The organism is Chitinophaga sp. GbtcB8, from assembly GCF_019091455.1.
Classification (GTDB): domain Bacteria; phylum Bacteroidota; class Bacteroidia; order Chitinophagales; family Chitinophagaceae; genus Chitinophaga.
On the sequence record NZ_JAGXJN010000041.1, the window covers coordinates 1 to 57,671 of the forward strand.

General features: G+C 48.4%; 38 protein-coding genes (1 of these 38 running past the window's edge). 16 read left to right on the forward strand and 22 right to left on the reverse strand.

Annotated features, from left to right (window positions below; translation table 11 throughout):
- Nucleotides 1-448: 448 nt before the first annotated feature.
- Entirely contained in the window at nucleotides 449-3,409 is a 2,961-nt protein-coding gene (locus tag KVT36_RS26565) for a glycosyl hydrolase family 28-related protein (protein ID WP_217606474.1), read from the reverse strand.
- A gap of 49 nt (nucleotides 3,410-3,458) precedes the next feature.
- Nucleotides 3,459-3,965 carry a cupin domain-containing protein gene (locus KVT36_RS26570; protein WP_217606475.1) on the reverse strand — a complete coding sequence of 169 codons (507 nt, stop codon included), beginning with the start codon at nucleotides 3,963-3,965 and terminating at the stop codon, nucleotides 3,459-3,461.
- A 312-nt stretch (nucleotides 3,966-4,277) separates the two neighbouring features.
- Here KVT36_RS26570 and KVT36_RS26575 point away from each other — a divergent pair, with 312 nt between their 5' ends.
- Nucleotides 4,278-5,576, forward strand: a complete 1,299-nt coding sequence (locus tag KVT36_RS26575) for an OmpA family protein (protein WP_217606476.1) — start codon at nucleotides 4,278-4,280, stop codon at nucleotides 5,574-5,576.
- A 100-nt stretch (nucleotides 5,577-5,676) separates the two neighbouring features.
- On the opposite strand, the gene KVT36_RS26580 is transcribed toward KVT36_RS26575, so the two are convergent.
- From KVT36_RS26580 to KVT36_RS26620, 9 genes are all read right to left on the reverse strand, one after another.
- Entirely contained in the window at nucleotides 5,677-6,111 is a 435-nt protein-coding gene (locus KVT36_RS26580) for a TonB family protein (protein ID WP_217606477.1), read from the reverse strand.
- A 193-nt stretch (nucleotides 6,112-6,304) separates the two neighbouring features.
- Nucleotides 6,305-6,946, reverse strand: coding sequence for a response regulator transcription factor (locus KVT36_RS26585; protein ID WP_217606478.1), 642 nt, complete (start codon nucleotides 6,944-6,946; stop codon nucleotides 6,305-6,307).
- Entirely contained in the window at nucleotides 6,937-7,731 is a 795-nt protein-coding gene (locus KVT36_RS26590; RefSeq protein ID WP_217606479.1) for a sensor histidine kinase, read from the reverse strand. The genes KVT36_RS26585 and KVT36_RS26590 overlap by 10 nt, the downstream gene beginning before the upstream one ends.
- On the reverse strand, nucleotides 7,704-8,354 hold the full coding sequence (locus KVT36_RS26595; RefSeq protein ID WP_217606480.1) for a hypothetical protein: 651 nt from the start codon (nucleotides 8,352-8,354) through the stop codon (nucleotides 7,704-7,706). The genes KVT36_RS26590 and KVT36_RS26595 overlap by 28 nt, the downstream gene beginning before the upstream one ends.
- 4 nt (nucleotides 8,355-8,358) lie before the next feature.
- A complete protein-coding gene (locus tag KVT36_RS26600; protein WP_217606481.1) occupies nucleotides 8,359-8,946 on the reverse strand; it encodes a hypothetical protein in 588 nt (195 codons plus the stop codon).
- A gap of 102 nt (nucleotides 8,947-9,048) precedes the next feature.
- Nucleotides 9,049-10,527, reverse strand: coding sequence for a hypothetical protein (locus KVT36_RS26605; RefSeq protein ID WP_217606482.1), 1,479 nt, complete (start codon nucleotides 10,525-10,527; stop codon nucleotides 9,049-9,051).
- Between the two features lie 43 nt (nucleotides 10,528-10,570).
- Complete coding sequence (locus KVT36_RS26610; RefSeq protein WP_217606483.1) at nucleotides 10,571-11,407, reverse strand: hypothetical protein; 837 nt, start codon at nucleotides 11,405-11,407, stop codon at nucleotides 10,571-10,573.
- Between the two features lie 329 nt (nucleotides 11,408-11,736).
- Nucleotides 11,737-11,982, reverse strand: a complete 246-nt coding sequence (locus KVT36_RS26615) for an Atu4866 domain-containing protein (protein WP_217606484.1) — start codon at nucleotides 11,980-11,982, stop codon at nucleotides 11,737-11,739.
- Between the two features lie 23 nt (nucleotides 11,983-12,005).
- Nucleotides 12,006-12,860 (reverse strand): SDR family NAD(P)-dependent oxidoreductase, encoded by an 855-nt coding sequence (locus tag KVT36_RS26620; protein ID WP_217606485.1) that lies wholly within the window; start codon nucleotides 12,858-12,860, stop codon nucleotides 12,006-12,008.
- 292 nt (nucleotides 12,861-13,152) lie between these two features.
- On the opposite strand from KVT36_RS26620, the gene KVT36_RS26625 reads away from it, so the two are divergent.
- The 6 genes from KVT36_RS26625 (at nucleotide 13,153) to KVT36_RS26650 (ending at nucleotide 20,981) form a co-directional block, all read left to right on the forward strand.
- Complete coding sequence (locus tag KVT36_RS26625; RefSeq protein ID WP_217606486.1) at nucleotides 13,153-14,460, forward strand: SWIM zinc finger family protein; 1,308 nt, start codon at nucleotides 13,153-13,155, stop codon at nucleotides 14,458-14,460.
- A gap of 3 nt (nucleotides 14,461-14,463) precedes the next feature.
- Complete coding sequence (locus tag KVT36_RS26630; protein WP_217606487.1) at nucleotides 14,464-15,951, forward strand: DUF5691 domain-containing protein; 1,488 nt, start codon at nucleotides 14,464-14,466, stop codon at nucleotides 15,949-15,951.
- 20 nt (nucleotides 15,952-15,971) lie between these two features.
- The gene (locus KVT36_RS26635; RefSeq protein ID WP_217606488.1) at nucleotides 15,972-17,051 is read left to right on the forward strand and encodes an AAA family ATPase; all 1,080 of its coding nucleotides are present in this window, start codon (nucleotides 15,972-15,974) and stop codon (nucleotides 17,049-17,051) included.
- A 15-nt stretch (nucleotides 17,052-17,066) separates the two neighbouring features.
- On the forward strand, nucleotides 17,067-19,379 hold the full coding sequence (locus KVT36_RS26640) for a DUF5682 family protein (protein ID WP_217606489.1): 2,313 nt from the start codon (nucleotides 17,067-17,069) through the stop codon (nucleotides 19,377-19,379).
- The gene (locus tag KVT36_RS26645) at nucleotides 19,376-20,515 is read left to right on the forward strand and encodes a VWA domain-containing protein (RefSeq protein WP_217606490.1); all 1,140 of its coding nucleotides are present in this window, start codon (nucleotides 19,376-19,378) and stop codon (nucleotides 20,513-20,515) included. Before KVT36_RS26640 ends, KVT36_RS26645 begins: the two co-directional genes overlap by 4 nt.
- A 157-nt stretch (nucleotides 20,516-20,672) precedes the next feature.
- Entirely contained in the window at nucleotides 20,673-20,981 is a 309-nt protein-coding gene (locus KVT36_RS26650) for a DUF3175 domain-containing protein (protein ID WP_217606491.1), read from the forward strand.
- On the opposite strand, the gene KVT36_RS26655 is transcribed toward KVT36_RS26650, so the two are convergent.
- Nucleotides 20,982-23,195 (reverse strand): PQQ-binding-like beta-propeller repeat protein, encoded by a 2,214-nt coding sequence (locus KVT36_RS26655; protein WP_254640218.1) that lies wholly within the window; start codon nucleotides 23,193-23,195, stop codon nucleotides 20,982-20,984.
- 117 nt (nucleotides 23,196-23,312) lie between these two features.
- Here KVT36_RS26655 and KVT36_RS26660 point away from each other — a divergent pair, with 117 nt between their 5' ends.
- The 3 genes from KVT36_RS26660 to KVT36_RS26670 all read left to right on the forward strand — a co-directional run bounded on the left by KVT36_RS26660 (nucleotide 23,313) and on the right by KVT36_RS26670 (nucleotide 25,965).
- A complete protein-coding gene (locus tag KVT36_RS26660; protein ID WP_217606492.1) occupies nucleotides 23,313-24,164 on the forward strand; it encodes an AraC family transcriptional regulator in 852 nt (283 codons plus the stop codon).
- A gap of 106 nt (nucleotides 24,165-24,270) precedes the next feature.
- On the forward strand, nucleotides 24,271-24,816 hold the full coding sequence (locus tag KVT36_RS26665) for a carboxymuconolactone decarboxylase family protein (protein WP_217606493.1): 546 nt from the start codon (nucleotides 24,271-24,273) through the stop codon (nucleotides 24,814-24,816).
- Between the two features lie 147 nt (nucleotides 24,817-24,963).
- Nucleotides 24,964-25,965, forward strand: a complete 1,002-nt coding sequence (locus KVT36_RS26670; RefSeq protein ID WP_254640219.1) for an alpha/beta hydrolase — start codon at nucleotides 24,964-24,966, stop codon at nucleotides 25,963-25,965.
- Between the two features lie 198 nt (nucleotides 25,966-26,163).
- Here the strand turns inward: KVT36_RS26670 and KVT36_RS26675 are convergent, their stop codons facing one another.
- Nucleotides 26,164-26,364: a hypothetical protein gene (locus KVT36_RS26675; protein ID WP_217606495.1), complete on the reverse strand. Its 201-nt coding sequence runs from the start codon at nucleotides 26,362-26,364 to the stop codon at nucleotides 26,164-26,166.
- A gap of 132 nt (nucleotides 26,365-26,496) precedes the next feature.
- Between KVT36_RS26675 and KVT36_RS26680 the strand changes: the two genes are divergently transcribed.
- On the forward strand, nucleotides 26,497-26,745 hold the full coding sequence (locus KVT36_RS26680) for an alpha-N-acetylglucosaminidase N-terminal domain-containing protein (RefSeq protein WP_217606496.1): 249 nt from the start codon (nucleotides 26,497-26,499) through the stop codon (nucleotides 26,743-26,745).
- Between the two features lie 45 nt (nucleotides 26,746-26,790).
- Here KVT36_RS26680 and KVT36_RS26685 read toward each other — a convergent pair whose 3' ends face one another.
- From KVT36_RS26685 to KVT36_RS26705, 5 genes are all read right to left on the reverse strand, one after another.
- On the reverse strand, nucleotides 26,791-27,558 hold the full coding sequence (locus tag KVT36_RS26685) for an MBL fold metallo-hydrolase (RefSeq protein WP_217606497.1): 768 nt from the start codon (nucleotides 27,556-27,558) through the stop codon (nucleotides 26,791-26,793).
- Between the two features lie 75 nt (nucleotides 27,559-27,633).
- The gene (locus KVT36_RS26690; protein WP_217606498.1) at nucleotides 27,634-28,230 is read right to left on the reverse strand and encodes a class I SAM-dependent methyltransferase; all 597 of its coding nucleotides are present in this window, start codon (nucleotides 28,228-28,230) and stop codon (nucleotides 27,634-27,636) included.
- A gap of 105 nt (nucleotides 28,231-28,335) precedes the next feature.
- Nucleotides 28,336-28,779: a DUF1579 family protein gene (locus KVT36_RS26695; RefSeq protein WP_217606499.1), complete on the reverse strand. Its 444-nt coding sequence runs from the start codon at nucleotides 28,777-28,779 to the stop codon at nucleotides 28,336-28,338.
- Nucleotides 28,780-28,811: 32 nt separating this feature from the next.
- Nucleotides 28,812-30,572, reverse strand: coding sequence for an ABC transporter ATP-binding protein (locus KVT36_RS26700; protein WP_217606500.1), 1,761 nt, complete (start codon nucleotides 30,570-30,572; stop codon nucleotides 28,812-28,814).
- Nucleotides 30,553-32,310, reverse strand: coding sequence for an ABC transporter ATP-binding protein (locus tag KVT36_RS26705; RefSeq protein WP_217606501.1), 1,758 nt, complete (start codon nucleotides 32,308-32,310; stop codon nucleotides 30,553-30,555). Before KVT36_RS26705 ends, KVT36_RS26700 begins: the two co-directional genes overlap by 20 nt.
- A 122-nt stretch (nucleotides 32,311-32,432) precedes the next feature.
- Here KVT36_RS26705 and KVT36_RS26710 point away from each other — a divergent pair, with 122 nt between their 5' ends.
- A complete protein-coding gene (locus tag KVT36_RS26710; protein WP_254640220.1) occupies nucleotides 32,433-33,701 on the forward strand; it encodes an amidohydrolase family protein in 1,269 nt (422 codons plus the stop codon).
- Here the strand turns inward: KVT36_RS26710 and KVT36_RS26715 are convergent.
- The 4 genes from KVT36_RS26715 to KVT36_RS26730 are packed head-to-tail and all read right to left on the reverse strand — an operon-like array spanning nucleotide 33,696 to nucleotide 39,958.
- Nucleotides 33,696-35,021 carry a GntP family permease gene (locus KVT36_RS26715; RefSeq protein WP_217606503.1) on the reverse strand — a complete coding sequence of 442 codons (1,326 nt, stop codon included), beginning with the start codon at nucleotides 35,019-35,021 and terminating at the stop codon, nucleotides 33,696-33,698. The genes KVT36_RS26710 and KVT36_RS26715 overlap by 6 nt on opposite strands.
- 39 nt (nucleotides 35,022-35,060) lie before the next feature.
- On the reverse strand, nucleotides 35,061-38,105 hold the full coding sequence (locus KVT36_RS26720; protein ID WP_217606504.1) for a lantibiotic dehydratase: 3,045 nt from the start codon (nucleotides 38,103-38,105) through the stop codon (nucleotides 35,061-35,063).
- A gap of 15 nt (nucleotides 38,106-38,120) precedes the next feature.
- Nucleotides 38,121-38,846: a LytTR family DNA-binding domain-containing protein gene (locus tag KVT36_RS26725; protein WP_217606505.1), complete on the reverse strand. Its 726-nt coding sequence runs from the start codon at nucleotides 38,844-38,846 to the stop codon at nucleotides 38,121-38,123.
- 8 nt (nucleotides 38,847-38,854) lie between these two features.
- Nucleotides 38,855-39,958, reverse strand: coding sequence for a sensor histidine kinase (locus tag KVT36_RS26730; protein WP_217606506.1), 1,104 nt, complete (start codon nucleotides 39,956-39,958; stop codon nucleotides 38,855-38,857).
- A 359-nt stretch (nucleotides 39,959-40,317) separates the two neighbouring features.
- On the opposite strand from KVT36_RS26730, the gene KVT36_RS26735 reads away from it, so the two are divergent.
- The 4 genes in view from KVT36_RS26735 to KVT36_RS26750 are tightly spaced (at most 47 nt apart) and all read left to right on the forward strand, a layout consistent with a single transcriptional unit that may run on beyond the window.
- Entirely contained in the window at nucleotides 40,318-41,493 is a 1,176-nt protein-coding gene (locus KVT36_RS26735; protein ID WP_217606507.1) for a lanthionine synthetase LanC family protein, read from the forward strand.
- Nucleotides 41,494-41,540: 47 nt separating this feature from the next.
- The gene (locus tag KVT36_RS26740) at nucleotides 41,541-53,918 is read left to right on the forward strand and encodes a non-ribosomal peptide synthetase/type I polyketide synthase (protein ID WP_217606508.1); all 12,378 of its coding nucleotides are present in this window, start codon (nucleotides 41,541-41,543) and stop codon (nucleotides 53,916-53,918) included.
- A gap of 20 nt (nucleotides 53,919-53,938) precedes the next feature.
- Entirely contained in the window at nucleotides 53,939-57,133 is a 3,195-nt protein-coding gene (locus KVT36_RS26745) for a condensation domain-containing protein (protein ID WP_217606509.1), read from the forward strand.
- Nucleotides 57,134-57,142: 9 nt separating this feature from the next.
- Nucleotides 57,143-57,671, forward strand: partial view of a non-ribosomal peptide synthetase gene (locus KVT36_RS26750; protein WP_217606510.1) — the 5' end (the start) only. 2,675 nt of this gene lie beyond the right edge of the window; only the first 529 of its 3,204 coding nucleotides appear in the window; the start codon lies at nucleotides 57,143-57,145; its stop codon lies beyond the right edge, outside the window.

A 57,671-nucleotide genomic window follows, 5' to 3' on the forward strand; every position in this document is an offset into this window, starting at 1 on the left:
AAAAGCTTTGAAGGTAAAGAAAAGCAAGCGGCCAAAGTTAACCCCGACGATCCACAAATACCAATGCCATGGTATTCCTACGCCGGAATGAAGGCCAGCGATCTTGCAGCAATCTATGCGTATTTAAGAACTGTTAAACCGATAAACAACCGGGTGATAGCGTTTCAGAAGTTTTGAATTTCTTAAGTTCCTTACTATAAAGCGACACTTAACAAACAGTCATTGAGATGGAGGTGGCGACATCCGGTTAATGTGGTTACCACCTTTTATGTTTAGCGGTGTAAGAACATTAGAGTTTACTGTTGGCGTAATTGTATGGCATGTAAAGCAGCGGAGTGACGGGCTTTCGTGGATTTTGTCGCCGGTGGAGCTGCCGTGTGAAAGTGAATTTGAATAGATCTTACATGCAAACCCGCTCTCTTTTGGAGCGGGCTTGCTGTTTTTATAACTATTTAATCATTGTCCTGTACAATCCCGTACGCCCGGTAAAATATAAAGTATTACCATTCGTAATAACCAGTGATGACGGGCGTTCCGGCACACGGATCCATTCCCGTTGTTTACCTGCTGCATCAAAAGAATAAATATCCCCATCTGCTACCCATACATTACCCTGCTGATCAGGAATAGAATTAAACTCACCTTTTTCTGCAAAGTATTTCAGGTCAGAAAGATACCCCTGTGCATCTACCTGCATTTTCACGGTACGTTTGTCATATTCATCCACAGCATATAAAGGCTTGCCGGGGAAAGCGTTTACCAGGGCGCAGGAGCGGGCAAGATCGTAACAGATGGGGATGATGGTTTTCCCATCCGGCGCTATCCAGCATTCCTCATTCCTGTTTAATGATACGGTATTGAAATCATGATAATCGCGCCAGCGGTTGGAGGGGTATAATGCTTTATATACATTCTTCACCGTGCCCATTTGTTTTTTATCCAGCAGCCGGATGGTGTTTTCCGGTTGTTCCGGATCCACTGCATATACCAGTGTGCCAAAGCCGGAGTTACCCCAACCACTAAACGAAGTACCGCTGGCATCCGGCGGATTCTGATAGCGTTCCGGCTGCCCGTTGATGATGTAACCTGGTTGCGGGTTGTAGCGGAACACCACCAGCAGGTTGTCTTTGGAATCACAGGCCAGTGAAAGCGGCTCCCAGGGAAAATCTGCCAGCAGCTGCAGGGATTGTGTGGCAGCCGACCATTTGTACACGCGTTTCATACGCTGCTCTGCAAAGTATACGTTGCCTTTTGAATCTGCGCAAAGGCCAATGGCAAATTCAAAACCTTTAGCTAACAGCTGCAGGGGCGCAGCAGCTTTTGCGGGTTTATTACCGCTGATAAGTAAACGCGCAAACTCTGTAGGGCGGATGGTTATATCAGTATTAATATCGTAGAGCGGGTTATCGGTAGTATACTTGATCTGGCTGTAGTTATGCACATTCAGCAGCTCCAGGTTAGTACAATCCCAGGTACGTACGGAATAAGGATAGGGCACTTTAACCCTGATCACGCGGAACATATACAGATTGGCAAAGGTCATATCCTTGCAGGATTCAATTTCCAGCGGCTGGCATCCGGAGCTTTCCACACTTTCTTCTTCCAGCTGTAAAGCATATACTTTCCAGTTGGATACATTTTTGAAACGTACCTCATTCCGTACATGGTGCTCTACTGACATGGCATATATCCTGCCGCGTGTAGCCGTATTGTTTACATAACACCCGGAGGTGGCAAAAGTGCTGGCTGACCAGATATTTTTGAAAATACCACCGCCGTTATTGGTTACCCACAAGCTCCAGTATTGCGTGTCCCACAGCGGATCTCCCACTGTGCGGCGGCCTGTTTGCGGCTGCTCTCTTTCTTCCCATTTCCAGCGCACCTGCGGGCCCGGGCGCATGGTGCCATGCCCGCCAATGAACTTCACATCATCCACCATTGACTTTTCCCCGGCCATCCATTTACAGGCTACGGCGCGGTAGTTGCTTTCTGCAGTGTACAAACCAATCCCGGTGATGATGTTGGTGCCGCCTTCCGGCGCTTCTACCATGGCTTTGGGCGCGCCAAAGCTGCCGAATGCCGGTGCATTTTCTGCCAGCGCAAAATTAGTGGCCATGGGGTGCAGGCCTATTAATACGGTATTAGGCTTTAGCCGGATGGTTTCAGAGATGCGGTAAGAGCCTTGCGGTACGTAAATTACACGGTGTTCGTCAATGGCTTTTTGAATGGCTTTGGTATCATCGGTAACACCATCGCCCGCTGCACCTAAGGTTTTCAGGTTCACCCAGTCTGCCATGGGTGGAAGTGCAGGTATATCATTGTTAAGCGTGGCCGGTAATGTTTTTAGTGGTTGTATTTCGCTGATGGTTTTATATACCGGTTCTTTATCCAGGTCATCTATCTGCAGCCCATATACGAAGCGTTGTACTTCGTACGTGGTGTAAGCAGCTTTAGTTACGCTGTCTGCTTTTGGGTAATGCACCAGCACCGGTACCTGCCTGCAATACAGGTTGCGGATGTTCAGCTGCATATTGGCATTGCCTTCATTGCTTATCCTGATAGCGGTATCGCGGATATTTTCAAATTTGCAGTTTTCCAGGAATAGTTTTTCCCAATAGTTGCTGTCTACCTGTATAGCGGCTGGTACATTTTTTACCTGCATGCGCACAATGGTAAATCCGGCCTGCTGTGTTTTAATAGCGGTTTTGCGCTGCCCTTCAAAGTAAGTATCCATCATCATGAACTGCCAGCCGGGAGATGCTTTAGTGGTGTAGATGCCATAATCACCGCCAAAGAATTTTACATCTTCCATAAAGTTACCCACATCAAACAAACCGGCTTTTCCTTTTCCTATATCAATATTGCAATGAGATACATAGCTGTGTTGTGCAAAGTGGGTACGCAGCGCTACTGCAGCGGGATTGCCGTCTTCGATCTTCAGATCAATATTGGAGAGGGCGCTGTAAAAAGTACCGGCGCCGGCATCACTTACATTACTGCCGGGTTCCACTATGCTGCTGGTGAACCAGAACATATAAGATGCTTTGCCTTTGTCCTGCTGGTTGGCTTCAGCAAAACCAGGCGAGTGCTGTTTTAAGATGATCAGCGGGCGGCTTTTTCCATAACCTATTAAGCGTATGGCAGCAGGAATGTAAATGGTTTTGGAAATAAAGTAAGTGCCTTCCGGGATGAAGAGGATGCCGAAGTTCCTGTTTTTCTTCAGCTGGTTAATAGCGGTTTGCAGCTGGTCAGATACATCTGCCGCCTTGCCGGGAGCAAAATATACCGCCTCCGGATCGTCCGGCTTCTGCGTGTACAAAGACTTGCCGGGTGTGAATTGACTGAAAACATTGCTGCAGCTGCCGGTTAACAGAACCAGCAGCAAAAAGGCCTTGACGTGGTAAGCCATATAGAGTGGAATTTTTTGCAACAACAAAATAGTACGGAAAGAGATAGATTCAAAGAGTATCCAGATAATCCGGCGGGAAAAGCTGCTGCCCATATTTTTCACTGATCTCTTTCATTTTGTTGATGCCTGCTTCATCCATTGGTACTGGCGGTAAAAATGTGCCGGCACTTACCGGTGTACCTGCTGCCTTGAAAAAATCATCTAACCCAGCCGGCACCACAATACATAACAGGTGCGCCATTTGCCCGCTCTTGTTCTTAAATGCATGCACAATACCGCCTTTGGGTATATTCACAAAAGCGCCTTTGCGGGCCACATAGGTTTGCGTTTCCGTTCGCACTTCAATTTCTCCATCCACTACATAAAAGTTTTCCTGGAAGCTGGCATGTGCATGCGGTCCGGGGCCGCTGCCCGGTGGCACCAGCATATCTATCACGGCAAATTCGCGCTGGGTTTGCTGTCCGCTGATTATAATACGATAGTTGCCGCCTGCCATGGCTAAGCTATCGCCGGCTGTAGGGTCTACGGTAATGGCGGGTTGTTTGGTTTGTTCCATATAACAATGTTTGAAAAAGTTCAGATCCAATTGGCACAACTACTGTGCCGTTACTAATGATCTGAAATTTAAAAATTTAATTGAACAAAGTTCCTCTGTGCGCGTACTAAAGTGTGCTGTTTTATACTTAACCGGTTGTTAAGAGCTGGTTATACGTTAATAAATCCGTACAATTCCCCTTTATGTCACCGCGGATCTTTACGTATAAACCCGGTTTTTTGCAACCCGGGCGGTCTGCATGCGGTAAAGACGATTATTTGTATATTTTTGTACCCATTCTGATTAACCTTAATCTCTCCTAAGAGTACAACAATGAAAAAGCTTTTTGTAATTGGGACCGCCTGTATGTTAACCTGTACGGTAGTAAAGGCACAGCTATTTGACCGCATTAAAAATAAAATGGAGCAGAAAGCAAATGATGCGATAGACAAAACTATAGACAATGCAGGTAAGAAGAAAGACAAAAAGAAATCCGGTGAAAGCTCCCCGGAAAGTACTGATAACGGGAGTACCGGCACTACTACCACTACGAACGGTGAAAGCAGTGCAGGTGTGGCCATAGGACCTAACGTGGATATTACCTCTTATTCCAAATTTGATTTTGTGCCCGGCGCCAAAATAATTATAGATGAAGATTTTTCACAGGAGGCCATTGGTGATTTTCCCGCGCAATGGAACACCCGCACCGGCGCAGAAGTGGTGACCGTGAACAACCGCCCGGGTAAATGGCTGAGCATTAAACAGGACGGCGTTTTTTACCCGGAATACCTGACCAGTAACTTCCCCGACAACTTTACGCTGCAGGTAGATCTAATGGCCAACAACGGCATTGCCAACATCGGGCAGCTTACTATCAGCCTGCTGCAAGCAAAAAATGCAGATGAGAAGTTTGATTATGGTAAAGAGACCAGTACCAGCAGTATTCCCAACTTTAAGGCGAGCTTTAACCCCAAGTCTTCCGGGGATGGCGATATGTATTATTCCAGCAATGTTATCGGCAATCATAACATCAGCGCTACACCCGAGTTTAATGTACCCAAAAAGAACGCTGTAAGAGTATCCATCTGGCGGCAGAAACAACGCATACGTGTGTACCTTGACAGCACTAAAACGCTGGACCTGCCCCGTGCGCTGGATGCCAATGCTGTGCTGAACTCCCTGGTATTTGCCACCTATGCGCCGGATTATGGCAAGGAAGGCGGAACCTTCTTTATCAGCAACATCCGCCTGGCAGTAGGCGCACCGGATACCCGCAACAAGCTGATAACAGAAGGCAAATTTGTGACACACGGTATTTTGTTTGATGTGAACAGTGATAAGATCCAGGCCGCGTCCTACGGCAGCCTGCAGGATATTGCCAATGTGCTGAAAGAAAATGCCGGGGTGCGTGTGAAAATTGTAGGCCATACAGATGCTAATGGTGATGACCAGCTGAACCAGGACCTTTCCAAACGCCGCGCTGCAGCGGTAAAAGAGTCGCTCAGCAAAAGTTTTGGTATTGATGCTTCCCGTATGGATACGGATGGTAAAGGCAAAACACAGCCTATTGATGATAACAATACAGCTGCCGGCCGGGCCAATAACAGGCGGGTAGAGTTTATAAAGCTGTAATCCCGCTGCTGTAAAAGCATATAATTATAAAACCCGCTATGGTTAGCACCGTAGCGGGTTTTAATTTTTAACTAAAGCTGGCGTAGAGTAGCCGCTGACGTTAGTTTACGTCAGACGGTAGTGAAAATTTTATCGGTAAAGTATGGCTCATTTTCGCTGTAATGGAATTTTGCTTGCCCGGTATCCACTTACCGCTTTCCTTTATCAGGCGCACGGCTTCCTCTCCCATAGCGGGGCTGGGCGATCTCATACAGGTAACATTAGACAGGGTGCTGTCTTTTGCCACCACAAAATATACATAGGCAATACCTTCCAAACGTGCCTGTTTATCTTTTTCCGGATAGCGTAAATTCTTGCTAATGAACCGCTGAAGGCTGTCTGTACCTTTCAGGTAGCTGGGCGGTTGTTCAATAAACACAAAAACGCGGTCGTCCCCATCACTTTCCTTTGTAAGCGGTATATCGGCCGTTTTAGTTTGTGCCATGCCCGGGATAACGGTTCCCAAAAGTGTTATCCAGAGTAAAAATCGAATCATATTAATATTATTTAATATAGCAAGATAGGGACTTTTCTGAAAAAGCCGGTTATGTGGATGTTAAGGTTAAAAAAGTATCTTTAAATGGTATAAATGTATCATTGGGATGCAGCAGAATTATTGGGAGCCTGTACAAGGGTCCAATTTCTTCTTTCCCTCTCTGGTAGGGATTTAGGGTTAACAGGCCCTCTCTTTATAACTTTACGAACTCCCTGCGCAATGCTTCCATACACAGGCCTACCCTGCTTTGCACATTCAGCTTCTGGAAAAGCGTTTCCCGGTAGCCATCTACCGTTCTTTCACTCACATTCATTTTATTGGCAATTTCCTTGTAGGTCATGTCACTGCAGGCATGCTGAATAAATTCCAGCTCCCTGACCGTTAGCTTCAGATCTTTTTCTTTATTCGCTTTCATCATCAGCCTCCCGTAATTAATGTTATTGTTATCTGAATTATAGTATCCATTTTGCTGCACTTCGTCCAGCGCTTTTTCCAGTTCAGTTGGATGGCTGTCTTTCAGGAGATAAGCGCAGCAGCCGGCGCGCAGCATATTAATGATAGAGGCATCGCTATCATTCATAGATAAAGCGATGAGTTTTATAACCGGGTAGTTTTCGCTTATCCAGTTGGCGGTATCCACCCCATTCATCACAGGCATGTTCACGTCTATCAGCATCAGGTCCGGCGGTGTTTTCAGCAGGCGCAGTTTGTCCTGCATATCTTTTCCATTCAATGCTTCCAGCACTACCTCGTACTTATCAAAGCTTTGCAGCAGTGAGGTTAGTGATTTCAGAAAAAGCTGGTGATCATCCACCAGTCCGATCGTTATAGGCATATAGTATTGTTTACAACAGGAATAATTATACTCACAGTGGTGCCGCTGCCTAACACAGATTCCCAGGTAATACTGCCACCCAGCATTGCCGTACGGTGTTTCATATTCCGGATGCCCATGCCGCTGCCATGCCGGTTTATATCAAAGCCCTGGCCATTATCACTGATGTTCACCACCAGGTTTTGCTCCCGCATATTAATAAGAATATTGATGTACTCCGGCGTTGCATGTTTTACAGCATTTTGTATAGCTTCCTGCACAATCCTGAATAATACGATCTGCTGGTCGGGTACCAGCCCTAAATTAGTATTGCAGATAAACTCCGCACGTATGAGGTCTACACCGCTGTTCATCCTTGCCATTTCGGCCTGTAGGTTATCATAAAAGTTAAACTGGCGCAGCCATTCAGGGTCAATGGCCTTTGACAGTGACCGCAGCTCATTAATAGCCTGCCCAATGGTAATGTTGGCATTAAGCAATGTTTCAGGAGGTTGCTCCAGGTTACGCTCCGTTAGGCCCAGCAGCAGCCGCGAGGTGCTTAGTAACTGCCCGATATTATCGTGTAGTTCCTTGCCAATAAGCTGAAAAGTATCCTCCTGCGTTTCAAGTTTCACCTGCAGCATTTCATGTTCATATCTTTCTTTTAAGAACTGTTTTTCCAGCAGGTCTTTTGTGATCATTTTCTGATACCTCGCTATAGAAATAATAAATACTATCACCAGAAAGAATACCAGGAGTATACCACCAACAACTGTCATCAATATTTTTTCATTCTCCGTGAGCATATAAAAGCGTATGATAGTGTGAGATATAAAAAGAAGTTCAGACCATTATTAATATAGTTCCTCAACTGCCCTGCAACTATTGCATTTTTGGTAAGGTAGTAAGCATATACGGCATTAAAATAAAAGGTACAGGAGAAAAATACCAGCAGGGCCGTATAGATCCAGAACATAGGATGCCGGGTAACCGGCAGGCCGCCTGCATGTGGCATGCTGAGGAAAAGCAGTGTGATCCACACGGTATTTAACAAACAGCTGATCTCATATATTACAGAAGGGAAATTGGTGATCCGCGGCAAACTCCCAAACAGCAGGCAACAGCCCAGGTAAACCAATATGGAAGCGTACATCCAGTTACCAGCCGGCCTGCGCCGCATGTTCCTGGTGTAAAATAATGTTAACAAAACATACTCCATGGGCAAATAAAAATAGTAAGGTGCATTGCTGTTAATCTGATAATACTGCAGTACTTCCACCGTTATCTCTGTTACCAGGCCACAACACAGCACCAGCCGCAGGAAAAGAAGGCCAGGGACATTACCCGCCCTGGCCCTCAGGGATAAAAGAAGACAGCTGATATAGATGATAAAGTAAAATCTATCGTATATCGTAAATGTATCAGGCATGCAGTTAATAACTGGCTAGTAACAAGTCTGATGGATTATCTGAAACCTGCAAAGATGTGTGAACTGTATTTAGTGTAAGACTGGCCTTATGTACTTCCGCGATCACATAGTTGATCTTAACCGCAGGATCCGGGGGGGTACAGGCATCAACATCCTCCAGGGCATCGTTTACAATAGCTTTGGAAGGTGCGATGAGCTCACCATCATCATTTTGCCTGGGCTTATTCTTACCATCTTCCGATACGCCTACCAGTATAATAGTACTTTTGCCCTTTGATTTACCCACAATATAACGTATGCCTTCGCAGTCGCGCTGTGCCAGTATCTGCATAATAATCTCCTTTCCAAACACACCGGACACGGTTTGAAAGGCAGGATCCAGCAGGGTTTTAATAATGGCGAACCGGTTATCATTCAATAGGTCGGCCCACTGGGGGATGTCTTTTAGCTCTTCAATAAACTTGTTTGCGGCATCAATATCCGCTGCATAATCGTTGATCATTTTACAAGCGGCATGTTTGGTAATGGGTTGGCCAAAGCCTCTTACTTCTGTGGTATCGTCCGCCAGGCGAATTTCAAGTTTGTTGTTCATAGTGGTATGACAACCTTTTAAAAGCATTCCATTCGGTAACATAGTTGGGGATTTAAATGTTTGAGAATAGTGAGCGGATTTTGGGGATGATAATACTGATGGTTACTGGTTATTTGCTGTTGTATTGTGCCCTGTTCCTCCAAGGTTATAAGATACGGAAAAGAAACCACCTATCCTTACAGATTTTGTAGTAAGGTCGGCATCCTCTATACTGCCAAACCGGGCGTAGTCGTTCCAGCTGCGGTATTTGTTCTTCAAAACATCTGCATAACCGGCCGATGCGCCTATGCTGAACAGCAGCCGTTTTGCCAGGTCGTTACTGGCAGGGAAACCAAGGCTGGTTCCGACGAAGAGGCGGGAATTAGCAAACGTTGAAAAATCGGGCGCTAAACCGGTAGTAAGCATCCACTGAACTGCACCTTTGGTGGTACGGTACCAGTGCACATGTATTACCGGGCTAAAGGCCAGTACCTTGTTGCTTTTATACAGGGTTACCTTTGCGGTATCAGGACCAAGTTTTACATTCTCCGGGTTCTTACGCAGATTATAATCTGCACCGTTGCCGCCAATATTAACTGCCAGGCCTATACTGAAATCAACCCTTGACCCCCCGTAGGTTTTTATTCTGAATGGTTCAATGATTAACACCGGTTTACCTCTATGATCTTTTAACGAATCGCTGATTTCTATAAAATCGCCTTTTGCAGTAGCCACTTTCGTCGTCGGAATGTTATAATCTGCATTCATTAAACGTGTGGCGTTCTGGGATAATGAACCGGCATTTCCTTGTAATATGGAGGCGTTGGCGCCGGAGTATACTTTACCCAGCGCGGTTACCTTTTTATTAATAGAGTCAACCAGTGCGGCAGTTCTCTTTTTTTCTACTGCTGCGGCATCCTTCGGTAATGCATCGCTTAATAATTCCAGTGAGGCAGCCTTACGCGAAATATCCTGCAAATGGTTATTAATACTTTGTACGCCTGATTTGGTAATGCTGGCAATATCTTCCGGTGTATTGATCCTGTAAACACTTACGGGTGCAAAAACAGCGGTCTTCATTTTTACAACCGAATTGTTGGCGGGGTCGTTCATGGCTACCTTCAAAAGGGTATCCATATTCATAACCGCATTAATACTGATGATCTGCTGCTCTATATCTTTAAAAGCGCTGTTAATATCATCCAGCAGCTCCTTCTTTTTATCGAAGTAGGTTTTACTTTTATCCACATCCTGTTTCTTAATACCATCCAGGGTTACCAGCGTTTGTGCTTTAGCTTTCATGGCCACCAGGGCAGCCTGGTTATCGGCCGTTTTATTGGTAACACCACCAATGGTATTAATGCCGGATTGTACGGTGCTCATACCATCTTCATAATTATGATTTATTTCGTCAAAATCGGCCGTTACCGTAAATGCAAAAGGGTTTACATTTTTAAATCCAAGACTAAGGGCAGTACCTTCTTTTATATAACGTTTTACTGCGGGATCAAATTTGCTGGTAGCCATATCGTAGTTAAGCGTTTCCTGCGCAGAACAATAAAAAACCGATAAGGTGCAAATAATACAGAAAATGTGTTTCATGGTAAATTGTTTTGGGATTGTGTAAGAATGTGTGTACCAATATTTATTTGCTGATAGCCTGGTTAATATCCTCACGGAGCTGTGCCGCCCACCCGGCGGATACCGCCCTGAAGGCAGGCGCCATCATGATTGCAGCCAGTGGCTGACCGATGATCTCGTTTTTGGCTATAAGCTTTTGCAGCGGCGCTTTGGTAATTTTATCTATTATCTGGCGCCACGACATGTTATTTGTTTTACGGAGTACACCCAGGGATTGAAAAGTCAGTTCATTTGAAGTAAAAATACCCTGCCACCATTCGCCGGTTTCAGGTATACGCCAGGATATATAACCATCCTTCAATACCTGACGGGGTTGTGTAATGGAGCCTGTAAAGCTGTAGCGGACAGCAGGACTAAAAACAGGATCGAAATAGTTGGGAGTGTAAAAATCTGATACCAGAATGCCATTGATACGGTAGCCAAACTGTTCGCCTTCGCAGGGATCGCAGGCTTCTACCAGGTAGTTCACCCGTCCCTGATCGGGTTTAATAGACTGCGATGCAATGAAACGGTCGCCGAAAGGATCTACCAGCATTTCCACCACCTCGTGGCTTACGGTAAGTGCCGTGGCATTGCTGGCTACTACCAGCGCATAAGGCTGCCCATTCCTGTCGAGGTGAATGCCGGCTGCATCCACCCCAATATCATCGCGGATAATAATGGCCCAGTAATCGGGCGGAATATCTTCGAGCCTGGAAAAGGCATCCATGGTAGCTGGTATATTCCATACCGGGCTAAAGTCGCGTGTGATCTGCTTTTGAATGGCAGCTGCTATTTGTGTAACTTCTGTAAACCCAACTTTCTGGGATTCACTAACGAGTGCAAGAAAGATTGTTAACATGATAAGGGGGTTTATGTATTGTCCTGAAATTGATTATTTGCTCAGAATACCGGTTATGTAAGCCAGTAACAGCCAGCCTGTTGCGGCGATGATCAACTTTTTCATTGTTGTGAATTTTAAAAAAGATTTGCTTTGAGGTTATTTGTTGCTGTAAAAGTAGCTGTGGGGAACAAGCGTAACAACGGGATAATCACCATTGATAAGGGGGGTATTTTTCCCGGGTTTGATTGTTATAAACGGAGGGGGGGAAGAAATATTAATGCCACACCTGGCCGGTGTGGCATTAATTTTAAACAGTGTTTCCAGCGAATGAAAAATGTTTACAGTACTTACATCTCAGCTTTATAGAACACATAACCGCCGTGGTACAATACCCCATCCCGGAAATCGCCATCAGCACTAAAGCCGGAATCATCCTTGTACTCTATATGATCACCGTTAATGGTATAGCTGCCGGTGTAGGCGCTTTGGCGGGTGCCTCTTGCTTCATCATACCGGCCATTGGGTAACAATTCCTGGCGGATGTGACCATCTTTTGTCATCCACATGCCGGTGTAAGGGGAAGTTGTTTGCATACAGTACAGTTTTAAATGTTGTGCTATGCATTAACTGCTTCATGAGCAGTAGCGGTAGCCAGTGTTTTCCAGTCTTCCAGGTCCTTTTCAATAGCGGCTATTTTTCCATATGCCATTTCGTAAGCGTCTGCTCCAAGGAACAGGTGTAAAGGCGGATTTTTTTCATTGGCAATGCGGATCACCAATGCTACAGCCTTTTCGGGGTCGCCGGCCTGGTTACCATTTATTTCCTGCTGGTGCAGCTCCTGTACGGCCCTCACTGATTTGTAGGCTGCAATTTCATTAGCAGGCACGCGCAGGGAATCGGCAGTCAGGAACTGTGTTCTGAAATAACCCGGTGATACGATGGTAACGTTTACACCAAACTCTTTCACTTCTGCGGCTAAAGATTCTGAAAATCCGTCTACTGCAAATTTGGTAGCGCAGTAAATGCCGAAGCCGGGGAAATTACCGGTAAAACCTGCCACAGAAGAAATGTTGATGATGTGGCCGGACTGCTGCTCGCGCATATACGGCATTACGCTGCGTATTACGTTCAGGGTGCCAAATACATTCACATCAAAGTTGTCGCGGCTTTCCAGGTCGCTAAGCTCTTCCAGGCTGCCTGACAGGCCGTAGCCGGCGTTGTTCACTGCTATATCAATACGTCCAAAATGGTGAATGGTAGCGGCAACGGCATTTTTTACGCTGCTTTCTGATTTAATATCAACAGCCAGCGGAAAAAATCCTTCTACATTTTCACCTACTGCGGAGATCAGGTCATTTATATTCCTGGAGGTAGCGGCTACCTGCTGGCCTTGTTCCAATAGCTGCTTCACAAAGGAAAGACCTAAACCTTTGGAGGCGCCGGTAATAAACCATGTTTTTGTGCTGTTCATATGTTTGTGTTTTTGATGCAACAAAATTAGCGCAGGGAACCATGCGGGGGCTTACGCGGTTCAAACGTATTGTTGCAAAATTCAAACAATGGGAAAATGAAATGAGGTTGGATAGTAGGGGGTGCCCCTTATAGGGGGGGAGTATGGCTATTATTAATCAAAGAAATTTTCACAGAGTATGTGAAAAAGATATTAATAAAAGTCATCTGTCATTTCTGGTTTTTTTATTTATCTTTCAACGCTATTTTGTTTGTTTTTAACCGTCTTTTTGGGACATACTTAATTATTTTTCTTGCAACTAACTGAAGAACAGATATTAGCCCTCGCCCCTGACGAATCTTCAAAAAAATCAGGAAAGGATCTTGCCAATCCTGCCAAATGGGTAACTAAAGGTGTGAATGAAGCTGCGCTGTGGGGGGAGTGCCAGGGCAGCGGCAGCAAACCCTATCAAACACAGGTGGGGCTTGTGAACATGGCATTTAAATGTTCCTGCCCCAGCCGCAAATTTCCCTGCAAACATGGTTTGGGTTTATTACTGCTGCATGCACGGCATACTACAACATTCACAGATCATGAAACGCCTGCCTGGGTAGCAGAATGGTTGGATAAAAGAACCAAACGTGATGAGAAAAAGGTAGAAAAAGAAAGCAAACCGGTTGATGAAGCGGCACAGGCTAAACGTAAAGAAGCCCGGGAGCAAGGCGTGGAAGATGGTATTACGGAGCTGCTGTTATGGGTTAAAGACATTGTGCGCAATGGCATTCTGAACATACCGGAAAAAGGGCCTGCTTTTTTTGAGGGGATGGCCAAACGTATGGTAGATGCCAAAGCGCCTGGCCTGGCTGGTATGGTGCGGGCATTGGGGGATACGGATTTTTATGTGGAAGGCTGGCAAAGTTATTTTATGGACCAGCTGCTGCGTATATATTTAGTGATAGCAGGTTTTAATAACCGTGCCTCATTACCCGGGCCACTTGCAGAAGACATTCGCAGCTGGATAGGTTTTACGCAGAACCAGGAAGCGCTGAAAACACAAACCGGTATTACTGATACCTGGCTGGTACTGGGCAAACAAACTATTGACGAAGATAACCTGCTGGTAGAACGGAACTGGTTATATGGTACAGGTACCAATCAATATGCACTGGTATTACAGTTCAGCGTGCGCGGGCAGGGTATTACCTTTTCTTTTAGCCCTGGTATGAGTGTAGAGGCAGAGCTGGTGTTCTATCCCTCTGCCCAGCCTATGCGCGCCATTATTAAACGGCAGTTATCTACCAGCACAATTCCGCCTTACCAGGTTTTTAATAACTGGCAGCAGGTAGCAGCAGCAGAAACAGTTGCTTACGCAGCCCTGCCTTTCAGTACGGAACGCCCTTTTATACTGGCGCAAATAACGCCGGTACAATATGCGGGGCGCTGGTGGCTGGCAGATGATCAGCAGCAGCTGGTACAGCTGAAAGACAATTATAAACACCTATACACCCTGCTGGCATTGAGCGGTGGCCAGCCTTTGAACATGGCCGTGCTGGGGAAAGAGAATGTTTATGAACCCCTGGGTGTATGGAACGGAGCGCACTACATTAATATATCAAACTGACCTATGCAGTTTTGGACCAATATTGTACAAACCGCCCTTTTGGGTACGGATAAAAAACAGGTAAGCGCAGATGAGCTTACAGAAGATCTGAATACAGCGTATACCATTATCCACAGCAATACCACTACGGATAAAGAAGATAAATTTCTGCAAACCGCGGCACTGGCCTTTAACTACCGCCAAAGCGGTGCACAGCCTTTGCAAACCACACAAGCTGTAATGGAAGCGGCGCCCGCTGAAACGCAGGCCTATTGCAGCCCCGCGGCCCAACAGGTATTGCTGGATATTTTAGCAGAAGACAGTGCCGGATTACTGAATAGGTGGCTGGAGCTTTGTGCTGCCAAACAACAGATCGTGCAGCCTGCTGTGTTGCCGGCCCTGTTAAATGAAGCGGCACAACATAATACTTTCAGGCCGCTGGCAGCAGCGTGTATGGGCAACCGTGGTAAATGGCTTAGCCGGTTTAACCCCAGCTGGCAGTTTGCAGCAGATAAACCAGATGAAGATTTATGGCAAACCGGTACGCCGGAACAGCGCAAACGTGTGCTGCTTCGCTTAGCACATACTGACCCTGCCACAGCCCGCAGCTGGTTACAGGAAACCTGGACACAGGAAAATGCAGCAGGCAGAACGGAGCTGTTAAAAGGCCTGCCACCGGAAATGTTTGCAGATGATCTGACCTGGCTGGAAGGCTTGCAGCAGGATAAAAGTATAAAGGTAAAAGAAGAAGTGCAACACCTGTTAAAGCAGCTGCCTGCTTCCAGTGTGGTACAGCAATACTGGGAGGTATTACAGCAGGCGGTTACGTTAAAAAAGGAAAAAGCATTGCTGGGATTATCGTCCAAAACCGTATTGTACATACAGCTGCCGGAAAATATAGATGAGCGCATTTTTAAAACCGGCATTGAAAAAACCAGCAGCCAGAAAGGTGTTTCAGATGAGGACATGATCCTGTCGCGGTTAATAAGTGCTGTACCGCCACATTTATGGGAAGCACATTTACAGGAAACACCCGCCAATATTAAAGCGCTATTCCAAAAAGAAAAAGTAGGTGCATTATTTGTAAATGCCCTGGGCCTGGCCACCGGGCGGTTTAAGAACAGCAGCTGGACGGCTTTATTCCTGGATGATGAGCAGGGGTTTTATCATGACATATTACGATTGTTGCCAAAAAAAGAGCTGGAGCCTTTCCTGCTGAAAAGGTTTGCTAAGTATGCAGACCTGGCCATGCGCTTCCTGGCAGAGGAGACCACGGAAGAGTGGGGCCTGGAAATTACCAGGACATTTATGCAGCACGCTTCCAGGGATGCCTACCGGTATAACCGTGCTTTTTATAAGGCGCATATTCATTTAATACCGGTGCACATAGCCGGGGAGCTCAATAAATATGTGCCGAAGGAAGAATACCTGCATGGTACATGGGCGGGTATCAGCGATTATATTCAAAAGCTGTTATCACTGAAAACACAGACTATCAAAGCATTTCAATAACATTAAATACCCACATCATTATGTCAGCCATTTTGCGTAGTCATGCAGAACAATTGTTTGCACAGGAACTGGAAGAACTGCAAAAGCAGGATAGCGGTAAGCGTCCTGCAAACTGGAAGCTAACCCCGCAGGCCGTAGTTACCTATTTAATTGGCGGCAAGCTGAAGAACGGGTTTGAAATAACGCCAAAATATATTGGCAGCCGGCGTTTAATGGAAATAGCCGTAGCCACCCTTACCACAGACCGTGCTTTGTTATTATATGGTTTGCCGGGTACTGCCAAAAGCTGGGTGAGCGAGCACTTATCAGCCGCTGTAAGTGGGGATAGCACCATGATCATACAGGGCACTGCCGGCACCAGTGAAGAATCCATCCGTTATGGCTGGAACTATGCACGCCTGCTGGCAGAGGGGCCCAGTGAGAACGCACTGGTAGAAACGCCGGTAATGCGTGCTATGAAAGAAGGCAAGATCGTTCGTATTGAAGAGCTGACACGTATTGGCGCCGATGTACAGGATACACTGATCACCATTCTTTCAGAAAAAACATTACCTGTACCGGAGCTGAATACAGAAGTGCAGGCCGTAAAGGGCTTTAATGTAATTGCTACTGCCAACAACCGGGATAAAGGCGTGAACGATCTGTCCAGCGCATTAAAGCGCCGCTTTAACACGGTGATATTGCCGGTGCCGGACAGCATGGATGAAGAAATTGATATTGTACGCCGCCGCGTGGAAAGCTACGAAAAAACAATGGAGCTGCCCGCTGAGAAACCGGCGCTGGAAGAAATACGCCGTATTGTAACCATCTTCCGTGAGCTGCGCAGCGGTGTTACGTTGGATGGTAAAACAAAGATCAAAGTGCCCTCCGGAACACTAAGCACCGCAGAAGCCATCTCCGTAGTGAACAATGGCCTGGCTATGGCCGGCTATTTTGGTGATGGACAGCTGAAAGCCGCAGACCTGGCGGCCGGTGTTATTGGCGCTGTAGTAAAAGATCCTGTGCAGGATAAAGTAGTGTGGCAGGAATACCTGGAAACAGTAGTGAAACCAAGAGATGCCTGGAAGGACATTTACCGCGCCTGCCGCGATCTGATCTAAAAACGATAACAACGAATGGCTACGCATATATTAGGTATAAGGCATCATGGCCCGGGATCAGCCACGAACGTAAAACAGTTCCTGGAAAAGCTGAAACCGGATATTATATTGGTAGAAGGCCCGCCGGATGCAGATGGCATCCTGGAATGGGTAGGGCATGAGGAACTGAAACCGCCGGTAGCTATACTGGCTTACCAGCCGGACCAGGTCCAGCAGGCTGTTTTTTATCCGTTCGCAGAATTTTCACCGGAATGGCAGGCCATTCAATACGCGCGAAAAAATAAGATCCATGTACGTTTTATGGACCTGCCGCTGGCGCACCGTTTTGCCCTGGATAATGAAAAGAAGGAACAAGAAGCTGCAAAAGAAAAAGTAGCTACACCCGATACCGGGGAAGCGCCTTCCCTGAACCATAATGCATGGCGGAATGCAGCAGAAGAAGTAACTGAAGCAGCAGCAATAACCGAGATCCGCCGGAATCCGCTCTCATGGCTGGCTGCGGCAGCCGGTTTTGAAGACGATGAAAAGTGGTGGGAACATATGTTTGAGCACCGCCAGCATAATGAGCAGGTGTTTGAAGCAGTGCAGGAAGCCATGCAGGCCCTGCGGGATGCCTTACCGCAAAAAGACGACCGGGACGAACAGCTGCGTGAGGCTTACATGCGCAAAATAATACGGCAGGCAGAAAAAGAAATGTTCCCGGAAATAGCCGTGATCTGCGGCGCCTGGCATGCACCGGCACTTACCGGCATGCCATCGCAGAAAGCAGATAACGAACTGCTGAAAGGACTGCCCAAAGTAAAAGTAGAATGCACCTGGACGCCCTGGAGCTATAACCGTTTAAGTTATTACAGCGGTTATGGCGCAGGCATAGGGTCGCCCGGGTGGTATGAGCATGTATGGAAACATCCCAATGACGATGGTACCCGCTGGATGGCCGGAGTAGCCAAACTATTCCGTAAAAAGGATATGGACACTTCCGTAGCGCATGTAATAGAAGCTGTGCGCCTGGCGGAATCCCTGGCCTCTTTGCGGGAGCTGCCCAAAGCAGGGCTGGAAGAGCTGAATGAAGCCACATTAAGCGTATTATGTAACGGGGAAAATATTTTATTACGGCTGATAGAAGATGAGCTGATCGTAAGTAACAAAATGGGAGCCGTACCCACGGAAACGCCTAAACCCCCTTTACAGGTAGATATTGAAAAACAGCAAAAGAAACTACGGTTACCCGCCTCCGCAGACTGGAAGGATTATATACTGGACCTGCGTAAAGAGAACGACCTGGAACGCAGCATATTCCTGCACCGCCTGCAGCTGCTGGAGTTAAAGTGGGCTTATAAAAGTGACATTAGCGGCAAGGGCACCTTTAAAGAACAATGGCGTTTGCAATGGGACCCCGCTTTTACCATAGATATTATTGAAAAAGGTACCTGGGGTAATACCGCCGCGGAAGCCGCCACCAGGTACGTGATCAAACAGGCAGCAGAAGCTGCGGAACTGAAAACCGTAAGCACCCTGCTGGAAAATGCTATGCCTGCAGAGCTGCCCGGGGCCGTGCAGGTATTAATAGAACGGCTTAATAACCTCTCCGCAGCCAGTGGTGATGTGATACAGCTAATGGAAGTTATTCCGGCCCTGGTGAACATTAGCCGTTACGGCAACGTACGCAAAACAGATGCAGCGCTGGTAACAGATATTGTAACCGGTATGATCACGCGTATTTGCGTAAGCCTGCCCAATGCCTGCACCGGCATAGCTGATGATGCGGCGCAGGCTTTACTGGAGCTGTTCTTTAAAATGAACGATGCAGTAAATGTTTTACAGCAGCCGGAGGTTACCACCCAATGGCAGCAATGCCTGCAGAACATAGCCACTAATCCGCATACCGCGCCGGTAATAGCCGGTTATACTACCCGCCTGCTGGCTGATTATAAGCTGCTGGAAGGTGAGCCGCTGATACAGGCGTTTTACTTTGCAATGTCCACCGCCACTGCGCCCGCTATAGCAGCCGCCTGGCTGGAAGGGTTCTTAAAAGGCAGCGGTACCCTGTTGCTGATAGATATTAATTTATGGAGCGTGGTAAATAGCTGGGTAGCACAGCTGGATGATGCTACTTTCACACAGGTATTACCGCTGCTGCGCAGAACTTTTGCCAACTTTACCGCCAGTGAAAGAAGAAAGCTGGGAGAAAAGGTGAAGAATGGCGGCAGCAGCACTGCCGGCACTCCTGTTACAGATGGAAATTTTGATGCTGACCGCGCCCGTAAAGGGTTGCCGGTGGTAATGTTATTATTGGGATACCCACAACCGGAAGGAGGTAACACATGAGTAATGAAGCAGTCTTACGCAAATGGCGGCTGATACTGGGCAGTGGCCCCAATGACGGCATTGGTGCACCGCTAAACCCTGCTGATCTGCAAATGGATAAAACGCTGGAAGCGCTGTATGATAGTGACCGCAGTGGCGGTCTGGGGGCATCATCCCCTAATGTAAGCCGCTGGCTGGGCGACATCCGTACCTTTTTTCCCAACACCGTGGTGCAGGTAATGCAGCAGGATGCACTGAAACGCCTGAACCTGACCCAGATGTTATTTGAAAGTGAAATGCTGGAAAACGTAGCGCCGGATGTGCACCTCGTAGCCACGTTGATGACACTGAGCCGCGTAATACCTGATAAAACAAAAGATACTGCCCGGCAGGTAGTGCGTAAAGTAGTGGATGAGCTGCTGCGCAAACTGGCGCAACCCATGCAGCAGGCCGTAACCGGTAGCCTGAACAGGAGCATACGTAATACACGGCCCCGGCATCATGAAATTAACTGGCACAGCACCATTCGCAAAAATCTGAAACATTACCAGCCAGCGTATAAAACTATTATACCCGAAACTAAAATTGGTTACGGCCGTAAAAGAACTTCCCTGAAAGATGTGGTGCTGTGTATTGACCAAAGCGGCTCAATGGGTACCTCCGTGGTGTATTCCGGCATCTTTGGTTCTGTAATGGCTTCCATACCTGCTATCAAAACACGCATGGTGGTATTTGATACCGTTGTGGCAGACCTTACTGAAGAACTCAGCGATCCTGTAGAGCTGCTGTTTGGTGTGCAGTTAGGCGGTGGTACGGACATTAATGCAGCACTTACCTATTGCCAGCAGGTGATCACCAAACCGCTGGATACTGTGCTGGTTTTAATAACCGACCTGTATGAAGGCGGCAACCAGGATGGGATGCGTAAACGCGCAGTGGAGCTGACTGCCGCGGGTGTACAGGTTGTTGTACTGCTGGCCTTGAATGATGAAGGAGCGCCTTCTTACGACCATGGTAACGCACAATTCTTTTCCAATATAGGCGTACCCGTATTTGCCTGTACACCGGATAAATTCCCGGACCTGATGGCAGCGGCGCTTAGCAAGCAGGATATTGGCGGATGGGCTGCTAAAGAAGAGCTGGTATTGAAAAAATAGAATAACGCCCCATCAGGCTGCTTACATAATATTAGATTGTCTATAAAGGGCAACACATTGTTTATAAAAGGCCGCAATGCATTGTGGCCTGCGGTGTTAGCGCAAACTGGCTCGATTTTTCTCCTTTTTTGGGTATGATCATCAAAAAAATTGTTATATGCCTGCTACACATAAAAAAGCAACGCCACATAAAACTACCCGGAAATGGTCTGCTGAAGTAACAGAGAACAGTGATGCGCTTGATCTGAAGAAGAACATTTTTGAATCACATGATCCGAAGGAGATTGCGCAATCCCTGAAATCATCCGCCAATAAAAGCCACCGGCGTAAATCCAGCCCGTACAGGTCTGCCATGTCTATGTTGACCTTTTATATTAACCGGGCGGGAAAGAATTTGCCGAAGCGGCAAAAGAATGTACTGGAAAAAGCAAAAGATGAGCTGAGAGCGGCTTTTGGACGGGAGTGATCACTCCGGCAGGGCAAAAGCTACATACGTATCCCCAGATTTACTCCCTATTTTACCACCGCCGCATGCAATTACCACATACTGCTTACCATTCGCCATATAAGTAGCCGGAGTTGCATAACCTGCAGCGGGCAAAGGCGCTTCCCACAATACTTTACCGGTAGCTTTATCAAATGCGCGGATCTTTTCATCTTTAGTAGCTGCAATAAATATTACCCCGCCTTTAGTAACCAAAGGCCCGCCATAATTTTCAGTACCGGTTATAGGAATACCTTTTTTTGTGAGCTCCGCATATTCACCTAAGGGAACTTTCCATAACAGCTTACCGCTGTTCAGGTCTACGGCGTTCAGGGTGCCCCAGGGCGGCTTAATGCCGGGGTAACCAGCTGCATCCAGGAAACGGTTATACCCCGTCATGGTATAGGGTACTTCATCCAGGATGTTTTTTTTCATACGCATGCTGTCTGTGCTACCCGGCTCTTTGGGCATCTCTTTTTTAGTGGCCGGTATGGCAGGCTGTTTTTCCTGCAGGTGTAGTAAAAAGGCCAGCAGCGCCTGTTTTTCGCCGGTTTCCATTTTAAAGGCGGGCATCATGTTCTTGCCATGCGTAATAATTTCCTGTACCTGTGCAGCGGAATATTTTTTACCAATATCTACCAGGGAAGGATAGGAGCTGCCATTGCCTTTCAGCTCCGGCCCATGGCAGGCCACGCAGTATTTGCCATACACGGCTTTGCCCAGGTTTTTGGGAGAAACATCTGCCGTTTTAGCCGGCATATCTATCATGGTTAATGACCAGGGCAGCTCGCTGCTGTTCACATACAAAATACCGGTTTCCGGGTCCACGGCTGCGCCGCCCCATTCGCCGCCACCGTCAAAACCCGGGAAGATCCATACCCCTGCTTTGCTGGGTGGTGTGAACATGGTATTGTATTTCACCTGGCGGAACTTTTCCATCAGTAATTCATATGATTCATGTGTAAGGCCAAATACATCGGCAGAGTCAAAATGCTGGCGGGCAAAAGGTTCCGGCAGGGTAGGGATGGGCTGTGTGGGCCACACCACTTCTCCCGGCAGGTCAGAGGCTGGTACCGGCGTTTCATTGATGGGAAATACGGGCTGCCCGTTGCTGCGGTCAAATAAAAAGATGTACCCGTGTTTGGTGACCTGCGCTACGGCATCGATCTTTTTACCATTATGGGTAATGGTTACCAGGTTGGGATTGGCTGCCAGGTCACGGTCCCAAAGGTCGTGATGCACAAACTGGTAATGCCAGCTGTATTTGCCTGTAGCCGCATCCAGCGCTATCAGTGAATTACCATACAGGTTAGCTCCTTTGCGGATGCCGCCATAAAAATCGCCCCCGATAGACCCGGTAGGCACATACAGCACGCCCGTTTTTTCATCTAACGACATACCGGCCCAGCTATTGGCGCCGCCGAACTTTTTCCAGGCATCCTTATCGTCCCAGGTATCATAACCTTTTTCGCCGGGTTGGGGAACAGTATGGAAGATCCAGGCCCGCTTGCCGGTAAGCACATCATAGGCGCGGATATGGCCGGGTGCTGCATCCGCAGATTCTGCTACCCGCATGCCAATGATCATTAAGTTTTTGTAGATGATACCTGGTGTGGTAGCTGCAATAAAGGGATTATAGCTGGCGGTGTCACGGTCCAGGTCTTTGGAAAGATCCACATACCCTTTTTCGCCAAAGCTGCTGATATGTTTACCGGTAGCAGCATCAATAGCATATACCTTTTCACCCACACTGTAAAGAATGCGTTTATCTTTCCCGTCCTCACTTTGCCAGTACATAACACCGCGGCTTACTTTAAAGAAAGCCATTGGATCGGCATTGGCAGTGTCTTCCAGGCTGGCGGGGTCAAATATCCATTTAGGAGTGCCGGTGGCTGCATCCAGCGCCAGCAGCTTCAGGCGCGGAGAAGTGCCATACAGCACGTCATCTATTATAATGGGATTACACTGGTTCTGGGAATGATTGTCCGGGTCTTTATCGTGGGAGCTGTAGGTCCAGGCTACCTGCAGTTTGGCTGCATTCCCGGTATTGATCTGGTCATTGGATGAATAACGGATCCCGTCTTTGGAACCGGCATAGCTGCGCCAGCCGCTGTAATCGTGGTGGGCAGAAGGTTGCCGGCAGGCCGCCAGCATCAGCACTGATAGGGCTGCCTGCGTGAACGTGCGTAAGATCATACGTGGATTAGCTTATCTTCCAAATATAAGCGTCCGGTCCTGTATTTTATAATTTACCGGGGGGATGAAATACCGCCGGTAAATCCGATTTTTGCAGCAGTAATACAGGACAGACAGATGAAGATGATATTCAAAGACCCCGCTGTTGGCGGAGAGCTGCTATTAGTGATCAATGAACCGCAATTTGACCGGTACTTTTTTTCGCGCGACAGCAAAACAAAATACTTGACCATTGCCTGGAACCGGGGCCCGGCGCAGCAGGTGGTGATAGATGAGATCAGCTATACCTTCCCGGCCAATGCCATTCTGCCGCTGGTCATTAACCAGTCGTTCCGGTTTGAAAGGCCGGAGGATATTACCGGCTGGCAGTTTAACCGCGACTTTTACTGTATTATTGACCACGACAAGGAAGTTAGCTGTATAGGTTTCATCTTTGGCGCATCGGAGCCCATGTTCATTCATATAGATGATGCAGAGCAGCATAAGATACAGGCCCTGCTGGAGGTATTTAAAGACGAGCTGGCGGATGAGGATGAGATCCAGGCCACCATGCTCCGTACCCTGCTGGTAAGGCTGATCATTAAAATAACCCGCCTGGCCAAAAAACAATATATAGACCCGGAGAAGATCAACAAGAACAAGCTGGATATTATCCGCCACTTTACCCTGATGGTGGAAGAGCATTATAAACAGCAGCACCAGGTGCAGTTCTATGCCAATGCGCTCAACAAATCGCCCAAAACACTTTCCAACTTGTTTGCCCTGTATAACCAGCGGTCACCCTTGCAGATCATCCAGGAAAGGATTATCCAGGAAGCCAAACGCCTGTTTTACTATACAGAAAGATCGGCCAAGGAAATAGCGCTGGAGCTGGGTTTTGAGGATGCCGGGCACTTTAGCCGGTTCTTTAAGAATCAGACAGAACTTAGTCCCTCTGACTTCAAAAGATCATTACAAAACAGGGCCTAGGGAAAAATCGGCAAATCTTCGGGAAGAGTGTCCATTTTAAAAGGACTAAAATCGTAGCAATTTTACATCGTCAACAACGACAATGAAAAATTAAAACGATAAAAAAATGAAAACGTTCAAAGTTCCCGCCAAAGAAAATGTATCTCCCGCTAACCAGCAGCTGTTTGATAAATTAGCCAAAGGTTTAGGTAAAGTGCCCAACTTATACGCCACCATGGCCTATTCTGAAAATGGACTGGCTGCTTACCTGGCGTTGAATGGCGCAAAAAGCTCTTTAAAAGCCAAAGAAAAAGAAGCCGTTAACCTGGTGGTAAGTGAAGTGAACAGCTGTGACTATTGTTTAAGCGCACATACTATGATCGGTAAGCTGAACGGTTTTACGGATGAGCAGATCCTGGAGATCCGCAGCGGTGAAGCGCCTTTTGACAGTAAGCTGGATGCCCTGGTGAAGCTGGCCAAGAACCTGACTGAAAAACGCGGCAAGGCCGATGCTGAAGTGGTTGACAACTTTTTTGCCGCTGGTTATACTGAAGAAAACCTGGTAGATACCATCCTGGTGGTAGGCGATAAAACCATCACTAACCTGCTCTATGGCGTAACAGAGATCCCCATTGACTTTCCGGCAGCCCCTGCTTTACATGCAAAAGCCTAAAATAATTTTATAACAATAACGGCTCTATATATAATTGACCGGGATATTCTGGTATCTTTATAAAGGCCCCGTGAATCTGTAAGCGTGTGGTATCAGATATCCCCTTCAATGAATCCCAAATCCATCATCTTTAAAAAGTCCAGCATCATGAGTAACACAATCATCGTAGAAAAGAACAGCGCCGTAGCCAACTATGCAACAGATCCTCATCTTGACAGCGGTACCAAAGCCGTATTAAAAGTATTAAACTCCGGTGGCGCCCCGGTAGAAAGCCTTTCCAAGGAAGATGCCCGTAATGTACTGGTAACGGTGCAAAACTCTGTACAAGTAGACCTGTCAGGCATTGAAGAGTCAGAAAAAACTATTAACGCAGATGGTTACACGGTGAAGCTGAATATTGTGCGCCCCGAAGGTGCAACTGAAACCCTGCCGGTATTTATTTTCATCCACGGCGGTGGCTGGATCCTGGGCGATTACCCCACTCATAAACGGATGGTGCGCGACCTGGTAGTGCTTTCCGGCGCAGCTGCGGTGTTTGTGAACTATACCCCTTCTCCCGAAGCCCAATACCCGCAAGCTATTAACGAAATTTATGCTGCTACCAAATGGGTGGCGGAACATGGCAGTGAAATTAATGTAGATGGTAAAAGACTGGCAGTAGTAGGTAATAGCGTAGGCGGTAACATGACCGGTGTAACGGCTTTGATGGCTAAAGAAAAAGGCGGCCCGGATATTAAATTGCAGATCCTGATGTGGCCTGTAACAGATACCAACTTTGAAACGGAATCTTATCAGAAATATGGTGAAGACCGCTTCCTGAGCGCTTCTTTAATGAAATGGATGTTTGACCAGTACACTACAGATGCGGATGAGCGTAAACAGCCGCACCTGGCCATTCTGCGCAATCCCGTAGAAAACCTGAAAGGTTTGCCCCCGGCATTGATACAGGTAGCGGAAAACGATATTCTGCGCGATGAAGGTGAAGCATACGGCCGCAAGCTGGACGAAGCCGGCGTAAAGGTGACTACAGTACGTTATAATGGTATGATCCACGACTTTGGCCTGCTGAATCCCCTGGCAGAGCTGCCTACTGTACGCTCCCTGTTTGAGCATGCGGCTGCGGAACTGAAGAAATATTTGCAGGCTTAGAGCAGAAAGGAGAAAGCATAAAGCCAATGCAGCGTATATCTCCGGAAGCTTAAATATATAAAGACTGTTGACTGCGCTGTGTGATGATCTGTGTACTAGGGTTAATGGTTACAAAAGAAGCAGGTGTTTAAACCCACGGTTTAAACACCTGTTTTTATTTAAGGTACCTGCCAGCTCATTTGGCCAGGCAGGTCATAGTTAAAAAAGATATTGTGCAATAATCTCCACCAGCTCATCCTGCGAGAACCGGTCTGCGGGATCCCTTTCCTCATCCACTTCAGCAGGATAAGCATCTACCGCCCATTCCCGCGGCAATCCGGCAGCGCCACACAATGACTGTGGTGCTGCCGGCATTTCGGGCCATTGCTGGTAAATATTCATTTGCATGTTGCTGGTCATATCTGTTATTATTTGCTTGCTGATACAAAGTAACTACCGGGTTGTGACAGCATTATGTCAGTAGGAAAAAGGAAAAAATAATTAAATGGCGTATCTTGATTAGATCGTTGATAATTAACCCATTCCATGTTTATGCGGAACCTGTATTACCGGTTATTCCTGGTAATAAATATTGTTATTGCAGGGGCTGTTTACACAGCGCCGGCATGTGCGGCACCTGCAGATAGTATTATCAGCATTTCCCGTGGGGTAATGGAGCGGCTCATCGGCAGCAGGGCGCAGCACATTCAGCTGCAGGTGATCCCTGCTCCGCAGCAGCATGATGTATACGAAATATCCGCCCATAAGGGGCAGCTGCTGGTACGGGGCAGCAGCCTGTGAACGGCAAATTGGAAGTGATAGAACCGGAATCCGTAAAAGCAGATATTATAAACTCCATGATGCACCATCATCCGGCACACTGATCTGTGCCTGCAGGTTGTTGGCTTCAATAGCGGCTTTAAAATCAGGTCTTCTCTGGTAGCAATGGTTCACCGTTTCCAGGTGTACTACCTGTATGGGCGCTTCTGTAAATTGCGCTACTGCCAGCACATCGTTGATGGTCATGGTAATGGGATCGCCCTGTACAAACTGTGCCCCGCCGCCGTTTACAATAATGTGGGTAGGCAGGTGGGTGGTAATGGCATCTTCAACATCACTGCACCAGATGGTATCCCCGGTAATATATAAACGCTGTTCGCCGTAAGTAAGCACAAATCCTGAAACGGTTCCCATTTTCTGCCCGATCTCGCCGGTGCCGTGCTGCCCATTGGTGCGGTGAATGGAAATATCGTTCCAGATGAAATTACTTTCAATGGGCTGTACACGGGTAAATCCCTGCGACTGCATTAATGCTTCATCAATAGGCTGGCAAAAGATGATCTTGTCTTTTGCGATCTTTTCCTGTGCAGCATGATCCCAGTGATCACGATGGGTATGCGTAACAATAACAGCGTCTATATCATTTAGTAAGGTGGCTAATTCAGTATCGGAAACAGGGAGGTCTACCAAGGGTATGCGGTCTTCGTTAGCGGCCATGGGTACAGGGTCCATAGCGGACTTTTTGCTGAGCATGGGATCTACGAGTATGCGTTGATCATTGATGGTGAGGAGGAGGGTAGCATGGCGAAGGAGGCGGATGGTTATGGTAGACATGGTGACGGTTTTTTGATGGGATAAATATAAGGTGATAAGGCCTTAAAATGGTGTTTTTTATTTGGTGGTATCCCCTCACACCTTTATCCATCCCTTCAGCAACATCCCCAATGAACTATACGCCAGCTGGTAACCTTGCGGCATTTCATCCAGCAGGCTATGAAACGTTACCACCCGTGTGCCCACCGGTTTGCTATCCAGCGCCTGGTACAAGGCACGGGCATTAAAGTTATACATCCCTTCAGAATAATCTACTTCATCATCTATCCGGTCATCAGATTCAACCAGGTGCTCATAAAAAGCATTGTAAAAATAAAAGTGATTATACGGAGTTACATCCAAACGGGTAAAATCTCCATGTATAAAAGTTACATTCTCCACACCGGTTAGTGCCTGCGCTGCTTGCGCATGCTCGATCAGCTCCTGGCGTTGTTCTATCCCGTAAAAATGCTGTTCCCGGCAAAAATGGCCACCCACCAGGCAAAACTTGCCCACGCCGCTGCCAATGTCCAGGATCTTATCACCTGGTTTGGCTGCCAGGAATTGCGCTGCTTTTTTGGCTACGCCCAGCGGGGTCCAGTGGCGTTTGGATAATTGCCGGATACGCTCCGGGTAAATACTATCAAGATCCGCATTAGATGAAAAATAATGTGCTTGCTCTGGGTCAATCATTTCACCGTTTTTACTTTTTCCATCACAAAGTTAACCCCAAAAAATAAATTAGCTAGTATATAACGGTATGGCCCCGTGTGGTAATAACATATAAGAACGGCCTGGTCACCTGCCTATTTTATGCAGCTTAATATTCATCAAAAACTGCCAGTTCCGGCCATCGGCAGTTTGTTCCCAAATGCCCGATAACACTTTCCCTTCCTCACTAAAACCGCCCGTAAAGCGCAGGCTTTTACCCAGGAACGTCCATTTGTCTTTATCAAAGCTGGCATGCATTAATTCCATTTCTCCTTTATTGCTAAAGCTCCACATGGGATAACGGTTGGTAGCTGCATCATAACCTATTACTTCAATGGATTCATTCTTTGCTTCACCCATTTGCACATTTACGGTATGTAATATGAAATAACCATCAGACTGCCATTCATACGTATCAGTGCCGTTAATGGGAACAGCCGGATTATTTGCAGTAGCTGGAATTAAGCCGGTTGTTTTCCAGGTACCGATGAATGGGTCTAAAAGCCGGTAAGGCGCCTGCTGAGCTGTCATATGCATGGTTTTATGTACGGTTTTTACCTCCATCAGCTGGCCCTCTTTTCATGCAGCAGCATATTCACTGCATGTTCCAGTGAGCCGGCACGGATCACTTCACCTGCATTCACAAAAAAGATCTCATCTGCATTTTCAATGGTGTTCAGCCGGTGTGCAATGATCACGCGGGTAGTAGTAGCCGGCAGCTGTTGTAAGATCTTTTCCAGCAGCTGTTCGGTAATGGTATCAATGTTAGCGGTGGCTTCATCTAATATTAAAAGCTCCGGTTTGCGCAGTACGGCGCGGATAAAAGCTATCAGCTGTTTTTGTCCCAGGCTTACTGCATCTCCGCTGGTCAGTATTTTAGTGTCAAGCCCCTGCTCAAAACGCGCCAGCAGGCTTTCCAGGTGCGCTTCTTTCATTACCTCGCTCAATTGCTCGTTTGTCATGCCCACATATTCCGCATTGCCAAACAAAATGTTATCGCGCAGTGTGCCGCTGAACAGGAAAGGCTCCTGCAGTATAAACCCGATCTTGCTGCTGCGGGTAGCTGCTTCATAAGTGCGGATATCCTTACCATTCAGGAATACCTGTCCTTCCGTGGGATCATACAGGCGTGCTATTAAGGAGGCCGTAGTGGTTTTACCACCGCCGGTAGGTCCTACCAGGGCATAGGTTTTACCCTGTTCCATGGTAAAGCTTACATTATGCAGTACAGGTGGGCTATCAGGATAGCGGAACTGCACGTTCCTGAACTCCATAACGGCCGTGTTGTTACTTTCCGCTGCAGTGGCCAGCAAAGGCAGGTCAGACTGCAGGGTAAGGATCTGTGAGATGCGGTCCCACCCGGCCAGCGCTACCTGGAAGTTGGCCCACAGCACGGAAAGCTGGCGTATAGGATTATAAAAGCTGGTCACATACGCAAAGAAGCTGATGAGCATTCCAATAGTGAACTGCCCCGTGGCTACCAGGTAAATACCGTAGGTAAGCACGGTTAGCTGTGCCAGCTGCGCGCATAAGCCAAACACCGGCATAAATACGTTGTTGGCCATGCCTGCACCAATAGCAGTACCGTAGTTTTGCTTATTCACTTCATCAAAACGTTTCCGGAAATAATCCCGCCGGTTAAAGGCTATGATCACTTTAAAATTGTTCAGACTTTCCTGGATCTCTGCGCTCATGCTGCCGGTGCTTTTCATGTTGGCTGCATTTTTCCGGCGCACCCAGGGCGAGATCAACCGGGTGAATACCAGCAGGGAAACAGCCGGTACCAGCGCGGCCCCTCCCAAACGCGGATGAATAGACACCAGGAAAATACCGGAACCCGTCATCAGGAATATATTGCTCACAAACTGCAGCAGGTACTGCGAAAAGAACTGGTTCACCTTATCCGTATCATTATTGATACGGGAAATAAGATCGCCGGTTTTGTTCTGGTTAAAGAAAGCTACAGGCAGTTCCTGCAGCTTGGCAAACACCGCATTCCGCAGGTTAAACAGCATACGCTGGCCTATACCGCCCATCAGGCGGGCCTGCAGGTAGTTGGCTACAAAGGCTGCGGTATATACCAGTAACAACAATCCGCAAAAGAGCAGCACATTGCTGTATTGATGATTTTGTATAAAATGATCGATCGTATAACCGATAATGATAGGGCCTGTAAGGTTTAACCCTGAGCTGACGATAATAGTAAAAAAAGCCAGCAACAGGGTTTTCTGCTCCGCTGCCAGGAACCGGAATAACTTTTTCAGCGCCGAAAAGGTGCTGGTTTTCTGTGCCGGATCAGCAGTGCTATTTAGATTGTAATTCATAGTGATTGGTGCTGCGTTGTGATTGATAGATCTGTACATATTCCGGACAGCTTTGCATCAGTGTTTCGTGGGTGCCGGAAGCCACAATCTCGCCTTCCATCAGTAATATGATCTGGTCATAATGCTCAATGGAGGCAATCTTTTGCGTTACGGATACCAGGGTAAGGTCCGGGTAATACAAGGACAGGTTTTGCAGGATCTGCTGTTCCGTGCTGCTGTCCACCCGCGCGGTAAAATCATCCAGCAATAAAATTTTCGGATCAATAGCCAGCGCACGTGCCAGCATAATACGTTGTTTTTGTCCGCCGGAAAGGCTGGTGCCGCGTTCAGATACCATGGTTTCCAGCTGCTGCGGCAGCGCATCGGTAAAGTCTTTCAGGGCAGCAGTGGTAATAGCGCGTTCCATAGCATCTGCCGTTACGCTGTCATTGAACGCAATGTTCTCCCGCAGGCTGATATTGAAAATAATGCTGTCCTGGAATACCATGCCTATTTGTTTGTGCAGGGAATCGCGGTTATAGGTGCTCAGCTCATGCCCATCATAAAAAATAGCACCGCTATCCGGTTTGCCAAGATTGGTGAGCAGGTATAACAGCTGTGTTTTACCCGCGGCTGTTGGGCCAATGATGGCTGTTTTTGTACCGGCTTTTACGGAAAAGGAAATATCCTTTAATACCGGTTTGCCTTCATACTGCAGGTGCAGGTTTTGTACGGTAATATCGCCACGGATAGCTTCCGTTACAGTACCGGTTTCCACGGCATCCCGCATGGATAACACCATTTGCACACGCTGGTAGGCAGCCGTAGATTGTGCGATCACGTTACTCATTATACCGATCAGCACAATGGGGAAAATGAGGATGGCAAGATAGCTGTTAAAGGCTGCCAGGTCGCCTAAGGTCATGCCGCCACTAATTACAAAATGCCCGCCCAGCGCCAGGATGGTTACAATAGCTATACCGGCAATAAAAGAGATCACTGGTATCAGCAGGGCATACAGCCGCATAATGTCCAGGCCAATGTTCTTGGCATCTGTATTGGCGGTATAGAATTTATCGTATTCCAGCAGCTGCGCATTCAGCACCCGGATAAGGGCAGAGCCCAATATACTTTCCGTGATCACTTTATTCAACCAGTCGGTGGTAGCCCTTACTTTCAGGAACAGCGCCCTCATTCTGCCAAACACCATTACAAAAGTTATCGTGATCATTGGGATGATCATAAGCACGGCCAGCGCCAGCTTCCAGTTGATCTCCATCAATAATATAGCGGCGCCTATGATAATAACCACAGAAGATGCAATAGAGGACACGGCCTGTGAAATGAACAGTTTTACCGTATCAATATCCGCTGTGAAGTTCGTGAGCAGCTTGGCCGGGTTGCTTTCCTGGATCTGTGCGTAACTCTGTCCTGATACTTTTAAAGCCAGCCGGGTACGCAGGTCGCGGGCCACCCGCTCAGAAGCATAGGTTTGAACAATGTTCTGCAGGTACGTAAAAATGAAAATGAGTATGCTGGCGCTGGCAAAGTAAATAATGATAGGTTTATATACCAGCTGCCCTTTGCCAAAAGAGTCAATCCCGTAGGCAATAATGCGGGGAATGACCAGGTTTAACCCATTACTGAAAAGCGCCAGCAATACCAGCAACAGCACCATTCCCCGGTAAGGTTTAATAAGGGCAGCTATTTTGGGAGGTTTGTTTCCGGCAGGTGTAGCAGTTCCGTTGGCTTTTTTCATAGTGATTTGGATGAGAGTACTTAGGCATGACGGATTAACCGGCAATTATATTTTAAAAGTAGAAAAATATTATGGGTTTCACCGCCCCTCAAAGTTGTTATCTTGTAATAACAATGCTTTTTATGCGCCTTATTTGTTTCATGTTATGCTTTTGTTGCGGCCAGCTGATGGCTCAGCAGCCTGTGGATACCGCCTGCATACTCTTGCAGCCCATGCAGGTATTTGACGGCCACACCCTGCAAAAAGGCTGGCAGGTGCTGGTAAAAGGAAATACCATTGCAGCCGCCGGCCCGGCCGGTTCTTTTACAGTACCGGCGCAGGTACGCAGCATTGCCCTGCCGCAGCAAACCTTGCTGCCGGGGTTAATAGAGGGGCATACGCATATGTTCCTGCATCCGTATAACGAGGTTAGCTGGAAAGAGCAGCTGCTTACAGAATCCCGGGCAGAAAGGGCTATACGGGCAGCAGAACATGCAAAGGCCACCCTCATGGCCGGTTTTACCACGGCCCGCGACCTGGGCACAGAAGGCGCCGGGTATGATGATGTGGGCCTTAAACAAAGTATAACCAAAGGGGTGATACCTGGCCCGCGCTTGCTGATTGCCACGCGGGCTATTGTGGCAACAGGCAGCTACGGAGTTAAGAACGAAATGGCCGACCTGGAGCTGCCCAAAGGCGCAGCAGAAACAGATGGTAAGGAAGGCATGATCAAAGAAGTACGCACACAAATAGGCCGGGGTGCAGATGTGGTTAAGGTGTATGCAGATTACCGCTGGGGCCAGGATGAGCAGCCGGCACCCACTTTTAGCATAGAAGAATTACAGGCAGCGGTAGAAACAGCTGCATCCAGCGGGCGTTATGTGGTAGCCCATGCCGGTACGGCAGAAGGTATGCGCAGGGCCATACTGGCAGGCGTACATACTATTGAGCATGGGGATCTGGGCACACCGGAGATCTTTCGCCTGATGAAAGAAAAAGGCGTGGCGCTGTGCCCCACCATTATGGCGGTAGAAGCAGGCGCTATGTACAAAGGCTGGCGCCCGGGTATTGATGTGGATCCGGAACGTGTGGTGCAGAAACATAAAAGTTTTAAAGCGGCCTTACAGGCGGGTGTTACCATTTGTGCCGGTGGCGATGTAGGCGTGTTTACACACGGTAAGAATTACCTGGAGCTTGAAAAGATGGTGGAATACGGCATGCCTGCGGAAGCCGTGCTGCAGGCTGCTACCAGCGGTAATGCGGAAATAATTGGCTGGGGCGCTAAATTAGGCAGTATCCGTAAAGGTATGCTGGCAGATCTGATTGCTGTAAGCGGCAACCCGCTAGCTGATATTAAAGCCCTGGAACAGGTAAAGTTCGTAATGAAAGATGGCGTGATCTATAAGTTATAACAAGAACAGGGAAAGCAAATACACCACCAGCAAGGTTACTAACCCCATCCACAAGGTGGCAATGGAATATACCTTTAACATGGTTCTCATTTCCAGGCCGGAGAATTTGGAGATCACCCAAAAGTAGGCGTCATTGGCATGGGAAAGCGTCATAGAACCGCCGCCCAGGGCCAGTATGCACAAAATGCGGCCCATATCGCTCTCTAATCCTAACGCTGGTAATAACGGCTGCACAATAGAAGCGGCGGTAATAATAGCTACGGTAGATGAGCCCTGCGCTGTTTTCAGTAAAGCAGCTAACAGGAACGGGAACACGATGCCAAAGCTGCCCAGGGGCACGGCTGCGCTTACATGCTCCCCGATCTTTGCGGCAGCCAGCACAGCTCCGAAAGCGCCGCCTGCACCAATGATCACTAAAATACCACCTGCTTTTTCTGCAGCTTCTCCCAGCAGCTTACCGGTAGTGGTTTTGTTCCAGCCCCTGCCGCCTGCAAAGGCCAGCAGCACACCTACGGACAAAGCCAGCACAGGATCGCCCAGGGTATGAAAGAAACGTAATGTACCATTAGTGGTTTTTTCAATATTGGTAAAGGCACCTATAGCAATCAGCAAAATGGGTACTACCACCGGCAAAAAGGCCAGCCATACCGGCGGTGCAGGACTGTTAGCAGCTTCGGATGTTTCCGTTTGCTGCACCACGGGGATTTTTTTACCTGCATAATGCGCCCACCAGCTGCCTGCAATGGCTGCCGGAATAGCCACGCCAATGCCCATCAGCATTAATTTTCCAAAATCAGCGCCTATGGCGCCTGCTGCCGCAGTAGCGCCGGGGTGGGGCGGTATCAGGCAATGCACTGCATATAAACCTGTAGCCAGGGATACGGACATAATAACCACGGAAATGCCTGTACGTTTTGCCAGGGATTGGTTTAACCCGCTTAATACAATATAACCGGAATCGCAGAAAATAGGCAGGCCAACAATAAACCCTGTAAGGCTCATAGCTACAGCAGCATACCGTTCTCCCACGATCTTTAATATAAACGCTGCCATTACCCGGGTGCTGCCGGTATGTTCCAGCAGCACGCCCAGCGTGGTACCCAGCACTATAATAAAACCCAGGGATTTCATGATGTTGCCAAAACCATCTTTCATGGCGGTAATAATATCTGCTACAGATAATTGTACTATCAGGCCGGTTACAAAACAGGCCAGGAATAGTGCAAACAGGGCATGTACGCGGTATTTGGCCGTAAGCAGTATAATAACGCCAATGCCTGCCAGTAGTGCAATTAATACCTGTATCAGATCCGTGGTCATGCGTGAAAGGGTTTATTGCACAATATAATAAAACCACTTTTAAACGCTGCCCTGCCTTGCTACCATGGAACGGTAATGTTTATACAGCACGCTGTAAATGATCATTTCATAACGGCGCTGCGCCATATGGAAAAGGCGGTTAATGTGCATGTGCAGCAGATCGCCGGCCAGCTGTTGCAGTGCTGTGCTGTTACGCTTTTCCAGCAATGGCGGCAGCAAGTGAGCCCAGCCAGGCTGGGGACGCGTATTTTGCAGCAGCTGCTGTATTTCAGCTGTATGCTGCCGGTAGTACTGGTTGTAAATTTCCTTTTCTTCCTTGCCGGGGTTAAACTCCCGTTCAAAAGCATCCTGGTAGTGCGTTACAAAAGCCAGCTTTTGCGGCAGGGTAAAATGGAATAAGGTCAGCAGGTCATCCGCATACTGCAGGGCGCTGAACAGCAGGGAAGGAGTTTGTGCATCATCTGTGTGCTGTTGCAGCAGCTGCAGCACATCAGTGCTGTCTGCATAAAAAAGCTGCTCAACGGCAGTAATATCTGCTGCGCCATAACGTTCCAGCTCCCGGCAATAGGTATCTGTTTGTACTTTCCACACAAAATGGCTTTGTATGGCATGCTGCAGCGTGGTTTGCAGGTGATGGATCACTGCGCCGGTGTGTATAACATTGGTGAGGTGAAAACGTACGCGCAGGTGCGGTTCGGGGTCCTGGTAGCGGATAAAGAACCAGCGGTCTGCCAGGCCATGCAGCAGGAACAGCTCTGCTGCTGCGGCAATGGTATGCTGCAGCAGCTCATTGGCGTAATGCGTGCTGCAATACAGCTTAAAATATAACCATTCCGACCCTACGGCAAAATGCCGCTCCGGCAGGGTAACAGGTGTTTGCAGCACAGGATCATTGGCAGGCGTTTCATTTTTTACCACTGCAATGATCTGGTGGGTGTAAGGTTTGTTGTGCTCATCCTTTACGGTGCCGGAGGCATATAAAAATTCTTTCAGCACTATTTGTTGCTGGTCTTTAACAGCGCTGATGAAAGCCTGTACGCTGGCCATATCTTCCTGGTCTACCAGCAAGGCCTGGTCGCCATTGGCCAGTACAAAAAAGGGTGGCAGCTTCCATTTGCTGGCAAACAGGTAAAAGGCGGCTGCACCACCGGGCTGCAGCAGGTCTTTATAATGTTTTAAGGGTAAATGCCACTGCGCCGGGCAAAGGATCACCTCACGGTACTGCACGCGCGGGAAAAAATGTATGCCCGGTAACGTTATATTCCATGAAAAGCTGAGCGCCGTTTGTTTGCCCTGGCCCTGCAGCTCGCCCAGCAGGCGGTACAGCGGCAGGGTATTAAATACATAGTTATGCGCATTGTCTATACGCGGCAGCACATTTTTTTTATGCTGGGGCGAGTACAGGATCAGCTCCTGGTTTTGCAGGGTTATGTACAGATCTGCTACAGACAGCTGTCTTTCCGGTGGCAGGGAGGAGTGTGCCAGGTAAGGTATTTCCAGGCAACGCACGGCAGGGTGCTGTAAAATATTCCCGGTCCTGTCTTCCGGTAAATGCACTACGGAGCTTAATATGCTGCCCGGGTGGCGGCCCTGCTCAAAAGCATGTATGGATTGCAGCAGTGCGCGGATGGTGGCATCCGTATGTCCAAAACGCCCTATCAGCGCACTGCCGCTGGCGCCGCCCGCATTTTCCATTAAGATAGTATTGCCATCATTCACAAAGCTGAACATCACGGAAAAAGTATCGGGCAAGGGCAGGGGCGTAATTTTTTTACGCAGCCCATTGATCTCCGCATCTGTAAAAGTTACTGTGTAGTCGTCATGTTTAAACGCCAGTAATAATTTTTCCGTGATCAGTGTTTGCACCTTTTGCCGGTCAGGCGTGTCCTGCGCGGGATTGTTAGTGGTGGCGCTGGCAAAGCCCTGCAGGGGTTGCCCATCCAGCTCAATGCCGCCGCCCCCGTTGGTAATAATGCCGGTGTCAGGATCGATGATATGCGTAAGGGGCACGGGTTCAGTATCATAGCGGCTGGCAAAAACAGCTTTCAGCTGCTGCAGCCAGGGGCTGTCTGTTTGCCCGGCACAGAGTACCTGCAACACTTCCAGCGCTGCAATAATATCTTCCTGCAGCTGCTGCTCCACGGTTTGCTCCCTGCAGCCTACCGTACCATCCAGCTGGAACAGCCGGTTCTCCTGGAAGCTAAGGCCCGCGGCGTTCAACTGGCTGCCTATGGCTTCCAGCGCAGCGGGCAAATAACCGGCAGCAGGCGCTTCCCGCAGCTGTTGCTGCAGCTGTAACAATTGCTGTAAGTAATGGCCGGTCAGGGCATCCTGGTTAGCTGCGTGTATAGGTTCCAGTATGCGGATGATGCGGTCTAAATAATCTACACCCGTTACCTGGAAGTGCAGGTTGCTTTCCAGCAGCTGTGATTGTATCAGCGCTTCCAGGTATTGCTCCGCTTCTGCTGCGGGCACCTGTTCCCGCGCAATAATATGATCGCGCAGCATATAAAAAGCAGTTTCCTTTTTCCCGCACAACGCGGCTAAGTGCATCAGCAGCGGGGTGGCAGCCACGGCGCTCACCTGGTATTTGCGCTGGTTGTTTTCCAGCTGGTATTCATAATACCGGTATTCATTGCCTACTTTATATACAGAGGTATTAAAGCGGTAATGCAACTGGTGGCGGATGGCTTTGTGCTGCTGCAGCTCCTGTACAAGCGCACACAAAAAATCCACATCAAAGCGGATGTGCCGCTGCCATTTACTGCTGTCTAAAGTAATACGTGTATCAGCGCCCCACTGCAGGGTGGTGCAGCCGGAGAACAGGCCAAATGGCGTGGGCCTGCTGCGCATACGGTTATAATACTTGGTTAGGCTGTTCTGCAGCTTCTGTTTTTTGGAAACATCTGTTCCGCCTGCCTGGTACCTGCGGCATTGCTCGTACAATACAGGGGAGGCCAGGTGAATGGCTTCCATAAAAGCAGCGTCGTTCAATAAAGTGGTTATGTCCGGCGTTATGGCAGTATCCTCAAATGGTTTAGCAGGACACCTGCATAACAGTGCCGGAAAAAAGGACAGCCCCATACACTATGGTTTTGATTAAATAGGCTTCTTATTTCCTATGATCGTTTGTTTCAGCAGGTCAAAAAATGCCTGCCGGTAGGTTTCGCTTAATGGTATGCTCTCTTTTACATTCTTCAGAAATATCTGGTTTCCCTCAATAATTTTTATTTTATCAATAGATATGATGTAGGATTTATGTACGCGGATGAACTGATCTTTAGGCAGATCATTGTCCAGGTCTTTCATGTTCAGCAGGGTCATTACCTGCTGCTGCTCTTTGTGAATGGTTACATAGTTCTTCATGCCTTCTATGTACACGATCTCATCCAGCTCTATCTTTTGCAGCTTATTCTTGGCATCTGTTTTAACAACAATGTAATTCTTTGTTTGTTTGGTTTGATTGTCCTCTTCTGCAAAGGTAAGCTGGTTCATGGCTTTTTGTACGGCTTTCAGAAAACGGTCGAACGAAATTGGTTTCAACAAATAATCCAGCACTTCGTACTCAAAACTTTCCAGCGCATACTCTTTAAAGGCGGAGGTGATGATGATCCTGGCCTTGCCTTTCATGAGCTTAATGAAGTCCATGCCGGAAAGCTGCGGCATGTGCATGTCAATGAAAATAATGTCTACATCCGTTGCTGTTATAGCATTCAGCGGATTGTTGTAGGTGCCCTTTAGTTCCAGGAAAGATACTTTTTCAATGTAACTTTTCAATAGGTCTATGGCGTGCTGTTCATCATCTATTATAATACAAGATAGCATAACAGAAATTACAGGTTTAGGTTAAGGGTAACAGTGTACAAATTACTATCCTCTTCAATATCCAGTTTATATTGATCGTTATTATACATCAGGTTTAATCGTTTCTTAACGTTGGCCAGGCCAATACCACCGGAAATTCCTGATGGGAACGGTACTTTTTTCTTGTTCCGTATAAAAAAATGCAGCTGGCCGTCGTTCATGTAAATGTTTACCTGTAGCGGATGTGCGGCATCCTGCAGGTCTCCGTATTTAAAAGCATTTTCTACAAAGGTGATCAGCAGCAGTGGTGCTATTCTGCGGAACTTAAACTCCACCGGCTCGCCGGTCTTTATTTCCGTATACAGCTCGTTATTAAAACGAAGCTGGTGTATTTCTACCAGGTTAATAATATGCTGGATCTCTCTTTCCAGCTCTACTTTTCCCTCCTCGTCATGGTTATCCAGCGCATAACGCATAATGTCTGACAGCAGCATAACGCTTTTGGATGCTGTGGCAGAAACCGTTCTTACCTGTGTGTAAATGAAACTGAGTGTGTTAAACAGGAAGTGCGGGTGTATCTGGTAGCGCAGGTAGCTGAGCTCTGTACTGAGGATCTCCTTTTCCAGTGAGGCCTGGCGGCGGCTTTCCTCTATTCTCAACTTATCCAGCTTACGTAGCTGGCGTTCTTTGGCAATAGTGTTCAGCGCAAGATAGTAACCATAGCTTAACGATATAAAATAAATAAAACGGAATACCCGCAGTAATATAAACGACTTTATAGTTTGTATGGTATACAGCGTAGGAATTTCGTGGCTTTCCAGGTTATGGGTGATCATGTAGTTCAGCCCCAGGTACAGCACACAGAGTAAAAAGGTGAGCAATACCAGCAGGAGCGCTCTTTTGCGGCCAAAGGTATAGGGGAGTATGAGGTAGGTATTTACATAAAAAATAAAAGCATTGAGGATGAAAAAGATAAGGGTAGAGAATAGCGTAACCTGCGAAGGTTCTATGATCATTACAATGCCGTTCTCATAGAAAAAATACAATACCCATACCAGGATATGCAGTCCCAGCCTGTTTATAAGGCTTTTGTGACGCGGTTCATCAGGAATTATTGTTGCCACATTGGTCATGTGAGGAAGAAAGGTGTTTTATATAGAAAAAGGGGATTTCGTGTAATCATCAGGCGATCTTATGTAATTAATTTTTGTTGCTGCCATGTTCTGTAGATATTTGAATTGTAATTACACGGCACGGTAAAAAATATGGTTAAACACATTACAAACGTTTCTTTATGGAAAACTTATTTAGAACTACAGGCAAATTGCTCTTCGAAAAAAGAGTAGTAATAAAAATAATAAATAATGAGGTAACCGACAAGAAAAGGCAAGCATATCATACCGTGCCTACTACGCTCCCTACTACTATTACGGGGTTTCACGCCGGCAGTTAGCGAATGGTTTTTATTTGTTCTAACTAATATTGTCAAACGATGATAAAACCCGAAACCCCGGAGAGCCACGTGCTTGAACGACTTACAACCATTATCGGCAGGCAATTTGATGAAAGACCGGGGTTTGGGATACAGGATATTTCATTCGCGCTCTTTTATCACTACCTGTATAAAGCCACAACAGATAACGATCATTTAACACGACGGAATCAGTGCCTGGAAGTAATTATAAATGATCTGGAACAGCAAGACAGTGCCACCACAACCTTAGGAAGATACCCGTTTTTTTTTAACTGTCTGACGCATCTGTTGCAACAAATACAAACGGAAAATTTGGTATTGCAACCTTTGGTGCAACGTATAAATGACTGGAACAAGCGGCTGGTAACTGATACTGATTTTGACATCACAACATTACCCGCAATGGGTTACCTGACAGGTTGGGCCGGTGTGCTGTACTACTTTAAGAATTTGCCGGCGGCGTTTGAATCGAGGCAGCTTTTACTGGACCGGCATTTTGAACCCATTGCAAATCATGTGCAATGGATGTGCGAGCAGGAATTATTCCTTTTGCCGTATGAAACAAAGGAAACAGATATGGGGCTGGCAAAAGGCATCTGCGGGTTACTAATGGTAGTAGCAGATGTGGCGCACCTGGTAAGTTATCCGCAAACCGGCAGCATTATCGGAAGCTGTGTGCACCAGCTGATAAGATTACGCCAGGAAGTAGACCAGTCCGCTGATAAATGCTCTTTTTTTCCTTACCGGATCGATAATGAACAAAAGGTAGCATTATACAATAACAGCCTGGGCTGGGACAGCAGTGATCTGGGACAGGCGTTGCTGCTTTGCAGGGCGGCGCTGCTGTGCAAAAATTCAAATTACCTGCGTATGGCAGAATTGATTTCGCTCAACACCCTGTTAAGAAAAAATGAAACGCATACCGGCATACACGATGCCTCTGTACAATATGGCGCTGCCGGGGTTGCTCTTTTATATAAAAGATTATTTGCCTTCACAGGCAGAAAGGACTTGCTAAAAGGATATCATTACTGGATGGACCAAACCCTTACACTGGCGCAGGCTGCGCTGGAAAAGGAGGAACCACAAGAGAAGAACACCAGTATCCTGGAAGGACTGACCGGCATAGGACTGACCCTTTTATCCCGCAAATATGATTACGCAGCAGACTGGAGTAAGATCCTATTAGCCTAGAATGGATATGACCATGTAGTACTTAACCTGCATTTTCTATGTCACTTATGGAACAGGAATTAATCCCACCGTCACTGACGGAAGCCCTCCTCATGCTTAAAAATGAGGCACATACCGGTATTACATTTATAAGCGGCAGCCAGCAGGAAACCTTTGTTCCCTACAACCTGCTGTATACACAGGCGCTTAGCTGCCTGGGTTATTTACAGCAGCAGGGCATGCAGCCGGGTAATGAGCTGGTATTACAGGTGGATGATAATCACAGCTTCCTGGTAACCTTCTGGGCGGCCCTCATGGGCGGCATACGCCCGGTACCGCTGGCCGTAGCGCATTATACGGAGAGCAACCAGAAACTGTGCAGGATCTGGAAGATATTAGACCACCCTTATTTGCTTACTAACCGCCGCGTACATACGAACCTGGAAAAGTCTGCCGATGATCCTGCAATGAACATGCAGGAGATCTTATCCGGCGGGCGTTTGCTGTTGTTTGAAGATATGATGCAGCATGAGCAGGAAGGGAATATACATAAACCTGCGGCAGATGATATTGCGTTCATCCAATTTTCATCCGGTTCTACCGGTACCCCTAAAGGTGTTACGCTTACCCATAATAACGTGATCACGAATGTAAGCGCCATTATCAGTGCAGGCGCTATTTCAAAGGCAGATGCTACCTGCAGCTGGATGCCGCTTACGCATGATATGGGCCTAATTGGTTTTCACCTGGTGCCGCTGGTATCGGGTGCGCAGCAATATATGATGCCTACGGACCTGTATATACGCAGGCCTGCATTGTGGTTACAGGTGTTGTCGGCCCATAAGGCTACGCTCACCTCATCGCCCAACTTTGGTTACAAACATTTGTTGCAGCGCTTAGATGAAAATGCGCTGAAAGATATTGACCTCTCCTCCGTCCGCCTGATCTTCAATGGTGCAGAGCCTATTTCCATGGACCTGTGCCGCACTTTTCTTGCTGCCATGCAGCCGTATGGTTTACATCCGGATGTGATGTTTACCGTATACGGCCTGGCAGAAGCTACGCTGGCCGTGGCTTTTCCGCCACCGGCCCGCCCGCTTACAGGCATCCGTCTTTCACGTTTGCGCCTGGGCGTAGGGCAGCGTGTAAAGGTAGATGCTACAGAAAACCAGGTGGAATTTGCCAACCTGGGTAAGCCTGTACCTAATTGCCGCATACGCATTACCAATGAAAAAAATGAAGTGCTGGATGAGGGAAAGGTAGGGTATGTGCAGATCAGCGGCGATAACGTTACCAAAACCTATTATAATAATCCTGCAGCCACCAAAGAGGTGATCAAAGCCGGCTGGCTTAATACCTACGACCTGGGTTTTGTGCTGGAAGGCAACCTGTTTATTACCGGCCGTGCAAAGGATATCATTTTTGCAGGAGGCCTCAATTATTATGCGCACGACATTGAGCGCATTGCAGAGGAGCTGGATGAAATAGATACCGGCCGCATAGTAGCCTGCGGGGTGCCTGATATAGCTACGCAAACAGATGCGCTGGTATTATTTGTACTGTATAAAAAATCGTTAGAAAGTTTTTACCCCTTAACACAGGCGCTGAAAGCCCTGATAGCGGCCCGTTTGGGCATTCGTGTGCAGCAGGTGGTGCCGGTAAAACATATTCCTAAAACCACCAGCGGCAAAATAAAAAGGTTTATGCTGCTGGATGATCTTTTAAAAGGGGAGTATAACACTGTGCTGGAAGAGCTGGAAAAAATACAGCCTGCACCGGAGCCCGCAGCCCTTGCTGCACCGCCTTTGCAGGAGCTATCAGCCGCTGTTATCCGCCAGCACATTATTCAATTCCTTTCCGGCCGCCTGCAGGTACGCCCTGAAAATATAGATCCTTCCCGTGCGTTTGCAGAACTGGGCGTAACCTCCATGATAGCCGTGGAGCTGGCCGGTCACTTAGGGCAGCTGCTGCAGCGGGAGCTGGATACTACCCTTGCCTGGAACTTTGCTAACATACAGGCTTTAACAGAACATTTAAGCGGCGCAGCAGTGCAAACCACTACTGCCGCTGCTGATCATACTATAGCGGAACCCATTGCCATCATCGGGCTGGCCTGCCGTTTTCCGGGTGCAGAGAATGCCGCTGCTTATTGGGAATTACTGAAGAATGGAACAGATGTCGTAGGCCCCATGACTGCAGCACGCCGCGCCCTTACTCCCATGAACGGCCTGGCCGCACCCGGTGGTTACATTAGTAACATTGATGCTTTTGATGCGGCTTTTTTTGGGGTATCGCCCAAAGAAGCGCCCTGTATGGACCCGCAGCAGCGCATTATGATGGAAGTATGCTGGGAGGCGCTGGAGCATGCCGGCCTTACAGAAGAAAAGCTGACCGGCTCCGATACCAGTGTATTCATTGGCGTTAGTGGTAATGATTATGCGCGTATGCAGCTGGCAGCAGAAGGTGCGTTAAGCCCATACGCAGGTACCGGCAGCGCGTTTTCCATACTGGCCAACCGCTTGTCTTATTTCCTGGACCTGAAAGGTCCCAGCATGGCTATTGATACCGCCTGCTCTTCCTCCCTGGTAGCATTACACCAGGCCTGCAACAGCATCCGCAACGGTGAAAGCCGTATGGCTATAACCGGTGGTGTGAACTTATTATTAAGCCCTGAGCTGAACGAAGTATTTGGCGCAGCCAGCATGTTATCTGAAGATGGTAAGTGCAAAACCTTTGATGCTAACGCCAACGGTTATGTGAGGGGAGAGGGCTGCGGTGTGGTGATCTTAAAAAAGCTGTCGGCCGCTATGGACGATGGCGACTCCGTGCTGGCCGTGATCAGCGGCAGCGCCATTAACCAGGATGGCCGCAGTAATGGTCTTACCGCGCCCAACGGGCTTTCACAGCAGACTGTGATAATGAAGGCCATGCAGCAGGCAGGGCTAACACCCGCTGCAGTAAGTTATATTGAGGCGCATGGCACCGGTACGCCTTTAGGCGATCCTATTGAAATGAATGCGTTGAAAAACGTGCTCATGGAAGAAGGGCGGCAGCATCCTTTATGGATAGGCGCTGCAAAGGCCAGCATTGGCCACCTGGAAGCTGCAGCCGGTATAGCGGGTGTTATTAAAACCGTGCTGGCCCTGCAGCACCGGGAAATACCCGCCCAACTTAACTTTCAGTCCTTAAATCCTAATATTTCCCTGCAGCAGCTGCCCATGCACATACCGGTGCAGCACACAACATGGGAAGTGCCGGAAGGCAAAAAGCGGGTGGCTGGTATCAGCTCCTTTGGTTTTGGCGGCACCAACAGCCATGTGCTGATCACAGAAGCAGCTGCAGCTAGCAAAGCCGTTACAGAAGCGCCGCACCACCTGCTGTTATTATCTGCCAAAAATAAAACAGCTTTGCAGGATCTGTGCCGCAAGTACATAAGCTACCTGCAGCAGGATGATGTAACCTTAACACCCGTTTGTTACACCGCAGCCACAGCACGCACGCATTTCCCTTACCGTTTGGCTGTTTCCGCAGCTAATGTGCAGGAAGTACAGGCGCAGCTGCAAAGTTATTTACAGGCAGCTGATATTACGGCCCCGGGCCAACGTAAAAATGCGCCGCGTGCGGCCTTCCTCTTTACCGGGCAGGGCGTACAATACACGGGTATGGGTAAAACCCTGTACCAGACATATCCTGTATTTAAAGATGTTATTGATAAGTGCGGCGAATTATTACAACCCTGGTTACCGGTAGCCCTGACGGATGTTTTATTTAATCCCGCACATACAACCTTACTGCATCAAACAGCTTATACACAGCCGGCATTGTTTGCCTTTGAATATGCGCTGGCGCAGCTGTGGATGGCTTTTGGCATACAGCCCACAGTAGTAATAGGCCATAGTGTTGGTGAATATGCCGCCGCTTGTATAGCAGGTGTATTCAGCCTGGAAGATGCAGTGAAGCTGATTGCCAAACGCGGGCAGCTGATGCAGCAATTACCTGCCGGCGGTGAAATGATGGCCATTTTTACAACAGCGGATGCAGTGGATGCACAGCTGGCAACACTGCGGGATACCGTTTCCATTGCAGCTATCAATGGCCCCAAGCTGACTGTAATTGCCGGTGCAGCTGCCGGTGTGCAGCAGGTAGCTGCGCATTTTACAGCAGCAGGCATCCGCACCAAAACATTGCAGGTATCACACGCTTTCCACTCCCCGCTGATGCAGCCCATGGTAGCCGCTTTTAAAGAGGCAGCAGATACGGTTACTTACCACAAACCCAATATCAAGTTCATCTCCAACCTTAACGGCGAAGTAATGCATGATGCGCTGGCTACCCCCGAGTATTGGACACAGCATATACTGGCGCCCGTACAGTTTGAAAAAGGTATTCACATCCTGGAACAAACCGATTGCACGGCCTGGATGGAAATAGGGCCTGCACCCAGCTTACTGACCATGTGCCGCGATTTTACGGATACGGCTGCACGCCTGCAGGTAATGAGCGTTAAACCCGGGCAGCAGGACCTGCCTTTGCTGCTGGAAGCATTAGGTGCTTTATATGTGAATGGCGCACACATTCAGTGGCAGGCCGTGTACCACCCCTGGCCCTGCGCGCGCATTCCTTTACCAGCTTATCCTTTCCAGCATCAGCAATACTGGATAGAAAAACCTGTATCACACATGAACAAGCAAGAACAACCAGTTATGCAACACCATGTTATTGCCCCGGTAGCAGCTCCCAAAACCGCCACCACCGGCGTATTGGAAGCCATACAAAATATTATGGCCGCTGCCCTGCATGCGCAGCCCGATCAGCTGGATGTGCAGCTGCCTTTCCTGGAAATGGGTGCTGATTCCATTGTGCTGGTAGAAGCTCTTAGTAAAATTGAAAAGATCTACGGTATTAAAATAAGTATTGCGCAGGTGTTTGAAGAGCTGAGTACCATACAAGCCCTGGCAGATTATATTGAAGAACAAAACGGCCCTGCTGTACCTACAATGGATAGTATAGCAGCGCCGGTAACAGTACCTGTAAAAGCCCTTCCCATGTATCAGCAGCTGCTGCAGGAAATGGAAGCGCTTAGCCTGGACTATGTGATACAGGCCTTACAGGAGCTGCATATGCCGTTGCGGCAGGGCCATCAATTTCGTTTAGGCGAGCTTGCGCAGCAGCTGCGTATAGCCAAACCGCACTACCGCCTGTTACGCCGCATTCTGGAAATGCTAGAAGAAGGCGGTGTCCTGCAGCAGTACAGTGATGTATGGGAAGTGCTGCAAACGCCAATGCCGGTAAACCCGCAGCAGCGCATGGCTGCCTGTTTGGAACAATACCCTGAAGCGCAGGCAGAATTAATGTTGCTGCAACGCTGTGCCGCACAATTGCCTGCTGTATTAACCGGTGTTTTAAACCCGCTGGAAGTATTATTTCCCAAAGCAGATACTAACGGTGCTGCACAAGTGTACACCAATTCCTTTGGCGCGCAGGTGCTTAACACCTGTTGCCAGGAAGCCGTAAGCGCCTGGTTGCCGCTGTTCCCGCAGGAGAAAACCGTGAAGATCCTGGAGATAGGCGGCGGTACCGGCGGCACTACTACCTATGTGCTGAAAGCATTGAACACAAGGCCGGTGGAGTACACCTTCACAGATATTTCCACTTACCTGCTGCATAACAGCAAACAACAGTTCAGCGCTTATCCCTTTGTGGATTTCCGCAAGCTGGATATAGAGCAGGATCCCATTGCACAGCACTACCCGCAGCATGGTTATGATATGATCATTGCTGCCAACGTATTACATGCCACCAAAAACATGACGCAAACCCTGCAGCATGTGCGCTCTTTACTGGCACCGGGCGGGGTGCTGATGCTGATAGAAGGCGTACGCAAACAACGCTGGCTTGATCTCACCTTTGGCTTAACAGAAGGCTGGTGGCGCTTTGAGGACCAGCAGGTACGGCCGGATTATCCGCTGATGTCGCGCGAGATGTGGATGCAGCTACTCACCCGTACGGGTTTCCAGTCTGCAGAATGGTCATCGCCCATGATGCAGGATCAGAACGACTTTTTAGGGTATACGTTTATGATAGCGCAGGCAGTGGTAACACAAATGCCGGTAGCTGTTGCGCCTGCGACTGCTTTGCCTGCGGCTATTTTACCCGCTTCCAATAATGCGCTGGAAAATATATTGCTCAAACAAATGGAGCTCATGAATGCACAGCTGCAGGTGCTGAAAGGGATGCCTGTTGGTGGGGATGGTGCAGCTGTAATGGCGCAAGCGCCTGTACCGGTTGTTATGAATAATATGGTTGCAGCAGAAACATCTATGCGTGGGCAAGCTGCTGTACCTACTATGCTAACAGCAGATGAAAGATCTGCTGCAATGCAGGAACGGCCTGCAGTTGCTATGAGATCATCCACTGCTCCCATTCGCGCAGCTAAACAGGAAACCGTAAAATTCAATCCCGTAAAACTGGCGGAAGATAAACCGCTCTCATTCCGGCAGCTGGCTTTCCTTGAAAATTTCATACAACGTTATAACGCCAAAACCGGCGCCTCCAAAGAATTTGCACAGCAGCACCGCCGCGTGCTTTCCGACTGGATCAATTCTTTAGGTTTCCGGCAGGCGCTGAAAGAAGTGTTATATCCCATTGTGTCAGCACATTCTGCAGGCGCGCATTTCACAGATATTGACGGTAATGAGTATGTAGATATTGCCATGGGCTTTGGCGTGAACTTTTTTGGCAACAGCCCGGCTTTTGTTACTGCAGCCATACAGGAGCAGCTAACAGAAGGGTATGAGCTGGCCACCCAGTCAGACCTGGCAGGTGAAGTAGCTAACCTGGTACATGAGCTGACCGGTGTGGAAAGGGTAACCTTCACCAATACCGGTACCGAAGCGGTGATGAATGCCCTGCGTATTGCCCGCACCAAAAGCGGCAAGGGCAAGGTAGCAGTGTTCAAGGGATATTACCATGGCACCTTTGACGGGTTGCTGGCACAATCGCACAGTGATGGCAGCAGCGTATACACTTCACCGGTAGCACCCGGCACCACACAGGGTATGGTAGAAGATATGGTGTTGCTGAACTATGGTACGGATGAAGCGCTGGAATATATTATAGCCAACGCACATGAGCTGGGCGGGGTATTGGTAGAACCGGTGCAGAGCCGCCGCCCGGGCTTTTTCCCAAAAGACTTTTTACTGCGCCTGCGGCAGATCACTGCAGAGAAAAATATTCCCTTTATACTGGACGAGATCATTACCGGTTTCCGGATGCATCCCGGTGGTATGCAGGCTAAGCTGGGCATACAGGCCGATATTGTAACCTATGGTAAAATAGCCGGTGGCGGAATGCCCATAGGTATTGTAGCTGGTAAAGCTGCTTTCCTGGACGCTATTGACGGCGGCTGGTGGAACTATGGGGATGATTCTTATCCCGGTGCGCAGATGACCGTATTTGGCGGCACTTTTTGCCGGCACCCCTTAGCTATGGCTGCTGCCAGGGCAGTGTTGCAGCATATCAAAAAAGCCGGAACCGGTTTGCAGGATGGTGTGAATGAAAAAACTGCCCGCCTGGCCGCTAAGCTGAACACCTTTTTTGAAGCCTGTAATGTAAGCATCCGGATGGTGCACTTTGGCTCCCTGTTCCGCTTTGAACCCTTTGGCAAATACAACCCGCTGTTACAGCCTATAGAAATGGATGTGTTCTTTTATATGCTGATAGAAAAGGGTATCTACACCTGGGAAAGAAGGATCTGTTTCTTGTCAGCTGCGCATACAGACCGGGATCTTGACCTCATTGTACAAAAGGTAAAAGAAACCATCCTGGAAATGATGGGTGGCGGCTTTTTCCCTGAAGCGCGCTATGAGGATACAGTGGCGGCACCTGCCATGGAGAGCCTGATCATGAACAGCCATGCACCGCTAACAGCTGCCCAGCAACAGTTATGGGTGCTGGCGCAGATGGAAGAAGCCGGATCGCAGGCCTATAACGTACACGCCTGTGTGCAAATGGAAGGTCCCGTGCAGGTAGAAGCCCTGCACCAGGCTTTACAAAAAGTGACAGACCGGCATGAAGCATTAAGAACAAGTATCAGCGCAGATGGTGAGCAACAGATCATAAACGCGCAGGTAGCTGTTTGTTTTTCCCTGGCAGATTGCAGTAACCTGGCAGGTGAAGCGCAAGCCGCCGCCATTACGCAATGGAAACAGGAAAAAAGCCAGGTATTGTTTGATGGGCTGCAGCAGCCTTCCCTGTTCCGTGCAGACCTGCTGCGCACCGGCCCGGCCACTTACCTGCTGCTGTTAACCGTGCATCATATAGTATCTGATGGCTGGTCAATAGGCGTATTGCTGCAGGACCTGGCCAGTTATTATACCGGTATCTGCACCCAGCAAAATATAACTTTAGAAACACCCCAGCAGTTCAGGGAGTATATCCGTGAACGTGATCAGCAGCTTACACCTGAGCAGCGTAAACAGCATACTGCTTACTGGCTGCAAAAGTTTGCCGGTGCGCAACCGGTGCTGGCCCTGCCTTTGGACCATGCGCGGCCCCCGGTAAAAACCTATACCGGCGCCAGTTTGTCCAAACACCTGGATCCTGCCATGATGCAGGAGATCAAGACCGTTAGTAAACAAAATGGTGTAACACCTTTTATGACGCTGCTGGCCGCCTACATGCTGCTCATGCATAAGCTCTCCGGGCAGGATGAAGTGATAGTAGGTATACCTGCCTCCGGCCGTTTTGCAACGCAGGATGAAAACACCATTGGTTACTGCGCGGGCATACTGCCGCTGCATAGCCAGCTGGCAGCAGGTAACAGCCTGGCAGACCATATGAAGGCTGTGAAACAGGAATTTATTAACAGCCTGCAGCACCAGGATGTGCCCATGGCCGACTGGATGCAGCAGCTGGACCTGCCGCAGGATCTTAGCAGCACACCCTTATTCTCTACCGTGTTCAATGTAAACCCGGCTATTGTGAATGCAGCTGCTATGGAATTTCACGGACTGCACACTTCCTTTTTGCCGCTGGATATGCACTTCACCGCCTACGACCTCATTTTTGATATGATGGAAGAGAATGGGGAATGGGTACTATCCTGCGTGTATAATACCGATCTTTTTGAAGCTGCTACCGTACAACGTTTTGCAGACTTCTATGAAATAATGCTGCGCAACATCACAACCAGTGTAAGCACACCAGTTGCTGCCAGCTCCATTTTAACCGTAGCAGAACAACAACAGCTGCTGGCTTTTAATGATACAGTTGCTGATTTTCCGGATGATAAAACCCTGGCGCAGCTGTTTGAAGAGCAGGTGCTTTTACGCCCTGATGCTACGGCAGTAGTGTTTGAAGAAAAACGTTTATCCTTTGCAGAGCTGAATGAAAAGGCCAACCAGCTGGCCCATTACCTCCAAACCAATTACCAGCTGGGGCCTAATGACCTGGTAGCGCTGATCATGGACCGTTCTGAATGGATGGTGATAGCGCTGTTAGGCACCTTAAAGGCAGGCGCAGCTTATGTGCCCATTGCCACGGAATACCCGCTGGAAAGGGTGCACTATATCCTGAACGATACTAAAGCCCGTGTAGCCATTACTGACAACGCCATGCCGGAGCTGCCTATAGCCTTGCCGCTGGCAGCCAGCTGGGCTACCATTGCTGCTTTCAATAATAAGAACCCTGAGCATAGTTGTACTGCCACTGCCCTGGCTTATGTGATCTATACCTCCGCTTCTACCGGCCAGCCCAAAGGGGTAATGGTAGCGCATAAGGGCGTAGTGAACCGTTTACACTGGCAACATGGGTATTACAATATTACCCCGGCAGATGTGGTGCTGCAGAAAACCCCTTATGTGTTTGATGTATCTGTATGGGAATTTTTTGTACCGCTGTGTTATGGCGCACGCCTGGTGCTGTGTCCCAAGGATGCTGCTTATGATCCTGAATTATTAACTGCCCTGGTGGCCACACACGGTATAACACAGATCCATTTTGTGCCCAGCATGTTAGGTTTATTCTTACAGGCGTTGGATGCTGAAAAGGTACAGCAGCTGTTATCCCTGAAGCAGGTGTATTGCAGCGGGGAAGCGCTGAAACCGGAATTTGTGAAACAGTTCTTTACCGTATTATCCTGCGGGCTGCATAACCATTACGGGCCTACGGAAGCCTCTGTGGAAGTAAGTAATTACAGCGCCCGGCCCAACGATGTAGTGATACCTATCGGTAAGCCTATCAGCAACCTGCAGCTCTATGTGCTTGACAAAGCCCTGCAGCTGGCGCCCATTGGCGTAACCGGTGAATTATACATCGGTGGGGTAGGGCTGGCCAAAGGTTACTGGAACCAGCCTGCGCTTACCAAAGAAAAGTTTATCAGCAACCCGCATAAGGCTAACGATACTTTATATCATACCGGCGATATTGCCCGCTGGCTGCCAGATGGGAATGTAGAATACCTGGGCCGTACAGACCAGCAGGTGGAGATCCGCGGTTACCGTATAGAAACCGGTGAAATAGAACATGCGCTGGCAGAACATGAGCAGGTGAAAGATGTGGTGGTGCTGGCCCGCAGCGGAAAAGGCGCAGAGCCTTACCTGGCAGCCTATTTCACCAGCGAGGTGAATATAGAAAGCGCGGTGCTGCGCAGCTACCTGCTGCAACGCTTACCGGAATACATGGTGCCGGCATGGTTTATACAGCTGGGTAGTATTCCGCTGAATGTAAGCGGCAAGGCAGACCGTAAATCATTACCGGATCCGGAAGTAATGGGTCTGGTGCATAACAATGATTTTATAGCGCCGCGTAATACAGCAGAAACAACGCTGGCCGGTTTATGGGAAGAAGTATTGGGCCACAATCATATCAGCGTGCAGGACCGGTTTTTTGAAGTAGGCGGTCAATCGCTGAAAGCAGCCCGGCTGGCAGCCCGCATCCAACAGGCTTTCCAGGTACGGGTACCTTTACGCCAGCTGTTCCGCCATACCACTATTGAAGAACAGGCCATGATGATAGAGCGGGCCGGCAAAAAGGAAACAGCAGCTATAGAAGTAATACCCGAACAGCCTTATTATGAGGTAAGTCAGGCCCAGCGCAGGTTATGGATGATGAATGAATTTGAGACCGCGCAAACCGCCTTTAATATGACCGGCGCTGCCATGCTGGAAGGGCAGCTGGATATTAACGCTTTCCGCGAAGCATTTCAACAGCTTATTAACCGTCATGAAATATTGCGTACCACCTTCATCCGTGTGGATGGGGAGCCCAAACAGGTGGTGCATACCCAAACCAATTTTGCAGTAACGTATATAGATCTCCGTAAGGAGGCTGCCCCGCAGCAGCAATTAACCCGGCTGCTGGAAGATGCGGCAAAATGCTCCTTTAACCTGGAACAGGGTCCGCTGATGCAGGTGCTGCTGATACAGCTGCAGGATGAGGTATACCGCATCAGCTTTACCATGCACCATATTATTTCCGATGGCTGGTCGCTGGAAATACTGATCAATGAAGTATGGCAGCTGTATGGCGCTCTTGTACAGCAAAAGCCTGCGCCCTTAGCACCCCTGCGCCTGCAGTATAAGGATTATGCACACTGGCGTAACCAGCAAATGCAGCAGGGCGCTATGGAAGCACACCGCCGTTACTGGCTGAAACAGTTTGAAGGGGAAGTACCGGTATTACACCTGCCTGCCGACAAAGCCCGGCCGGCAGTGAAAACACATCGCGGCAGCACTGCCTGGTTTATGCTGGATGCGGCCCTTAGCGCAACTATTGACCGTATGGCCACAGAAACGCAGGTAACGCCTTTCTCCGTATTGCTGGCAGCCGTGAACCTGCTGTTATACCGTTACACCGGGCAAAAAGACCTGGTAGTGGGTGTACCCATTGGCGGCCGCGACCACCCGGAGCTGGAAAACCAGATCGGTTTTTATACCAACATGATAGCAGTACGCAACCAGCTGCCGGTGCAACGATCTTTCAAAGAAGTATTAACTACCACGGAAAAATGTTTTATAGAAGCTTATGAGCATGGCGTATATCCCTTTAACCAGGTAGTGGAAGACCTGCACCTGCAGCGTGATCCGGGCCGCTCTCATTTGTTTGATGTAATGCTGCAGTATGAAAGTTTTGCAGCTATACACAGCACGGAAGAACGCTTTGCCGGTATTACCTTAAGAACGCTGGATATAGATGATGGCGCCAGCAAGTTTGACCTCACGTTTGCCTTTAAGCCAGTGGAAAATGGTTTACAGCTGTCCATCAATTACAGTACAGACCTGTTCTTACCTGCCACCATTGCAGCTATGAAAGATGAGCTGGTGAAGCTGCTGAATGCTGTACAGCAGAACATGCAGCTAACGCCTGTAGCATTGAAACAGCAGCTCTCCGGCACACAGCAGGAGCAATGGCAGTTTGCCACCACCGCCATCAGCGTAGATTTTTAAACTGCCTTCAAAAGATATATATGAATAAGAAAATTCTTCATACACTATTTGAAAACCAGGCCGCACAAGCGCCGGAACGTATAGCCATACAGGAAACACAGCGCAGCCTTAGCTACGGTACGCTGAATGCAGCAGCCAACCGCCTGGCCCATTATTTACGCAGCCTGGGTATTGGCCGGGAAAGTATGGTGGGGGTGATGATACCCGGCGGCGGCGCGCTGGTGGCAGCTTTGCTGGCAGCCTTTAAAGCAGGCGGGGTGTACCTGCCTATAGATACCGCTTTCTCCGGCAAGCGTTTAAAACAAATGTTCACACTCAGCACACCGGAAGTATTGATCATTTCTACCACACAAAAGGCAGCTATCCTGGAATTGCTGAATGGGCTGCAGATCCTTATACCACAGTTGGTGGTGCTGGATGAAATGCTGTTGTTTGAAGGCGCTGATAGTTTTGCAGCTACTAACCCGGAACTGATCAATGACCCCGAAGATGGCAACTACCTTTTTTATACCTCCGGCTCAACCGGCGATGCCAAGGCCTTCCTGGGCTGCCACCAGAGCCTGAGCCACTTTATACACTGGGAGCTGAAGGAGTTTGGAATAACTGCTGAAGATAAGATCAGCCAGTTGTCGCAGTTCACTTTTGATGCTTCCCTGCGCGATATTTTCCTGCCCCTGAGCTGCGGCGCTACATTATGTATGCCGGAGCCGGGCATTAAATCTAATGTGCTGCAGCTGATAGATTGGATCAATAACAGCGGTGTTACGCTGGTGCATTGTGTGCCGGCATTGTTCCGCCTTATTACCAGAGAGCTGCTGCAAAACCCGCAGTCAGGCATGTTCCCGCAGCTGAAATACATACTCATGGCTGGTGAAGCGCTGTATGTAAAAGATCTGCAGAACTGGCGCAGCGCAGCAGGCACACATGTGGAGATCGTGAACCTGTATGGTACTTCTGAAACCACGCTGGCCAAAACCTTTTACCGCATTGGCGAGCTGCCTGATAACCCGCAGCTGGCCATTCATGCCGGTAAACCTATTGACAATGCTGCCGTGCTGATCATGAATGATGGCATTCCCTGTGCCGTGAATGAAGTGGGTAATATTTATATCCGCACCCCTTTCATGACCAAAGGTTATTACCGCAATGAGGCCCTGAACCGCGAAGTGTTTATACAAAACCCTTTAGTGGATTTTAAAGATACCCTGCACCAAACAGGTGATATGGGCCGGTTCAATGCAGACGGCAATATTGAAGTGCTGGGCCGTACAGACGACCAGGTGAAGGTGAACGGCATCCGCGTAACGCTCGGAGAAGTGAAACAAGGAGTGCTGGAAGTAAGCGGCGTGCAGCAGGTGGAAATTGTAGCCGCAGAAAATAATGATAATGGCAACGACCTGTTATGCTATTATACCGGCGCTGTTACAGTAGAAGAGCTGCGTAATAGGCTGGCTTATGCCCTGAATGAGAATATTATGCCTGCCTTCTTTATTCAAATGGAAAGTTTTCCGCTTACCATTAATGGAAAGGTAGATAAGAAGATGCTGCCTAAACCTGCAGCAGTAATAGAAGATGCCGGTTATGAAGCGCCGGTTAATGATACGGAAAAGGAGATGGAAGCCATGTGGGCAGAGCTGTTAAGCCTTCCGCGGGTGGGCCGCAACGTATCGTTCTTTAAAGTAGGCGGTACTTCCCTTAAAGCCATACAGCTTATTTCCCGCGTGTACAAAAAGTACAATGTGCTTATTAAGGTGAACGACATTTTCACCCATGCAAGCATTGCGCAGCTCAGCGCTTTCCTGCTGAACAAGCAGGCGCCGGCCACGGGCATTACACCGATAGCGCCGCAAGCCTGCTATGATGTAACACATGCGCAGAAACGTTTGTGGATGATGGATCAGCTGGAAGATGCACAGGCAGCCTATAACATCCCGGGCGCATTTATGCTGCAGGGTAATTTAAATATAAACGCACTGGAACAGGCCTTTCTCCAGCTGATAACCCGTCATGAAAGTTTGCGCACCACTTTTACAGCAGTTGACGGTGTACCTAAGTTCCGGGTACAGGAGGCGGGTGCGCAGATCTTTCATATTGACTGTAAAGACCTGAGCAATGATCCGCAGGCCATGCAAACCGCCCGCCATATGGCCAGCCAATTATTCCGTACCTCCTTTAACCTGGAAAGCGGCCCGCTGTTAAAAGCTATGCTGTTGCAGGTTGCGGCAGATCAACATGTGTTCTTGTTTGCTATGCACCATATTATTTCCGATGGCTGGTCAATACAGATAATGGTAAAAGAGCTGCTGGCTTTGTATAATAATAAGAACGCAGTCTTGCCTGCGCTGAAGATCCAGTATAAGGATTATGCAGCCTGGTTAAATAACCAGATGAATGATAAAACCTGGCAGGCGCACCGCCGTTACTGGCTGCAGCAGTTTGAAGATCTGGCGCCGGCCTTACAGCTGCCTACCGATCATCCGCGGCCATTAGCCAGAACCACCAATGGCGCTACACTGGAATTTGAGATCAATGAAACCTTAACTGCCGGTATTAAAGCGCTGGCCCGCGCGCAGGATGTAAGCGTATATATGTGCCTGTTGGCTACGATGAAAGTGCTGTTATATCACTACTCCGGCCAGGATGACATTGTAACCGGTATGCCGGTAGCAGGCCGTGTGCATAAAGACCTGGATGAGCAGCTGGGCCTGTATGTGAACATGCTGGCCATCAGAACCAGGTTGCAAACGGAAAATAACTTTTTACAGCTGCTGAAGAACGTAAAACAAACTTTGCTGGGCGCTTATGAGCACCAGGTATATCCCTTTGATCAATTGGTGGAAGCTTTACACCTGGAACACGATACCAGCCGCTCTCCCTTAACAGATGTATGGGTGCAACATAGTGATACCCCCTGGGTACAGGCGCAGGATGCTAACCTTACGATTACGCCTTTTGAAACCGGCCATACCTACAGTAAGGTAGACCTGACAGTGAAGTTCATTGAAACAGGCAGCACCATCAGCGTGATCCTGGAATATAATACAGACCTGTTTAAGGAAAGCACCATGGTGCAAATGAAAGATAACCTGTTGTTGTTAATGAATGCCATCCTGCAACAGCCAGAGCAATCCTTAACTGCCCTTAGCGCTCACTTGCCAGGCATACGCCAGCATGCACCTGTACATCAACTGGAAAGTATCAGTAACGACTATTAATCTCTTTTTATGAATAAAAGGATCATACATACCGTATTTGAACAACAGGCCCTGCGCGTGCCCAATAATATAGCCGTTGCAGAAGAAACGCAGCAGGTCACTTACCGGGAATTGAATAACCAGGCCAACCAGCTGGCGCACCTGTTAAGAGAAAAAGGCGTGGGTAAAGAGGAAGTGGTGAGCGTGCTGGTGCCTGCAGGCATTCAGCTTGCTACTGCGCTGCTGGCAGTGTTTAAGTCAGGCGGGGTATACCTGCCTATGGACCCTGCCTTTTCCCGTAAGCGTTTGCTGCAGATGTTCACACAAACGGCTACACGGGTATTGATCACCTGCCGCGCCTTGCAGGAAACCGCGCAAACCCTGATCCGCGAGCTGGAGCTGGACATTCCGCACCTGCTGGTAATGGAAGATCTGCCTTATGAGAATTATTCAGCTGAAAACCCGGAGCTGATCAATGAACCGGGCGACAGTAACTATATCTTTTACACATCCGGCTCCACCGGTGCTGCCAAGGCATTCCTGGGCTGCCATGATAGCC

Coding starts and splice junctions, on each gene's coding strand:
- KVT36_RS26565 (WP_217606474.1), bottom strand. CDS start 3,409: ATGGCTTACCACGTCAAGGCCTTTTTGCTGCTGGTTCTGTTAACCGGC.
- KVT36_RS26570 (WP_217606475.1), bottom strand. CDS start 3,965: ATGGAACAAACCAAACAACCCGCCATTACCGTAGACCCTACAGCCGGC.
- KVT36_RS26575 (WP_217606476.1), top strand. CDS start 4,278: ATGAAAAAGCTTTTTGTAATTGGGACCGCCTGTATGTTAACCTGTACG.
- KVT36_RS26580 (WP_217606477.1), bottom strand. CDS start 6,111: ATGATTCGATTTTTACTCTGGATAACACTTTTGGGAACCGTTATCCCG.
- KVT36_RS26585 (WP_217606478.1), bottom strand. CDS start 6,946: ATGCCTATAACGATCGGACTGGTGGATGATCACCAGCTTTTTCTGAAA.
- KVT36_RS26590 (WP_217606479.1), bottom strand. CDS start 7,731: ATGCTCACGGAGAATGAAAAAATATTGATGACAGTTGTTGGTGGTATA.
- KVT36_RS26595 (WP_217606480.1), bottom strand. CDS start 8,354: ATGCCTGATACATTTACGATATACGATAGATTTTACTTTATCATCTAT.
- KVT36_RS26600 (WP_217606481.1), bottom strand. CDS start 8,946: ATGAACAACAAACTTGAAATTCGCCTGGCGGACGATACCACAGAAGTA.
- KVT36_RS26605 (WP_217606482.1), bottom strand. CDS start 10,527: ATGAAACACATTTTCTGTATTATTTGCACCTTATCGGTTTTTTATTGT.
- KVT36_RS26610 (WP_217606483.1), bottom strand. CDS start 11,407: ATGTTAACAATCTTTCTTGCACTCGTTAGTGAATCCCAGAAAGTTGGG.
- KVT36_RS26615 (WP_217606484.1), bottom strand. CDS start 11,982: ATGCAAACAACTTCCCCTTACACCGGCATGTGGATGACAAAAGATGGT.
- KVT36_RS26620 (WP_217606485.1), bottom strand. CDS start 12,860: ATGAACAGCACAAAAACATGGTTTATTACCGGCGCCTCCAAAGGTTTA.
- KVT36_RS26630 (WP_217606487.1), top strand. CDS start 14,464: ATGCAGTTTTGGACCAATATTGTACAAACCGCCCTTTTGGGTACGGAT.
- KVT36_RS26635 (WP_217606488.1), top strand. CDS start 15,972: ATGTCAGCCATTTTGCGTAGTCATGCAGAACAATTGTTTGCACAGGAA.
- KVT36_RS26640 (WP_217606489.1), top strand. CDS start 17,067: ATGGCTACGCATATATTAGGTATAAGGCATCATGGCCCGGGATCAGCC.
- KVT36_RS26645 (WP_217606490.1), top strand. CDS start 19,376: ATGAGTAATGAAGCAGTCTTACGCAAATGGCGGCTGATACTGGGCAGT.
- KVT36_RS26650 (WP_217606491.1), top strand. CDS start 20,673: ATGCCTGCTACACATAAAAAAGCAACGCCACATAAAACTACCCGGAAA.
- KVT36_RS26655 (WP_254640218.1), bottom strand. CDS start 23,195: ATGATCTTACGCACGTTCACGCAGGCAGCCCTATCAGTGCTGATGCTG.
- KVT36_RS26660 (WP_217606492.1), top strand. CDS start 23,313: ATGAAGATGATATTCAAAGACCCCGCTGTTGGCGGAGAGCTGCTATTA.
- KVT36_RS26665 (WP_217606493.1), top strand. CDS start 24,271: ATGAAAACGTTCAAAGTTCCCGCCAAAGAAAATGTATCTCCCGCTAAC.
- KVT36_RS26670 (WP_254640219.1), top strand. CDS start 24,964: ATGAGTAACACAATCATCGTAGAAAAGAACAGCGCCGTAGCCAACTAT.
- KVT36_RS26675 (WP_217606495.1), bottom strand. CDS start 26,364: ATGACCAGCAACATGCAAATGAATATTTACCAGCAATGGCCCGAAATG.
- KVT36_RS26680 (WP_217606496.1), top strand. CDS start 26,497: ATGCGGAACCTGTATTACCGGTTATTCCTGGTAATAAATATTGTTATT.
- KVT36_RS26685 (WP_217606497.1), bottom strand. CDS start 27,558: ATGTCTACCATAACCATCCGCCTCCTTCGCCATGCTACCCTCCTCCTC.
- KVT36_RS26690 (WP_217606498.1), bottom strand. CDS start 28,230: ATGATTGACCCAGAGCAAGCACATTATTTTTCATCTAATGCGGATCTT.
- KVT36_RS26695 (WP_217606499.1), bottom strand. CDS start 28,779: ATGACAGCTCAGCAGGCGCCTTACCGGCTTTTAGACCCATTCATCGGT.
- KVT36_RS26700 (WP_217606500.1), bottom strand. CDS start 30,572: ATGAATTACAATCTAAATAGCACTGCTGATCCGGCACAGAAAACCAGC.
- KVT36_RS26705 (WP_217606501.1), bottom strand. CDS start 32,310: ATGAAAAAAGCCAACGGAACTGCTACACCTGCCGGAAACAAACCTCCC.
- KVT36_RS26710 (WP_254640220.1), top strand. CDS start 32,433: ATGCGCCTTATTTGTTTCATGTTATGCTTTTGTTGCGGCCAGCTGATG.
- KVT36_RS26715 (WP_217606503.1), bottom strand. CDS start 35,021: ATGACCACGGATCTGATACAGGTATTAATTGCACTACTGGCAGGCATT.
- KVT36_RS26720 (WP_217606504.1), bottom strand. CDS start 38,105: ATGGGGCTGTCCTTTTTTCCGGCACTGTTATGCAGGTGTCCTGCTAAA.
- KVT36_RS26725 (WP_217606505.1), bottom strand. CDS start 38,846: ATGCTATCTTGTATTATAATAGATGATGAACAGCACGCCATAGACCTA.
- KVT36_RS26730 (WP_217606506.1), bottom strand. CDS start 39,958: ATGACCAATGTGGCAACAATAATTCCTGATGAACCGCGTCACAAAAGC.
- KVT36_RS26735 (WP_217606507.1), top strand. CDS start 40,318: ATGATAAAACCCGAAACCCCGGAGAGCCACGTGCTTGAACGACTTACA.
- KVT36_RS26740 (WP_217606508.1), top strand. CDS start 41,541: ATGGAACAGGAATTAATCCCACCGTCACTGACGGAAGCCCTCCTCATG.
- KVT36_RS26745 (WP_217606509.1), top strand. CDS start 53,939: ATGAATAAGAAAATTCTTCATACACTATTTGAAAACCAGGCCGCACAA.